Origin of the sequence: Rhizobium atlanticum, assembly GCF_030182485.1 — a bacterium.
Lineage (GTDB): Bacteria > Pseudomonadota > Alphaproteobacteria > Rhizobiales > Rhizobiaceae > Rhizobium.
The window spans coordinates 1-56,311 of the sequence record NZ_JAQJCJ010000007.1; the positions used below are offsets into that span (position 1 = coordinate 1).

A 56,311-nucleotide genomic window follows, 5' to 3' on the forward strand; every position below is an offset into this window, starting at 1 on the left:
TAGAGCCTGCTGCTTTCATACGGAAGCATATCCTGAGTTTGTGAGGTAGTTTGCGCATTCTGCTGGCGAGAAGCAGTCGAGCATTTCACCAGCCTTGCGCCATGTCGCTTCGACTGTGCGAGGCTGTTCTCTCCTAATTAGGTGCTTGAGCTTGGCAAAGACTTGCTCGATGGGATTGAGGTCCGGGCTGTAAGGCGGCAGGAAGAAGAGGTGCGCGCCTGCGGCCCGGATGGCACGACGGACAGCTTGGCCCTTATGGCTGCCGAGATTGTCGAGGATGACGATGTCGCCCTTGGCGAGCGTGGGCACGAGGATCCTCTGGATATAGAGGGTAAAGAGTTCGCCGTTGATCGGCCCATCGATGACCCAAGGGGCGTCGATGCGGTCGCAGCGCAAGGCGGCAATGAATGTCAGGGTTTTCCAGTGCCCATGCGGAACCGCGGCACATAGGCGTTGACCACGCGGTGCCCACCCCCTGAGGGGCGCCATGTTGGTCTTGATCCAGGTCTCATCGAGAAAGACCAGCCGCTGCGCTTTGATCCGCCGTTGATGGGTCTTCCAACGCAACCGTTTCCTGGCGATATCCATCCGCGTCTGCTCGGCCGGCAGAACCGTTTTTTTTGAAACTCAGGCCCTCGGCCCGGACGAACACCCAAACGGCGCGTCGCTCGGTCTTGATGCCGCGTTCGGCCAGTTCCGCCACAAGGCCTCGCGTCGTGAACGGGCCGGATCGACAGCGCTGGCGCAGCCAGTCGGCCCGTTCGCCGGACAAAGTCCGCTGCTTGCGACCGCCGACGCGGCCGGGCGTCAGAGCGCCGGTCTCCGCAAGGCGCTTCTTCCACTTCGAAACACAGGAGGGAGCAATCGCAAGTGCTGCTGCGATCGATCGTATCGTTTCTCCGGTGTTCAGGCGCGCCATCGCCCGTTCGCGAAGATCCTCAGAATATGGGTGCGTCATCCTTGCCGGCCGTCCTTTTCCGGTAGGACAGAGAATCATATTTCAGCTGATTTGCGAATCTGCGATTCTGAAAAATCGAAGCGTGCTCTATAGCCGAGTATCCTTACGTTATCTGCAAGTCCCTCGAATCTGGAGAGACCGACTTGATCGTCTGCGTCAGTTGTCAAAAGTATCCGGCCGTACGCGTGGCCTTGGATCCGGTCCACTATGCTCTGAACGATCTGCACCGATGAGCCGACGACCCTCGCCAACTCCTGAAGCTTGATACCCTCACGCCCATTGCCCCCGTAGGTGAGTTCAATGAGCGCCCGCTGGTAAAAATGCTCGCGCGCAGATGTCAGCCGGTCCGCGATATCGCGCGGAATACCAGGCTCCAGCGGCTTGAGCAGTGCCTTTGTGGCTGCATGGCCGGGCTTGCTGAAAATCTCCCAGGTCTTGCCAGCCTCGGCAACCTGGCCGCCTTCGAGCACAACGACATCATCACAGATCTCACGCACGACGCTCATCTCGTGCGTGATCAGCAGGATTGTGATGCCGAGCGAGCGATTGATGTCTTTGAGCAATTGGAGAATAGAGAGCGTGGTCTCCGGATCAAGCGCGGAGGTCGCCTCGTCGCAAAGGAGAATTTCAGGTCGGTTCACCAGCGCCCTCGCGATCCCTACCCTCTGTTTCTGCCCACCTGACAAACGCGAGGGGTAGGCGTCCTGCTTCCCTTCGAGGCCGACAAGCCGCAAAACATCAGCAACGCGCTCGTCAATTTCGAGCTTGGGCACACCCGCCACTATCAGAGGGAGCGCGACGTTACCCCAGACGGTTTTAGCCGACAGCAAATTGAAGTGTTGAAAGATCATTCCGACCTTGCGTCGGAATGTCACGAGTTCGCCGTCACTTAGCGACCGGACGTCAACCCCATCTACGACGACGCTGCCCTCGGTCGCGGTCTCCAGCCGATTCACAGTGCGGAGCAGGCTCGATTTCCCTGCTCCGCTGCGCCCTATGATGCCGAAGATCGAGCCTCGTGCGACGTCTATCGTAATGCCTTTGAGAGCGTGGACGGAGCCCTTGTGTGTGTCATAGGTCTTTCCCACGCCGTCGAACGAAACGGCGATTGCCCGCGCGGGATTGGCCGATAAGCCTTTCCCGTTTTCCGGCGAAGGTGCCTCGATTGGCTCGACCCGGCTTACGGATAAGGCGGTCAATTCGTTGCCACCCAAGGCAGCGTGTAGAGCTTCGTGTCGGATGCGAACGCCTTGTTGATCGCATCCTTCACGGCCTGCGAATTCTGGTAAAGAGTGACCAGCTCCTTGACGGCCGGATCTTCCACGCGGTCGGACTTTACGGCAAAAATGATGGCGAACTGCTTGTCGTCGACACCGGAGTAGAGGAGGCCCGAACTCGGATCGAACGCCTTGGAGGCGACGATAAAGTGAGGGTACCCCTGAGCCAGATCAACATCGCCAGTGACGCGCGCAAGCTGGGGACCCTCGACTTCGGTGAAACTCAGGTTCTTTGGATTCTCCGTGATGTCGTCAAGCGATCCCTTGAACCCAACGCCGTCCTTGAGCTTGAGCAGGCCGGCGCGCTGGAGGAGTAGGAGTCCGCGGCCCTGGTTAACCGGGTCGTTCGCTATGGCGACCTTGCCGTTTTCGGGGATATCTTCGAACTTCTTGTACTTGAGCGAGTACAGCCCGATGTTAGCAAGCACGCCGATGCCTGCGCTCTTGAAATCATAGCCACGTTCCTTGGTAGCATTGTCGAGGAACGGCTGGTGTTGAAAGTAGTTGACGTCGATGTCGCCGGATTGAAGCGCGATATTCGGAGTCGTCCAGTCGCTGAACTCGACCACTTCGAGATCGAGCCCTTTGGCCTTCGCCTCCGGGATCAAGGCTTCAATCGAGTCCGCGTATACGCCAGGAACAACGCCGACCTTCAACGTGGCCGCCGTTGCAGGCAATGAGAAGGACAGCGCGGCCACAGCCACAAGCAATGTTCTAAGCGTAAGTTTCATTGGTTGACCTCTTGTTTTGGAGGGACCAACGTATTGTCTGTGAAATTGATAGACAAAGATGATTTTTGCGAGATGGCTTTCGCTTCGAGAATATTTTCGCAACCCAAAGTCATCGATTCAATGCGAACGCTTGCGGTGGCGGACGACAACCCTGAAGGGCGGGCGATTACTACCCCGCGGCCCGGAGATGTGCGTTCGGCTACAAAAGATTGGCCTTGATGAGACAATGGCGGCGGTTTTTGAAAACGAACTGAACCGCGCCGGATTGCCGGAGACCGTTGGCTTAAATTGTGCAGTCATCGCCGGTTCGCCCAGCATGGCGTGCTGGGAAATCACTCCGGACTGAAACTGCCCGCGCCGCTTCGCCGATCAAGTTGTTGACCACCGACGCAGCGGCATGGCTTTGCTGAACGATCTGGGGCACCAGATCGATATCGGGAAGGCTGCCCAGCCCCAGTGGCCCCATCGCAAACACCCCATGCGAAGGGTTCGCCCGGGTCCGCCCGCAGTCGTCCACGACGATGCCGATATCGAGTTCGTCCCTCGTTGCCAGACCCGCAACAATAAGCGAACGAACGGGTGGGCTATCGGTCCCGGATGGCCGCAAGCGGCAGTCGATGGTCAGATCCGCGGGAAGGACCTCCGGCCCGGTCAGTGCCGAAAACAGCACGCCGTTGGTGGCGATGCAATTTACCTTTCCCTTCCTCACGGCAATCGCGCCGCTTGCGATTGCGTGATGCAGGCGCTGATAGTGCTCCGGCGGCAAGCGGTTGCGATGACTGTCGTAGACGGCCTTCACGTGACGTTTGAACCGTGCCCGTTCTTCCGGCGTCAGGCCAGTCCAGATGTCTCGCGCGCGGGAACGAAAACCGTTCATGACGCCCTGCCATCCCGAACCTTCCAGGTCGGCACTGCGTGCGGCCTCGCGCAAGAAGCGAAACGCACCGCGCAGCGTCTTCGGCACGGGCTGGTCCGTGACGACGGATCCAACCGCAGCGGGAGCATGCGACTGAGGCAGGAAACCCGATTCCGAGATCAACGTGACACGGGAAATTCTGGAATCAGCCAGCAGCCGGAGCGCCCTGTCGACCGCGTGAATGCCACTGCCGATCACGATAGCGCTTTGCGCAGCATCGGCAAGCGCCGCATCCGAAGTTTCACGCAGGCCGTAACCGGTGGCGAGAAAAACGGCATCGAAACGGGTCGGCTGCTCGGCACCTGCGAAGACCGAATATCCTCCGGCCGGATGCCTGCCGATCGCCGTGATCGCATCCGAACCAAACTGCACGACGACATCGGGCCGATCTGTCAGGGCAGCCTCGGAGAAGCGTTTATAGACATAGCTGCTGAAGATATCTCCGGGAACGAAGGCGTGCTCGAGACCGGCAGGGTCCGAGGTGAGGCGATCGCGCCATGTGTCATCTCTTTCCAGCCAGCGACGGAAATCGTCGGGCAGCGCGGGATCGACGGAAAGGTCGCGAACCCGGCTGGTCAGCACCGTCGATGCAGGCTGGCTGATGCCTTCGCTGATATCGATCTTTGCGCGCGGGTCGAACATCACCAGATGGAAAGGGTGATCGACTCTCTTGAAAAGAGCGATTGCGGTCATGATTCCGGTAAAGCCCCGGCCGACGATCGCAATCCGTGCGAGATGGTCGGCTTTCTGGCCATCCGGCCTCGAAGAACGTGACGAGAGAAGAGTCATTCATCGGCTCCTTCTGCGTGTGAGCGCCCGGAACGAGCGCCGCGCAATTCTCCACTAAAATAATAGAAAATACTGTTCCGAACGCAAGCACTATTCGACGCGCTCGGTTGACAACGTGGCGTCGGCGTGCGGCAGGACCGCTGTTCCCTTGCCGACTGGCTGCTTTGCGCCTTCTGAAGCAATGAAGATTCGGGAGATGCGACGGTTGGAAATTAATTCCCAGCAACGCCGAAAAAAGAGAGAAATTTAGAACAACTGCAACGATCTGCGGAATTCTTGAACCATCAATTCCAGCGAGGATTGGCTTAACGTCTCTCTGCCGGGTCCATGGCATCGGCTGCAAGAGGAAGGTAGCATGGCGGCTCCACTGGTCAGCTTGAGCAATCTGTCGACAGAGCCAGCGGCTTCGCCTCAGGTTGCCGCGATCTGGCAGGCCCTTTGCGCGGAGGCCGTCAATGCTTCGGCCAAGGACCCCGCACTCACGCGCGCCATGAATTCGGCAGTGCTCTATCATGCGAGCTTCGCCCAGGCGCTCGCCCAGCGGGTCGCGATCAAACTGGCCAACCATGATCTCGACCAGGACGAACTGCTGGCGGTAATCGCGCAGGCCTTCATCGCCAATCGCACTATCATTGCGGATGCGGCTGCGGACCTGACGGCGATCAAGGAGCGCGATCCGTCGAATACGGAAATCCTGACGCCATTTCTATATTTCAAAGGCTTTGTCGCATTGCAGGGACAACGCGTCGCCCATTGGCTCTGGCATCATGACCGCCTGCATCTTGCGCGCCACATCCAGAGCCGCATTTCTGAAGTCTTTGGCGTCGACATTCATCCCGCCGCCAAGATGGGCAGGAGCATCATGCTCGATCACGGGAGCGGCTTGGTCATCGGCGAGACAGCCATCGTTGAAGACGACGTATCGATCCTCCAGAACGTCACATTGGGAGGAACGGGCAAGGAGACCGGCGACCGACACCCCAAGGTGCGGCGTGGCGCGCTGATCGGAGCAGGCGCCAAGATCCTCGGCAACATCGAAATCGGCGTCGGCGCCAAGGTTGGCGCAGGAAGCGTTGTCGTAAATGCCGTGGCAGCCTACACATCCGTGGCCGGCGTTCCGGCGAGACAGGTCGGCAAGTGCCATTTCAATCTGCCGGGCATCACGATGGACCAGACCTTATCTGAACCGGAATATACGATATAGAGACGTTCTTGGAGGAGCGAGGCGGTGCCCCAGATTAGACTAGTCCCTCCCTCTTCTGGGGAGGGTTGGGGAGGGGACTTTTTTGACCCTAAATTCCGCCCTGCCAGACCTTGATCGCCTCGACCGGCCAGATCAGCATCAGCACATTGAGTGTCAGGTTGTCGCGGATCATATAGCCCGTGAAAATCTCGAAGAAGATGGCGATCGCCACCGTCAGCGCCACCGGCGCGCGCCAGGCGAAGAAGAAGCCGAGGCACATGAAGACGGTGTCCATTGCCGAATTCAGGATGCTGTCGCCGTAATAATCCAGCGCGATCGTCGCCGTACGGTAGCGATCGATGATGAGAGGCGAATTTTCCAGAAGTTCCCAGCCCGACTCGATGACGAGCGCCAGGAGCAGGCGCGCCATCAGCGGCTTATGGCGCAACAGCAGATAGCTCAGGCCGTAGAACAGGAAGCCATGGATGATGTGCGACGGCGTGTACCAGTCCGACAGATGCTGCGAATTGCCGCTGGTATTGACCCCGCCCTCCCACAGCTTAACATAACCGCAGGCGCAGATCGGCACACGGCCCATCATATATTCTGCGATGATCTGGGCAGCCAGGACTGCGATGCAGGCGACGAACCAAAAGCTCTGATGCCTGACCCGATATTCGGCGTCTGCAGTGGTCACTTCTCGCCATCCGTTTCCAGGTTGATGCTGTGTTTGAGCACCAGCGGCATCTGCGCCAGCGTGAAGATGATGGTGATGGGCATCGTGCCCCAGACCTTGAAGGCGACCCAGGTATCGTCGGAAAAATTGCGCCAGACGACTTCGTTCAGCACGGCGAGAAACAGGAAGAAGACGCCCCAGCGGATGGTAAGTTTGCGCCAACCTTCGGCATCGAGCTGGAAAGCGGCGTTGAAGACATAGCCGAGCAGAGACCGGCCGAAAGCGAGCCCGCCGAGCAGCGCCACCCCGAAGAGCGTGTTGACGATGGTCGGCTTCATCTTGATGAAGGTCTCGTTCTGCAGCCAGATCGACAGCGAGCCGAAGATGACGACCACGATGCCGGAGACGAAGGGCATGATCGGCAGATGGCCGAGCACGATCTTCGAAACCACAAGCGAAATCACCGTCGCTGCCATGAAAAGCCCGGTGGCGACGAATAGCGGCCCGCCCAGTTCGGACAGGGCAGGAATTTTTTCGACCAGCCATTGGCCACGCAGATTGGCGAAGAAGAAGATCAGCAGCGGCCCGAGTTCCAGCGCCAGCTTCAGCATCGGATGATGGCGGTCGGCCGCGGACGGGGTGATATCGCTTTCGGTGGTCATGCGTTCTTCAAACCTGCTATTGCTGAAAACCTGTTTCCCGACCGTCCTTTGCAGGCTTTCGGCGGCATATCTGTGGCATCATTGCCCAAGTCCGGCAATGGCATGGGCGAAGTCCTCCGCCTCGAAGGGCTCCAGATCGTCCACACCCTCGCCTACGCCGATGAAATAGACCGGCAGCTTGTGCTTGGCGGAGATGGCGACAAGAATGCCGCCCCGGGCCGTGCCGTCGAGCTTCGTCATGATCAGCCCGTTGACGCCGGCGACATTGCGGAAGATCTCGACCTGGCTCAGCGCATTCTGCCCCGTCGTGGCATCGAGCGTCTGCAGCACGGTGTGCGGCGCGTCGGGATCAAGCTTGCCGAGCACACGCACGATCTTCTCAAGTTCGGCCATCAGCTCGGCCTTGTTCTGCAGGCGGCCGGCGGTATCGACGATCAGCACGTCGCATTTTTTTGCCTTGGCCTGTTCAAAGGCGTCGTAGGCAAGACCGGCTGCATCGGCGCCAAGCTTGGTGCCGATGAATTCGGAATTGGTCCGCTCGGCCCAGATCTTCAGCTGCTCGACCGCCGCCGCGCGGAAGGTATCGCCGGCGGCGAGCATCACCTTCAGCCCGGCACCAGAGAGCTTCGCCGCGAGCTTGCCGATCGTCGTCGTCTTGCCGGTGCCGTTGACGCCGACGACGAGGATGACATGCGGCTTGTGCGAAAGATCGAGCTGCAGCGGCTTGGCGACCGGCCTCAGAACCTTGGCTATTTCCGACGCCATGATCCGGCTGACATCCTCGCCGGTCACATCTTTGCCGTAGCGCTCGGAAGCGAGCGTATCGGTGACGCGCAGCGCCGTCTCGACGCCGAGATCGGCCTGGATCAGCAGGTCTTGGAGATCCTGCAGGGTCTCGTCGTCGAGCTTGCGCTTGGTGAAGAGCGCGGTGATCTGGCCGGTAAGCTGCGAGGACGTACGCGCAAGCCCGTTGCGCAGGCGCTGGAACCAGCTGAGTTTGGGTTGCGGGGCAACGGGTTCGGGTTCGGCGACCTTCGGGCCGGTAGCGAAGCCTTTGGGAAGGACGGGAGTGCTGGTCGCCGATTCCGCCGTGGGGCTACCCCCCTCTGCCCTGCCGGGCATCTCCCCCACAAGGGGGGAGATTGGTTGAACAGAGGCGTCCAGCACCTCATCGATGTCAGGTAGAATTTCCTCTACAGGCGCTTCTGCGACTTCTTCGGTCCCTTCGATCGAAGCCGGCGCATCAGACTCCAAATGATCTCCCCCCTTGTGGGGGAGATGTCCCGAAGGGACAGAGGGGGGTGCTTCCGCAGCACTCTCGGCACTCACCTCCGCTTCCGCCTCGGCTTCCAGCAGCGACAGCGGCACGACGCCCATATCGCTGAGCTGGTCCGGAGCCGGCAGGATCGCTGGCTCGGCATCGTCACGCTCTTCCTCGGCATCCTGCACGACATCCGCAGCCGGTCCGCCGGCGGTATCCATCTCCTCGGGAAGAACAGGATCATCCGCGATCGGCAGGTCTTCGTCGCGCGAACGCTGCTCGAGCTCCCTTTCCACAGCCTCAGGCACGGGTTCTTCAGCCGGCTTGCCGAAGGTGAAGACCTTTTTGATGAAACTGAGCGCCATGGGGATTCCGTGAAAGTCAGGCCGCTGCGGCCGTCAATTGCATGTCGAGATGCTTGCCATTGTGGCCGGTGATCGTGACCGGCACAAGTTCGCCGGGACGAAGGCCGGCGGCTGTCACCAGCGTGAAGTTTTCCGTATGCGCCAGGCCGTTGTTTTCGACAAGCAGCCACTGCCGGGTTCCTACCATGCCATCGAGGTGGGATTGATGCAGCCTATGTCCCGTGGCGCGCAGCCGTGCGGCGCGCTCCTTGACCAGCGACCGGTCGAGCTGCGGCATGCGGGCGGCCGGCGTGCCGGGACGCGGGCTGTAGGGGAAAACATGCAGTTGCGCGATATCAGCTTCTTCAGCGAGCCGCACCGCATTGGCGAACATCTCTTCCGTTTCCGTTGGGAAACCTGCGATCATATCGGCGCCGAAGCTCATCTCCGGGCGAAGGCGGCGCGCATCCTCGATGAAACGCAGCGCGTCGGCGCGAGAATGCCGCCTCTTCATCCGCTTCAGGATCATGTCGTCGCCATGCTGCAGCGACAGATGCAGATGCGGCATGAAGCGACGCTCGTCGGCGATCAGGTCCATCAGATGGGAATCGGCCTCGATGCTGTCGATCGAGGATAGCCTCAGTCGGCGGATCTCCGGGAGCTGCTTCAAGAGCGTCTTTGCCAGAAGCCCGAGCGTCGGCGCGCCCGGCAGATCGCCGCCATAGCTGGTGGCGTCGACCCCGGTCAGCACGATCTCGCGATACCCGCTGTCGACGAGCTTGCGGGCCTGGTCAACCACGGCGCCCATCGGCACCGAGCGGGAATTGCCGCGGCCATAGGGAATGATGCAGAAGGTGCAGCGATGGTCGCAGCCGTTCTGGACCTGGATGAAGGCACGAACATGACCGTCGATGTGCCTGACCATCTGCGGCGCCGTCGCCTTGACGCTCATGATATCGTTGACGCGGAGCTTCTCCTCGGCCGAAACACCGAAATCCGGCAGGCTGCGATAGGAGGCGCTCGAAAGCTTCTCCTCGTTGCCGAGCACCGCATCGACCTCCGCCATCTCGGCGAAGGTCTGTTTTTCCGTCTGCGCGGCGCAGCCGGTGACGATGATGCGGGCATGTGGATTGTCGCGCCGCGCCCGGCGGATCGCCTGGCGGGCCTGACGCACGGCTTCGCCAGTGACGGCGCAAGTATTGACCAGGATGGCGTTGTTGAGCCCGGCCTTCTCGGCCTGCGCCTTCATCACTTCGGATTCATATGTGTTGAGGCGGCAGCCGAAGGTAATGACCTCGACGCCGCTCACTGCGCCCCTGCCTCTTGGGTACCATCGCGCGACCAGAGACCTGTCGACGGATCGAGTCGGCCCGACCATTCCCATTCGGCCGGACCGGTCATGATGACGTGATCGTCGCGCTCGCGCCATTCGATCGAAAGCACGGCTGGCGGCTTGGCGCTCGCCACATTGATCGTCACCTTGCGGCCGGTGCGGCCGGTACGTGCGGCGCTGACAGCAGCCGAACAGGCGGCCGAGCCGCAGGCGAGCGTCAATCCCGCGCCGCGCTCCCAAGTGCGTGTCGTCACGGATGTCGGCGACGTCACCTGCGCCAGGGTGATATTGGCGCGCTCGGGAAACATCGGATGATTTTCGAGCAGCGGCCCGAAGCGGGCGAGATCATAGGACATTACGTCCTTATCCACCCAGAAGATCGCATGCGGATTTCCCATCGACATGGCGGAAGGCGAATACAGCACCGGATTGTCGATCGGGCCGATCTGCAGCTCGATACGGCTGGTGTCGTGAAATTCTTCCGCCAGCGGGATCCTGTCCCAATCGAAAACCGGCTTTCCCATATCGACGGAGATCGTCCCGTCCTCGTGCTCGACGGCATTGAGGATCCCGGCGACCGTCTGGAAGGTGAAGGCCTTCCGACCGGTCTCTGCGGCAAGCGCCTGCACGACGCAGCGGGTGCCGTTACCGCAGGCCTGCGCCTTCGAGCCATCGGAGTTCAGGATATCGATGAAGGCATCGGTGCCGCCGGCCTTCGGATCATGGATCGCCATGATCTGGTCGAACTCGGTCTCAGGATCGGCATTGAGCGCGACCGCCGCCGAGGGCGTCACCTTATCAGGCCGTCCGCGCATGTCGACGACCAGGATCTTGTTGCCAAGCCCGTTCATCCTCGCGAATTCGACCGTTGCGCTCATAAAATCATTCCGTCCGTCTTTCCGCTGTATATGGCGGAAACGCGAGGGAATTACCAGTGGGTGAGTGCCATGCAGGCCTTGCAGCCGACTGAGCCTCCGGGCGGTCCGTCTTCTACCGCTGCCCGCCGTCGGCTTCGAAGGACGCCGCATGCGCCTCGACGATAGCGGCGGTGATGACCTTCCTCAGCTCGTAGACCAGCGAGCGGGATCGTTTGCGATCCAGATCCTGTGCCGCTTTTGCAAGACTAAGGCCTTCGTTGAGAACAATATGATGGGCCCGTGCCAGCGCCCAACTTTCAATATCAGCATTGATCATTCGATATCTCCGCCGGATCATCCGGCATCAAGGATATTCACGAATCATTTTACAGGACGCACTTAAGTAGAAAGTAGAATCACAAGCGGATTATTTTGCAACTGGCGTAAATAGCGTATTGGCCTGTAAGCGGCATTTAACTACCGGATCCATGTCCCACTGCTTCCGAAAAGCCGGTCGTGCGGCCATCGGCCCGCATTCGCCTTGACTTTCCCGCCGCTTTCCTGTTTATCGCGGCCAATCCGCGACGAGCCACATGACTCCGAGCCGCCGACCGGGACACCGAGATCCCGGAGGTCAACACCCGACAGCGCGATGCGCCCTCGGGTGCTTTTTGGCTTTGCGTCTTGTTTTCGTCAAGGAAAAGCACGACGTTTCCGGGCAGATCAACCCGCCCGAAACGTATCAAGGAAGAGTCGATGTTTGAAAACCTCCAGGACCGTCTTGGATCCATTCTGAATGGACTGACAGGCCGTGGCGCGCTTTCGGAAGCCGATGTTTCTGCAGCGCTGCGCGAGGTTCGCCGCGCGTTGCTGGAGGCCGACGTCGCACTCGACGTCGTGCGCTCCTTCACTGACCGCGTGCGTGAAAAGGCAGTTGGCGCCGAGATCCTGAAGTCGATCAAACCCGGCCAAATGGTCGTCAAGATCGTCCATGACGAGCTGATCGAGATGCTGGGCGGCGAAGGTGTCGGCATCGATCTGCATGCGCCGGCCCCCGTCGTGGTCATGATGGTCGGCCTGCAGGGCTCGGGCAAGACGACGACGACCGCCAAGATCGCCAATCGCCTGTCGACGCGCGATAAGAAGAAGGTGCTGATGGCGTCGCTCGACACGCGCCGTCCGGCCGCTCAGGAACAGCTTCGTCAGCTCGGCGCCCAGACCAATATCGACACGCTGCCGATCATCACGGGTCAGTCGCCGACCGATATCGCCGCCCGCGCCGTGCAGGCGGCCAAGCTCGGCGGCCACGACGTCGTCATCCTCGATACCGCCGGCCGCACCCATATCGACGAGCCCTTGATGGTCGAGATGGCCGACATCAAGAAGCGATCGAATCCGCATGAAATCCTGCTGGTCGCCGACAGCCTCACCGGTCAGGACGCCGTCAACCTCGCCCGCAACTTCGACGAACGCGTCGGCATCACCGGTCTCGTGCTGACCCGGATGGACGGCGACGGGCGCGGCGGTGCTGCCCTTTCGATGCGCGCCGTAACCGGCAAGCCGATCAAGCTGATCGGCGTCGGCGAGAAGATGAGCGAGCTCGAGGAATTCCATCCCCGCCGCATCGCCGACCGTATCCTCGGCATGGGCGACATCGTCTCGCTCGTCGAGCGCGCGGCCGAGAACATCGACGCCGAGAAGGCGGCCGCGATGGCCGCCAAGATGGCCAAGGGTAAGTTCGACCTCGATGACCTCGCCGACCAGCTGCGCCAGATGCAGAAGATGGGCGGCATGGGCGGCATCATGGGTATGATGCCCGGCATGGGCGGCATGAAGGACAAGATGGCCGCCGCCGGTCTGAACGACAAGCTTTTCGGCCGCCAGATCGCCATCATCCAGTCGATGACCAAGGCCGAGCGCGCCAATCCCGACTTGCTCAAGCATTCGCGCAAGAAGCGAATCGCCGCCGGCTCAGGCACCGATGCCGCCGACATCAACAAGCTTCTGAAGATGCACCGCCAGATGGCTGATATGATGAAGATGATGGGCGGCAAGGGCAAAGGCGGCCTGATGAAGCAGATGATGGGCGGCCTTGCCGGCAAGATGGGGCTGGGGGGCCTCGGCGGCATGGGCGGCATGCCCGATCTCTCGAATATCGACCCGAAGCAGCTGGAAGCCCTGCAGAAACAGGCGGAAGCGGCGGGTTTGGGAAAACCGGGTGGGGGTATGCCCGGTCTCGGCGGCTTGCCGGGTGGTTTGCCTGGCCTCGGCGGCGCCAAGCTGCCGGGTCTTGGCGGTGGTTTCCCGGGTTTGCCCGGATTGCCGAAGAAGAAGTGAAAGGATCGCTTGCCCCATGATTGATCCGGACGTCAAAGCCCAGCTCGGGAGCTATCGTCAGTCGATCGACAATATCGATGCCGCTCTCGTGCACATGCTGGCCGAACGCTTCCGCTGCACCAAAGAGGTCGGCGTGCTGAAGGCCAAATACAATCTGCCGCCGGCCGATCCGGCGCGCGAGGAATACCAGATCGAACGCCTTCGCCAGCTGGCGAAAGCCGCCAATCTGGACCCGGATTTCGCCGAGAAGTTCTTGAACTTCGTCATCAAGGAAGTCATCCGGCATCATGAGCAGATCGCTGCGGACCACGCTGAACAGAACGCCGCAGCCCGATAACCATACCGCCTTACGAAGCGGTCTAGAAAAGCCTAAGGAGTAAAGAACATGGCACTGAAAATTCGTCTCGCCCGCGGTGGCTCCAAAAAGCGCCCGTATTACCACGTCGTTCTCGCCGATGCGCGCAGCCCGCGTGACGGCCGCTTCCTCGAAAATCTCGGCTCCTGGAACCCGATGCTCGCCAAGGATGACGAAAAGCGCGTTCAGCTGAACGCCGAGCGCATCAAGCATTGGCTCGACAACGGCGCTCAGCCGACTGACCGCGTCCTGCGCTTCCTCGACGAAGCCGGCGTTGCCAAGCGCGAAGCCAAGAACAACCCGATCAAGGCGAAGCCTGGCAAACGCGCCCAGGAACGCGCCGCCGAAAAGGCCCAGAAGATCGCCGACGCCGCAGCAGCTGCTGCTGACGCCGCGGAATAATCCGGATCCCCTTTTCGAGCGGGCGGCATGGCGACATGCCGCCCGTTTTCGTTTCCAATCGCCCGCACTTCGTTTATGAGAAACCTGTCTTTCGGCTTCACATGAAGGAACCCATGACAAAGCTTGAAAACCCGGTTTTGATGGCTACCATCGGCGGCGCACAGGGCCTCAGGGGCGAGGTGCGCGCCAAGGCCTACACGGCCGATCCGACCGCGCTCGGCGATTATGGCCTTCTGCACAGCATGGACGGGCGCAGCTTCGAAATCCTCGAAATCCGCGAGATGAAGAACGTCGTCGTCGTCCGTTTCCGCGGCATCAACGACCGCAACGCCGCCGAAGCGCTGAACGGACTCGAACTCTATATCGAGCGAGACAACCTGCCGGACGAGGAGCTCGAGGACGACGAATTCTACTATGCAGATCTCGAAGGGCTTGAAGCGCTTGATGACAAGGGCGTCAGCTACGGGACGGTCACCGGCGTCTTCGATTTCGGCGCCGGCGATCTCCTGGAGCTCAAGGGTCCGGGCAAGCGCCCGGTCCTCATTCCCTTCTCGGAAGCCTCGGTGCTGGAAATCGATCTCGAAGCCGGTACGCTGCTGATCGATCCGCTGGCGGCGGGACTGGTCGATGAGCCCGAGCTGTCGCAGTTCACTGCGGGCAAGCCGAAAAAGAAGAAGTAATGGCTTTTCGGGCGCGCATACTGACACTTTATCCGGAAATGTTTCCGGGGCATCTTGGCTTCTCGCTCGCCGGCAAGGCGATGGAGCGTGGGCAATGGTCGCTGGATCTGGTGCAAATACGTGATTTCGCCACTGACAGACACCGCACCGTCGACGACACCCCGGCGGGCGGCGGCGCCGGCATGGTGCTGAAGGCAGACGTTCTTGCTCGCGCGATCGACAGCGGCGGTGAGAATGATCCCCGGCCGCGCCTGCTGATGAGCCCGCGCGGCCGTCCACTGACTCAGCGGCGCGTGCGTGAGCTTGCGGCGGGTGACGGCGTGATCATCGTCTGCGGTCGCTTCGAGGGCGTCGACCAGCGGGTGATCGAGGCGCGCGGACTGGAAGAGGTCTCGATCGGCGATTACGTGCTGTCGGGCGGCGAGCCGGCGGCGCTGATCCTGCTTGATGCGATCATCCGCATCCTGCCCGGCGTTATGGGCAACGATCTTTCCGGCCTTCACGAAAGCTTCGAGGGCGGGTTGCTGGAACATCCCCATTATACCCGGCCGCAAGAGTGGGAAGGCCGGGAAATTCCCTCGGTCTTGACGTCCGGCAACCACGGTGCCATCGAGAAATGGCGCAACCAGGAAGCGGTGCGGCTGACGCGGGAACGGCGGCCGGACCTGCTCGATAGCGCTAAAACCGAGAAAAACGGCTGATTTCGCCGGCGTTTTCACAAAAATGTCGTGCGAGGGATGACAAGCCCCGGCCTTTCGTGTATTGGCGCACGCGGAAATGGGGTTAGCCCCGTCGGCCAGCAAACAAAGAATGGCGAATCCGCTCCCGCTCGCAAGGGCAAAATCCTGAGGTTAACCCAAAGGATCAGTGTTGAGCGCTCTGGCTGTTTCAGAAGAACCAAAGGTTAAGACGATGAACATCATCCAGCAGCTCGAGGCCGAACAGGCCGCCAAGATCGAAGCCAAGCGCACCCTCCCCGAGTTCTCCCCGGGCGACACCGTCCGCGTCAACGTGAAGGTCACGGAAGGCAACCGTACCCGCGTTCAGGCCTATGAAGGCGTCTGCATCGCCCGCTCCGGCGGCGGCCTGCAGGAAAATTTCACGGTTCGTAAGATCTCCTACGGCGAAGGCGTCGAGCGCGTATTCCCGGTCTACTCGCCGCTGATCGAAAGCGTCGACGTCGTTCGTCGCGGTAAGGTCCGTCGCGCCAAGCTCTATTACCTCCGCGACCGTCGCGGCAAGTCCGCTCGTATCGTCGAAGACACCGGCGTTCGCGCCCGCAAGCTCAACGACGCCGAACGCGCTGCTGTCGCCGAGGAGAAGGCCCGTATCGAAGCCGAGAAGGTTGCAGCCGCCCAGGCGCTCGCGGCCGAAAAGGCAGCAGCAGAAGCTGCCGAAGCCAAGGCCGCTGCTGAAGCAGCCGCCGCAGCGGAACCGGCAGCAGAATAAGATCTGCGCAAAATTCTATTCCTGGAAAGGCGGCCTTCGTGTCGCCTTTTCTATTTTTTGCTTCGCCACGCAGCCGGCGGCCTTGCCTCACACCCATCTTCCGTGACAGTTTTTGCCGTTCATTTGAGGGAACCGTTCAATGTTGTTTCGCCGCACCGTTCTTGCTGGCTTTGCCGCCCTTGCTCTTCTGCCGCTTGCCGCATCGGCCGCCGAATTGCCGAATCTTGGCGGCAAGACCGTCGTCGTCGTCACCGAGAATGCCTATCCGCCGCTGCAGTTCGTCGACCCGAAATCCGGCAAGGCGATCGGCTGGGAATATGACGCGATGAACGAGATCGCCAAGCGGCTGAATTTCAAGGTCGAGTACCAGAACACCAGCTGGGACGCGATGATCCAGGCGGTTTCCGACGGCCAGTACAACATCGGCATGACCGGCATCACGATCAAGGACGACCGCAAGCAGAAGGTCGACTTCTCCGATCCCTATATGCGCTCGCAGCAATTCATGCTGGTGCGCGGCGATGAGAAGCGCTTCACCGACGCCAAGTCCTTTAGTGAATTCAAAGACGGCCTGATCGGCGCCCAGCCTGGCACCTCGCCTTTCTACACCGCCGTCTACGAAATCCTCGACGGCAACGAACAGAACCCGCGCATCAAGCTTTTCGAAACATTCGGCGCCACCGTGCAAGCCCTGAAAACAGGCGACGTCGATCTCGTCCTCACCGACAGCGTCGCTGCCAAGGGCTATGTCGATTCTTCCAACGGCGGCCTGAAGGTCGTCGGCGAACCGCTCGGCACCGAGGACTTCGGCTTCATCTTCCCGAAGGGTTCCGATCTCGTCGCTCCCATCAACGCCGCGATCGCAGCGCTGAAGGCTGACGGCACCTTCGACGCACTGAACAAGAAATGGTTCCTCGACTACAAGATGGGCGAATAATCCGCCGAGCGATCGCAGATGGCACTACCACCATCCCGGCGGCAGGAGAAGGACGACCGTCCCTGGCGGCTGGCCGTCCTTGTCTTGATCGGCATCGTTCTCGCCTTCGTCATCATCACCAATGACATTTACACCCAGGTCTTCCGGACCGTGGTGACAGGCGTCGGCGTCACCGTGTTCGTGACGCTCGTCGCCTTTGCGCTGGCAACGGTGCTCGGTCTCGGCATCGCGCTGCTCGGGCTGGCCGACAGCATCGTGCTGCGCCAGATCGCCCGCTTCTACATCGAGATCATCCGCGGCATTCCCATGCTGGTGCTGCTCTTCTACGTCGCCTTCGTCGGTGCGCCCGGTTTCGTCACGGCCTATAACTTCATCATCACACCCCTGGTGAAATCAGGTATCGCCGAGCCGATCCTGGTGCGCGACCTATCGCTGATGTGGCGGGCCATCATCGCGCTGATGATCGGCTATTCATCCTTCATCGCCGAGGTCTTCCGAGCCGGTTTTCAATCGGTCGATATCGGTCAGATCGAGGCGGCAAAGTCGCTCGGCCTGTCGCGCTACCGCCGGTTCCGGCTCGTGGTCTTCCCGCAGGCGATCCGGGTCATCCTCCCGCCGCTCTCCAACGATTTCGTCTCGATGGTGAAGGATTCGTCTCTCGTGTCGGTGCTCGGCGTGGCCGACATCACGCAGATGGGTAAGGTCTATGCCTCCGGCTCCTTCCGCTTCTTCGAGACCTATTCGATCGTCACCTATATCTATCTGATCCTGACGATCGGACTGTCGCTGGCGCTGCGGCGGATCGAGAAGAAGATGAAGCAGATGCCGCGACACTAAACACCTGCGTCCATTCGGATGCAGAAAGGACGCGCCTCACGATTCGAATTGCCGTTTCGATCAAAAATCGCTATATCCAGCGCCATGGAATCCAAGTTCAGTTGCATTGGCGCGCATATATTCGTGCTGCAGGATCATTATCGCCTGCCGGCGCGGTTCTTTGCATGCGTCTCCGGTGCACTCAACAGCCGACTTCGTTGATCGAATGACGGCCGGCGGAGCCTAATCCGCTTTTTCCGATTTTCCAAAGCTTCCAAAAACGGACTTACCGCCATGAGCGCACCGCGTACCCTCTACGACAAGATCTGGGACGACCACCTGGTCGACGAGCAGGCAGACGGCACCTGTCTTCTCTACATCGACCGCCACCTGGTCCATGAAGTCACCTCGCCGCAGGCTTTCGAAGGCCTGCGCATGTCCGGCCGCAAGGTTCGCGCCCCTGAAAAGACGCTTGCTGTCGTCGACCACAACGTTCCGACCTCGGCCGACCGCCATCTCGGCATCAAGAACGAGGAAAGCCGCATCCAGGTCGAGCAGCTCGCCAAGAACGCTGCCGAATTCCACGTCGAATATTATTCCGAGAACGATAAGCGCCAGGGCATCGTCCACATCATCGGGCCGGAACAGGGCTTCACCCTGCCGGGCATGACGATTGTCTGCGGCGACAGCCACACCTCCACCCATGGCGCCTTCGGCTCGCTCGCCCACGGCATCGGCACATCTGAGGTCGAGCACGTTCTCGCCACCCAGACGCTGATCCAGAAGAAGGCCAAGAACATGCTGGTGCAGGTCGACGGCCAGCTGCCGGCAGGCGTCACCGCCAAGGATATCGTTCTTGCCATCATCGGCGAGATCGGCACCGCAGGCGGCACCGGCTACGTCATCGAATATGCCGGCGAAGCGATCCGTGCGCTGTCGATGGAAGGCCGCATGACGATCTGCAACATGTCGATCGAAGGCGGCGCCCGCGCTGGCCTCATCGCCCCTGACGAAACCACCTTCGAATATATCAAGGGCAAGCCGCGCGCGCCGAAGGGCGAAGCGCTGGAACAGGCGATCGCCTACTGGAAGACGCTGAAATCAGACGAAGGCGCTCATTTCGACCGCGTCGTCAAACTGAATGCCGCCGAACTGCCGCCGATCGTCTCCTGGGGCTCCTCGCCTGAGGACGTCGTCTCGGTCCAGGGCATCGTACCCAATCCGGATGAAATCCAGGACGAAACGAAGCGTGCCTCCAAGTGGCGTGCGCTTGACTACATGGGCCTGAAGCCGGGCACGAAGATGACCGACATCGCTGTCGATCGCGTCTTCATCGGCTCGTGCACCAACGGCCGCATCGAAGACCTTCGCGCCGCTGCCAAGGTCGTCGAGGGCAAGACCGTCGCCTCGACCGTCAACGCGATGATCGTCCCCGGCTCCGGCCTCGTCAAGGAACAGGCGGAAGCCGAAGGCCTCGACAAGGTCTTCAAGGCCGCCGGTTTTGACTGGCGCGAGCCGGGTTGCTCCATGTGCCTTGCCATGAACGACGACCGCCTTAAGCCGGGCGAGCGTTGCGCCTCGACCTCGAACCGAAATTTCGAAGGCCGTCAAGGCTTCAAGGGCCGCACGCATCTCGTCTCGCCGGCCATGGCCGCCGCCGCCGCAATTGCCGGGCACTTCGTCGATATCCGCGAGTGGAACTGATCCGTCCGACGGAATGAAAGATAAAGCCGCCCGATGCGTCTCCGCGCATCGGGCGGCTTTTACATTGCGGCGCCGACAGCCGATCGGCGGTGTTCGCGCAACCGGCGATCAGAAAGCCGCCGTCATCGGATCCGGACCCATGCGGGCGCCAGCATTGTCGAGCTTGGAAATCTCCGCCATGTCATCGGCATCGAGCTTGAAGTCGAACACCTGGAAGTTCTCCTCGATGCGCGACGGCGTGACCGACTTCGGGATGACGACGAGGCCGGCATCGATATGCCAGCGGATGATCACCTGGGCCGGTGTCTTCCGATGTTTCCTGGCAATCTCGCCGATGACCTTGTTCGAGATGAATTTGCCCTGACCGAGCGGACTCCACGATTCGGTGGCGATATTCAGTTTCTTGTGAACCTCCTGTGCCGCCTTCTGCTGAAAGTCGGGATGCAGTTCGATCTGGTTGATCACCGGAACGACGCCGGTCTCGCCGATGATGCGCTCGAGATGTTCGGGATAGAAGTTCGACACGCCGATCGAGCGGGCGCGGCCCTCTTCGCGGATGCGCACGAACGCTCTCCAGGTCTCGGTGTAGAGGCCGCGATGCGGCGACGGCCAGTGAATGAGATAGAGGTCGACATAGTCGGAGCCGAGCTTCTTGAGGCTGCCGTCGAAGGCGCGCAACGCATTGTCGTAGCCCTGGTCGGTATTCCTGAGTTTGGTGGTGACGAAGATATCCTTTCGGTCGAGGCCGGACGAGCGGATGCCTTCGCCGACACCCTCTTCATTGTCGTAACCCGAAGCCGTATCGATATGCCGATAGCCGGCGGCAATGGCAGTGCGTACCGTCGGCGCGGCAATCTCCTGCGGCGTCTGCCAGACGCCGAGACCGACCTGGGGAATGGAATGTCCGTCATGGAAAGTGATGATGGGTTGAGCGGTCACAATATATCTCCGGGAGCTTGAAGAATTGGACGAGGCATGGATTGCGCCCGCACCTGCGGACGTCCCGGAACGCATTTCAGCCGGAGCGTCCGGTCACCGGAACCATATAGGTGGCGGCATCCTGAAGACAATCAGAGGACCCGGACAATCGTTCCCTTTCGAAGGTGGGGCAGAAGGCGGCGCATGTCACGCAAGCTTACGGCTACGCAGCCGGCCGTCGGCTCGTAGCCAGGCCTGATGAGATGGAAGAAGATCGCCGAACCGCGGTTGCGCAGCCGCGAGGAAATGTTCCAGTCCATGACAAGGCAGACATCGTAGAGGCCGTCGCTACGCCGCATCTCCTCATGACTTGCGCCGAATGGCGCCCGCACGAGGCGATTGTAGTTGGCGTTGCCGGGCTGGTCGCACCAGAGCATGTCTGCGCGGATGCGGCGAATGGGCAGCGAGGTGATGAGCTGACCGTTCCGTTCACCGCGCCGGAAGCCGGAAATCAGCCGCATTGCCGCGATCGGCGTGGCGCCGTCGCCCTCGCGTTTGAGGATGGTCCGGCCCGAACGGCCGATCGCGGCAGGGATGGTGATTGCGCCGAATCGGACGATGGCGCGGCTCTTCTTCCCTGGCGCGGGGCGCACCATGATCGTCGATGACCGCATGCCCCGGCTCCGCCTTGCTTTTTCCATTTTTCTCGCATGTCTTGCATTGCTTGAGGCCTTGATTGAAATCATATGAAAAGCTGCGCGGCAACAGCACCGCCGGCCGATCCTTGCCAAAGCTGCAATTTGGCGTAGGACTAGGGGACTTAACTTTGAGGACGCAACGGCATGACCGCACGCACCATTCTTCTGGTGGATGACGACGAGGACCTTCGTCAGACCCTGACGGAGCAATTGTCGCTTTATGAGGAATTCACGGTTCTGCAGGAAGCCAACGCCGGCAAAGGTGTTGCGACCGCCCGTTCGACGCCGGTCGACCTCTTGATCATGGATGTCGGCCTGCCCGATATGGACGGCCGCGAAGCGGTGAAGCTCCTGCGCAAGGGCGGCTTCAAGGCGCCGATCATTATGCTCACCGGTCACGATACCGATTCGGACACGATCCTCGGCCTTGAAGCAGGCGCCAACGATTATGTCACCAAGCCCTTCCGCTTCGCTGTGCTGCTGGCGCGCATTCGCGTGCAATTGCGCCAGCACGAGCAGAGCGAAGACGCGACCTTTACCGTCGGTCCTTACCTCTTCAAGCCAAGCCAGAAATTGCTCACCACCGACAACGGCCAGAAGATCCGCCTGACGGAAAAGGAAGCGGCGATAATCCGCTATCTCTACCGCGCCGAACAGAAGGTCGTCACCCGTGACGTGCTTCTTGAAGAGGTCTGGGGCTACAATTCCGGTGTAACCACGCACACGCTGGAAACCCATGTGTACCGGCTGCGCCAGAAGATCGAGCGCGATCCCTCCAACGCCGAAATTCTGGTGACGGAAAACGGCGGCTACAAGATCATACCCTAGAGCATTCCGTTTTCTCCAGAGATGCTCTAACTCTTTGTTTTCACGTAGCTCCCAGCAAAAGCGTTTCACGCTTTTCCTGGCAAAACCGCCAGGCGCTTCTGTTGGAATTGCTCTAAGGCGAAAAGCCGACATGGCGCTGACCGACGACATTCATCTGCTTTCCCAGCTTCCGCTGTTCAAGGACATGAGCGAGGACCAGTTGCGGTTGATCGCCTTCGGCGCCGACCGGCGCATGATCGCCGCCGGCCAGATGCTGTTCCGCCAAGGCTCCCCGGCCGAGAGCGCCTACGTCGTCTTGAGCGGCAGCCTGGAACTCAGCACGACGAGCAGCGACGGCATGCAGCGGGCGGAGGCTGTCGCCGGACCGGGAACACTGATTTCGGAGCTGGCGCTGGTCACCCTGGTGGAGCGCAAGTTCACCGCGATCGCGCGCGAAGACACAAGCATCATCCGCATCACCCGCGCCCTCTTCCATCGGCTACTCGAGGAATATCCCGATGCGGCCCGCCTGATCGAAAACCGCATCCGCGACAATCTCGCCGAACTTGCAGCCAAGGCGGCAAGCCAGTTCCATCGATTCAGCTGAATCTTGCCAGAGCGCCGGGCAATGATGGAGCGCAGCCCAGGAGCGTAAGCTCAGCCGCGGCCGAGGCCGTCGATCGCCGCCGCAAGCTTCACGAGATCTGAAGCGTAGAACCCGGCGGCATTGATGCAGTTCGTTTCGAGCAGCTTCAGTCCCTCTTCGGTACGGCAGACATCGATGACATAGGCCGGCGAGTAGCCGGGGTTGATGTCCACCATGCGCTGCCCGAACTCCAGCACATCGTCATCGATCTCGTAACGGTGGATGACACGTGAACCATCCTTGTAGAGCGAATAGGTGACAATCCGATCATTGACGGCCCAGAGACGCCATTCACGCAGGATGCGCACAGGCTTGGTGAGCATCAGCAGCGTGTCATGGCGAAGCGATCCTGCCGGGATTTCCTCTTCGTCAAGCGCAAGCACCCGCTCCGCCATCCGGACGATCTCGCCCGTCGATTTCACGGTGCCGGGCTCTTCCTTGCTGTCGCCGACGGGGCGCAGGAACCATTCTCTCCCATCATCGGCCAGGCGCCTGGGGATGTCTCGGAGCGTCAGGAACAGCGCGTCGGCTCCATTCAGGAGATAGGGATGCCACGCCTTTTCCTGGACGAACGGACGCAGCTTGAATACACCCGGCCAGTAGCCCTTCGCCTCGGCGTTCTTCCACAGTGAATAGGAGCCGAACATCACCACGGAGCCGGGATCCGGGACGACCGGCTCGGGGATGAGCTCGCCGACGAACGGGACGACTTTGTGCCATGTATACGAGATACCGAGCTGGTCGAGCGCCTCGGCCAGCTTCTGGGTGTCTTCGAACTGCTGAAGAAGCCACTGCATCAGAAGTCGAAATGCGCCGTGACCGGCACATGATCCGACGGCCGGTCCCAGCCGCGCGCTTCCTTCAGAATCTCGATCCGCTGGAGATGCGGCCCGAGATCGGAAGACGACCAGATGTGGTCGAGGCGACGGCCACGATCGGCAGCCTCCCAATCCTTGGCCCGGTAGCTCCACCAGGTATAAAGCTTCTCGCTTGCCGGCACGTGCTGGCGCATGAGATCAAGCCAGCCGCCGCGCTTCATCACCTCGATGAGCCCGTCGGTTTCAACAGGCGTATGGCTGACGATCTTCAGCAGCTGCTTGTGCGACCAGACATCGTGCTCCAGCGGCGCGATATTGAGGTCGCCGACGAGGATGGCGGAGGTATTGGCCTCGCCATTGGCTTTCAACAGCTTCATCTCCTCGATGAAATCGAGCTTGTGGCCGAATTTCGGATTGATGGTGCGATCCGGCTCGTCGCCGCCGGCCGGGACGTAGAAATTGTGCAGCCGGACACGGCGATTGCCGCGTTCGAACACCGCCGATATGTGGCGGGCATCGCCGACGCCGCAATAATCCTGCCGGTGATCCTCCGTCAGCGGAATGCGCGAGGCGATTGCGACCCCGTGATAGCCCTTCTGGCCATGGATGATGATGTGATCGTAGCCCATCGCCCGCAAAGGTGCTGCCGGGAAGAGCTCATTCGGCACCTTGGTCTCCTGCAGGCAGAGAATGTCAGGCCTCTGTTTGAGCACGAGCTGCTCGACGAGCGGCATGCGCAGCCGCACCGAATTGATGTTCCAAGTCGTAATCGAAAAACCCATGCCCAAGCCCTTTCACACTTTCATGGAAGGGCTTTAGAACAACGGCACGCAGGAGGAAACTGGCAGCGTGCAAAGGCTTCAGGCGATCAACCGAAAACCCTCAGTCGCGTGAAGCTGCCGTCCCGGGAATGCTCTCGTAGGGCACCCGGAAGACGCGGTCGTCGAACTGCACGCCCGTCTTCACGTTGAAGATCATCACCGACGTATCCTTGCCCTGGTTGTCGGTGATCGTCCACTGGCGCAGATCATAGGTCTTCGGATCGAACATCATGGTGATGGTCGAGTTTCCGAACACGGTATTGTTGCCGAGCGCGATCGTCGTCAGGTCCGACTCCTCCTTCACGCCCTTCACCATGCCGGCCGAAAGGTCGATATGCTGCGCCAGGAGCAGGCTGAGCGGAGTCTTCGAGAGCGGATAGAGATCCCAGGTCTTGAGCTTCATATTGCCGATGGCGACATTCTTGCCGTCGGCTATCACCCGCATCGGCGACGGGTCGTCGTAGTTGAAACGCAGCTTGCCGGGACGCTGGATGAAGAACTTACCGCCGGTCTGCTCGCCGCGCGGACCGAACTGGACGAATTCGCCCTGCATCGTCGTGACGCCGGAGAAATGATCCGCGATTGCTTGCGCCGTGCCGGAGGCGGGCGCTGCCGCCTGCGCGATGGCGCTGAGAGGAACGGCGCTCGCCATAGCAGCGACGGCGAAAGCGCCGAGAAGATCGCGGCGCGTCATCGCCAGGCCGGAGAGGAAGGAATCGGAGTTACGCATCTAAATCTCCTTAATGCGATCTGCATGCCGCTGAAAGGCGGCGTCTTCAAGGCGTTGCGATCGGCGCGCGAAAAGCAACGGCGTTGATGCCGTTACGTTTCCGCCAAAGCGGCCACATCAGAAATATATGGCGCTTGTCTCAGCGGTCGAGGATGTCGCCCTCGGTCGGAACGAGGATTTCTCGTTTGCCGGCATGGTTGGCCGGCCCGATGATGCCTTCCTTCTCCATGCGCTCGATCAGCGAGGCGGCTCTATTATAGCCGATACCAAGTCGGCGTTGGACGTAAGAGGTCGAAGCCTTGCCGTCGCGCAGCACGATGGCGACGGCCTGATCATAGGGATCTTCCGAATCCGCAAGGTTCGACGTGCCGGCCGGGCCGCCGCCGCCATAGTCGCCGTCCTCGTCGTCATCGGCGGTGATCGCATCGAGATATTGCGGCGAACCCTGCGTCTTCAGGTAGGAGACGATCTCTTCCACCTCGACATCAGAAACGAACGGGCCGTGGACGCGCTGGATGCGCCCGCCGCCCGCCATGTAGAGCATGTCGCCCATGCCGAGCAGCTGTTCGGCGCCCTGTTCGCCGAGAATCGTGCGGCTGTCGATCTTCGAGGTGACCTGGAAGGAGATGCGGGTCGGGAAGTTCGCCTTGATCGTGCCGGTGATGACGTCGACCGAAGGGCGCTGGGTCGCCATGATCACGTGGATGCCGGCCGCACGCGCCATTTGCGCCAGGCGTTGGACCGCGCCTTCGATATCCTTGCCGGCGACCATCATCAGATCGGCCATTTCGTCGATGATGACGACGATATAGGGCATCGGCTTCAGATCGAATTCCTCGGTCTCGTACATGGCTTCGCCGGTATGGCGGTCGAAGCCGGTCTGCACCGTGCGCGAGATCACCTCACCCTTCGACAAGGCCTGTTCGACGCGCGTGTTGAAGCCGTCGATGTTGCGCACGCCGATCTTCGACATCTTCTTGTAGCGCTCTTCCATCTCGCGCACCGTCCATTTCAGCGCGACGACGGCCTTCTTCGGATCGGTGACAACAGGCGAAAGCAGATGCGGAATGCCGTCATAGACGGAGAGTTCGAGCATCTTCGGGTCGATCATGATCAGCCGGCACTGTTCCGGCGTCATGCGGTAGAGCAGCGACAGGATCATCGTGTTGATGGCGACCGATTTGCCCGAACCGGTGGTGCCGGCGACGAGCAGATGCGGCATCTTGGCGAGGTCGGCGATGACGGCTTCGCCGCCGATCGTCTTGCCGAGCGCCATGGCGAGCTTGGCCTTGCTGCCGTCGAAATCCCGCGACGCGATCAGTTCGCGGAGATAGACGGTCTCGCGTGTCTGGTTCGGCAGTTCGATACCGATCGCATTGCGGCCCGGCACGACGGCGACGCGGGCGGCAATGGCGCTCATCGAACGGGCGATATCGTCGGCAAGGCCGATGACGCGCGACGATTTGATGCCGGGCGCCGGCTCCAGTTCGTACAGCGTGACCACGGGGCCGGGACGGACATGAATGATTTCGCCCTTGACGCCGAAATCCTCGAGCACGCCTTCGAGCATGCGGGCATTCTGCTCCAGCGCATCGGCCGACAGTGTCGAATCGCGCACCACGTTCCTGGGCTCGGCGAGCAAATGCATCGAGGGAAGCTGGAATCCCTCGGGACGAATGAACGAGCCCTGCGCTTCCCGCTCGACACGCGCGCCGGGCTTCGGACGCGTGATCGCCGGGACGACGCGAGGCTCCGGCTTGGCGGCGGCTTTTGCCGGCGCACGGATCATCCAGTCGTCATCATCGTCGTCAGGCAGAATGTCGGCCGGACGCGGCGGCATGTCGGTATCGAAGGGCGGATCGTCGTCCTCATCCTCATCGTCGATGGAAAGCGATGGCGGGGCGACGCGGCGGAGCGAAGCCGAGCGCGGCTCCATCGACGGCTCGAGGCGCTCGCCGCGGACGGCCGGCGCTTTGGCGCGGGCCGGTTCGTTCAGCGTGCCGAATTCATCGTCGTTGAAATCATAGGGCGATTCGAAATCACCCTGGCGCCGCTTGCGCGGTCCCATGCCGAACAGCCGGCGCAGCCGGCCCTGGCTCATGAACCAGGCATGCGTCATCGCGCCGCTGAAAGCGACCCAGCGCGATTCGTCCTCTTCCTCATCTTCGTCTCCGACCACCCGCGCCTTGCTTGTTGTCTCGACGTAATCGTCCTCGATTTCGTCATCGGTCTCGCTGCGGCCGACGAGGCCTGATGCAAAGAGCATCATCCAGGCCGTCGGCACGGCAAAAATGCAGCCGACGACCATGGCGAAGGTCCCTGTGGGATAGGCGCCGACGAAGAGTGCGGGAAAACGCAGAATCATATCGCCGATGACGCCGCCGATACCGTTCGGGATCGGCCAGGTGAGCGGCGGCGGAAAACAACCGATGACGGCGGAGGAAAGCACGGAGCCGGCAAGCCAGGCGCCGAGGCGGGCGGGAATGCGGTCGAAGCGACGGCCGGAGATCATCGTCAGCGCCCAGGCCACGATCGGCAGCATCGCCACGACACTGGCAAGCCCCAGAAACTGCATGACGATATCGGCAAAGGCAGCACCGCTGTAGCCGAGAATATTCGTCGGCAGGTTGGCAGTGGCGTAGGAATAGCTCGGATCGGCGACATTCCACGTCGCCAGCGCCGCAACTGAGAACGCCAGCAGCAGAAAGATCGCAAAGCCGATGAGTGCCTGGATCTGCCGCAGCATGAATGCCGAGAAGGAGAACCGATCCGGACGGCCATCCATTGCCGGCGACGTGCTTCTTGCCATGTGTCTAACCCGTCCAATGCCTGAGGGCAGGCGAATCGCCGAAGCCTCGCCATGCCAAATGCGTCCGCTCTACCTAACCAGAGCCGGGTTAAAGCGATGTTAACCATGCATTCCGGCGTGCCCAATGTCGGCGATGAAAATAAAAAGGCCCGAACCGGTGGAAGGTTCGGGCCAAGAGCGGCTCTTGGTGAGAGCCGCGACGGGCTGTGTGGGGCGCCCTCACGCGGGCGCCCAAAGCCGAGATTACGAGTGATAGGCGGCTTCGCCGTGGGTCGCCAGGTCGAGACCTTCGCGCTCGGCCTCGACGGAGACGCGCAGGCCGATGACGACGTCGACGATCTTGTAGAGGATCGCCGAACCGATGCCCGACCACAGGAGGGTGGTGAGCACGCCCTTCGCCTGGTTCAAGACCTGGGTTGCCGTGCCGGCATAGGTGGCGGCAAAATCAGCCGTCGAATAGTCGACAATGCCTGCACCGCCCAGCGCCGGATTGACGAGGATGCCGGTGCCGAGAGCGCCGATGATGCCACCGATGCAGTGGACGCCGAAAACGTCGAGGCTGTCGTCATAGTTGAACTTGTTCTTCACGACGTCGACGAAGAAGTAGCAGATCGGCGAGACGACGAGGCCGAGAACGATCGAGCCCATCGGACCGGCAAAACCTGCCGCCGGCGTGATGGCGACGAGACCGGCGACGGCACCGGAAGCGCCGCCGAGCATCGAGGCCTTGCCGCGGGCGAGGCTTTCGACGATGCACCAGGACACGGCGGCGGCGGCCGTCGCGACGAAGGTGTTGATCATCGCAAGCGATGCATATCCATTGGCTTCGAGGTTGGAGCCAGCATTGAAGCCGAACCAGCCGACCCAGAGCAGCGAGGCACCGACCATGGTCAGCGTCATCGAATGCGGTGCCATGATTTCCTTCTTATAGCCCGTGCGCTTGCCGAGCATGATGGCGCCGACAAGGCCGGCGATACCGGCATTGATGTGAACGACCGTGCCGCCGGCGAAGTCGATTGCGCCGTAAGAGAAGATCAGGCCGGCCGGTGCGCTGTAGGAGCTCGGGCCGCCCCAGAACCAGACCATGTGCGCCATCGGGAAGTAGATGAAGGTGACCCACAGCACGACGAAGAGCATGACGGCCGAGAACTTGACGCGTTCGGCGAAGGCGCCGACGATCAGGCCGGGCGTGATGCAGGCGAAGGTCATCTGGAAGACGATGAAGGTGTATTCCGGAATCGCGACGCCCTTCGAGAAGGTTTCGGCGAGCGACGATGTGTTGACGCCGGCGAGGAAGGCCTTGGAGAAGCCGCCGATGAAGCTGTTCAGCGAGCCGCCGTCGGTAAAGGCGAGCGAATAGCCGTAGGTCACCCAGATCAGCGACACGACCGCCGTGATCATGAAGACCTGCATCAGCACGGAGAGCATGTTTTTGGCGCGCACGAGACCGCCGTAGAAAAGCGCAAGGCCGGGGATGGTCATCAGAAGGACGAGCGCCGAGGAGACGAGCATCCAGGTATTGTCACCCTTGTCCATGGTGAAGGCAGGAGCAGCGGCGGCAGCAGCTGGCGCGGCAGTCTCCTGCGCAAAAGCGACGGCCGGCGCAAGAAGCGCGGCCGATGCAGCGCCGACGCGCGCAAAGGTGGAAGAAAACTTCGAGATTGACATTGGAAAAGGCTCCTTGATCTGCCGTTCTTACAGCGCTTCTGAATCGGTTTCGCCCGTACGGATGCGCACGGCATGGTCGATCGAATAGACGAAAATCTTGCCGTCACCGATCTGGCCGGTCTTGGCCGACGCCGCGATGGCTTCAACCGCCCTGTCGACAAGTTCCGATGCAACCGCGATTTCGATCTTAAGCTTCGGCAGGAAGCTGACCGCATATTCGGTGCCGCGATAGATTTCGGTATGCCCCTTCTGGCGCCCGTAGCCCTTCACTTCGGTTACGGTCAGGCCCTGAATGCCGATCGCCGTAAGGGCTTCGCGGACCTCATCGAGCTTGAACGGCTTGATAATAGCCATCACAATTTTCATCTGGTTTCCCATCCTTCGTTATCCTCGGCGCGGAGCCGACTCTCCTTGCCGCTGACGTTCCTGAACAGCGACCGGCGATATACATTCAAAGGACGTGCCAGATTCGAAGCCGAAGTTAACTTATTGAAAAATAAATGTTATAATTGGGAATGCCAATAAACAGGCAATTGACCGAGCAATAAGCGCACAAATAATGCGCAAATCTGCAAATATGCCTGTTATTTATTCATTTGCCTTTTTCCGAATCAATCCTTCTTGCGCGACCGATGCGATCAGCACACCTGTCCGGGTGAACAGGCTCCCGCGGGTTAATCCCCTGCCGCCCGAAGCCGAGGGGCTGTCCTGCGTATAGAGCAGCCAGTCGTCGAGTTTGCAGGGTCGGTGGAACCACATGGAGTGATCGAGACTTGCCACCTGCAGGCTCTGGTCGAAGATGGACGTTCCGTGGGCATAAAGCGACGTATCGAGCAGCGTCATGTCTGAGAGATAGGCAAGCACTGCCGCCTGATAGAGCCGGTCATCGGGAACCGGACCGGTGGCGCGCACCCAGACGTCCTGCCGGGGATCGAGCTTCCTGTCGGAAAAATAATGGGTCAGCGAGACGGGACGGATCTCGATCGGCCGCTCGCGCTCCCAATATTTCCGGATCGCTTCCGGTGCATGCGCGAGATATTGCTCCTTGATCTGCTGCTCGCCAAGCAGCTCTTCGGGCACCGCCACCTCGGGCATGGCGATCTGGTGGTCGAAGCCCGCTTCCTCGACCTGGAAAGAAGCCGACAGCGCGAAGATTGCCTTGCCGTGCTGGATAGCGACGACGCGCCGGGTGTTGAAGCTCGATCCGTCGCGGATGCGCTCCACCTGGTAGATGATCGGTACCGAGGGATCGCCGGGGCGCATGAAATAAGCGTGCAGCGAATGGACGAGGCGCTCGGCCCCGATGGTGCGCTGTGCCGCCATCAGCGCCTGGCCGATGACTTGGCCGCCGAAGACCCGCTGCCAGCCGGCCTGCGGACTGCGGCCGCGGAAGATATCGACCTCGATCGGCTCCAGATCGAGCGTCGCAAGCAGCCTCTCCATCGCCGAAGGTTCGCTCGTCTCGCGCGTCATTTTGTATGCCTCCCCGCGGTAGGAAGTGAAGTTGCGATGATCTATATAGATCACATCTGAGGCACAAGGTACGGGAGCGGCGCGATGCTGGATATGCTGGTTGTGGGCGGGGGGTATGTCGGCCTTTCTGCGGCGGTCGCGGTCAAGCAGGCAGCGCCACATCTGAACGTCGCGGTCGTGGAGGCCGCCCCCGAGCATGTCTGGAAAAACGATACGCGCGCTTCAGCCATCATCGCGGCGGCCTCAAAGATGCTCGAAGTCTTCGGCATCTGGAACGAGATAGAGCCTGAAGCGCAGCCGATCACCAAGATGATCGTCACCGATTCCCGGACCTCCGATCCGGTCCGTCCTGTATTCCTGACGTTCGACGGCGAAGTGGAGGAAGGCCGGCCCTTCGCACACATGATCCCGAACGTTGCCATGGTGGCAGCACTGCGCGATCTCTGCGAGCGGCTCGGCATCGACATCCGCCACGGGCTTGGGGCGACCGAATTCAAATCCCACGACAGCCATGCCGACGTCACGCTTTCGGACGGCAGCACGCTGGAATCCCGGCTGGTGGTTGCCTGCGACGGCGTGCGCTCAAGGCTGCGCGATCTCGCCGGCATCAGGACCGTCACCTGGGACTACGGGCAGTCCGGCATTGTCGCGACCGTCGAACATGAGCGGCCGCATGACGGCTGTGCCGAAGAGCATTTTCTGCCGGCCGGCCCATTCGCCATCCTGCCGCTCCGGAACAACCGCTCCTCGCTCGTCTGGACGGAACGCACGCATGATGCCGACAGGCTGGTCGCCGCCGACGATCTGATCTTCGAGGAGGAACTGGAACGCCGCTTCGGCCACAAGCTCGGGGCGCTCAAGGTCATCGGCGACAAACGCGCCTTTCCGCTCGGCCTGACGCTTGCCCGCGCCTTCGTCGCTCCACGTCTGGCGCTGGCCGGCGACGCCGCCCACGGCATCCATCCAATCTCGGGACAGGGGCTCAATCTCGGCTTCAAGGACGTGGCGGCGCTCGCCGAAACGATCGTCGAGGCCGACCGCCTCGGTCTCGATATCGGCTCGATCAACATCCTTGAGCGCTACCAGACCTGGCGGCGCTTCGACACCTTCCGTATGGGCGTGACGACCGACGTGCTGAACCGGCTCTTCTCCAACGACGCAATGCCGATCCGCATCGCCCGCGATGTCGGTCTCGGCATCGTCGACCGGCTGCCGCGCCTCAAATCCTTCTTCATCAGCCAGGCGGCCGGAACAGCGGCAAAGGATAATCCGCGGCTGTTAGCCGGCCAGACGATTTAGCCGAATTCGGAGAGGCTATTCGTCGAGGCGGCGGGCCTCGGACACCAGCATGATCGGAATGCCGTCGCGGATCGGATAGGCAAGCTGCGCCTTTTCCGAGACGAGCTCATTGTGATCGCGATCATAGGAAAGCCGGCCCTTGGAGAGCGGACAGACCAGGAGTTCCAGCAGTTTCGGATCGACGCGGCTCAGTTTTTCGTCCATGACCGCAGTTTACTGCAGAACCGTATCGGAGTCACCGAAGACCCGCGCCAGCACGATTTCGGTAATGGCGATCAGCGTCTCGGCCCGCGTCTTCAGGTCCGGCGCCTCCAGGAGCGCCTGTTTTTCAGCCGGCCCGAACGGCGACATCATGGCAAGTGAATTGACGAGCGTCAGGTTGCTGGCCCGCTCGACGCTCTCCCAGTCGGCCTCCAGCTTATTGGCATCGAGATAGGCCTTAAAAGCGGTCAGAAGCGCCGTACGGTCGACCGCCTCCTCCTCGTTCTCGGCCGAGAGATCGGCAATGAAGGGCGCGATGCGGAAGGTGCGGAAGGGATCGCTGGTCACCTTCTCCTCCAGGAGCCGGAAGCGGCAGACGCCGGTCAGCGACACGATATAGCGCCCGTCGCCGGTCTCGGCAAAGGAGGTGATGCGACCGAGGCAGCCGACGGCGGCAAGGTTGTGCTCGCCGCCCTTGTCCTCATGTTCGCCGAGTGCCGGCTGGACCATGCCGATCAGCCGGTTTCCGGCAAGGGCTGCATCCAGCATCGCCAGATAACGCGGCTCGAAGATGTTGAGGGGAAGCTGCCCGGCGGGCAGGAGGAGGGCCCCGGTCAGAGGGAAGACGGCGATCGCATCAGGCAGATCGCCCGGCTTCAGGTATCTGGCATTACCGACTTGCATGAAACCGTCCCGCATTCTGGTGGACGGGCGCGCCCGTCCTGACGAGAATGTGGTGCCCCCGCCCGAAAACGCAAGGGCGGATGTTCATCTTAAGAGAACAGCATTGCCGAAAGCTTGCGCCGCGCGGCAACCGTCGCCGGATCCTTGAAACCCCAGACTTCGAAGAACTGCAGCAGTTGCCGGCGGGCGCCGTCATCGTCGAAGGCGCGATCCTTGCGCATGATGAGAAGCAGATGTTCGGCGGCTTCCTCGCGCCGGCCTTCGACATTGAGGATCTTGGCGAGCTTCAGCCGCGCCTCGTGATTGTCGGGATTCGTCGCCAGTTCCTGCTCGAGCGCGACGGGATCGCCGAGCTTGCGCGCCTCCTCGATCTGGTCGAGCTTCTTCAGCACCGCCTGGATGCCGGCGTCCTTCGCAAGCTCCTCGGGCAGATCAGTCAGCGTTTCGCGGGCCCGCTGATGCTGGTTTGCGGCGATCATGCATTCGGCCATGCCGGCAAGCGCCTTGGCATTCTCCGGATCGGCCTGCATGACCGCGCCGTAAAGCTGCGCCGCCTCGTTGACGTTGCCAACAGCGAGCAGCTCCGCCGCTTCCGTCAGCACGGCTTCGATTTCGGCCGCCTCATCGGCACCGGCAGGCCCGGCAATACGGTCGATGAACTGAGTGATCTGACTTTCCGGCACCGCACCCATGAAGCCGTCAGCCGGACGGCCGTTGACGAAGGCAATGACGGCGGGGATCGACTGGATTCCGAGCTGACCGGCAATCGAGGGATGGTCGTCGATGTTCATCTTGACCAGTCGAACGCGGCCCTTGGCCTCATTGACCACCTTCTCCAGGACCGGCGTCAGCTGCTTGCAGGGACCGCACCACGGCGCCCAGAAATCGACCAGCACCGGCTGTTTGCGCGACGCCTCAATGACGTCCTTGCCGAAATTCGCAGTCGTCGTGTCGCTGATATAGCTGCCGGCCGCAGCCGCCGCTTCCGGCTGAGCGCCGAAGCTTGCCGTCGCCGACATCTGATTTCCGAAGGAACCGTTATAGGGGTTGTTGCTGCCGCTCATAGGTATCTCCCGCCGCGCCGATCCTGCCGGCGTCATTGTAGCGCTAAAATCGTATGTCAGGACGTCACTTTCAAGACAAGCGGCTTATGTCCGGTCGCTTCCATGAAACGGATGAGGTCGCCGCTCGCAATCGATGTTGTCGCATCGTTGGAGAGCGGATGGCAGTTGATGATTTCCTCGGCCATCAGATCGGCATCGAGCACGAAAGTGACGTTTCCGCCGATGTCGTTGATCGCGCCGAAGGCAGTGACCGCTCCCGGAATGACACCGAGATACTCCATCAGCTTCTCCGCTCTGCCGAAGGAGACCCGGCCGGACCCGCCAATAATGGTGTGAACCTGCTTGAGGTCGACCTCGGCATTCTCCTCCACCGTCAGCAGGAAATACCTGTCCTTCTTGTCCTTGATGAAAAGATTCTTCGTGTGGCCGCCGGGGATGGCGTCGCGCAACGCAACTGATTCGGCCACGGTGAAAACAGGCGCATGATCCACTGTCTTATGGGCGATGCCGAGCCCGTCGAGGAAGGCGATCAATTCTTCTCTTGTCTTGGGGGTATTATCGGACATCGGGCAATCCATCGAACGGAGATAAGGAAAAGTCGAGGCGTCCTGATTAAGTCCGTCCACAATATTTGGCAATCTTCGCAACCGACGCTCTGCCCCCAGTTTTGCGGCCTTTACGCTCTGCCTCGCCGGACACCGAAATTTTTCTTCGCTTCTCCGTCATTTCCCTGTTGCATTTGAAAATCCGTTAGGCCATATAGCGCCCGTCGCCACGAGGCGGCGCCCACGGTCCAACGACTACCCCGGACCGATGCGGATTGAGCGGGTGTAGCTCAGGGGTAGAGCACAACCTTGCCAAGGTTGGGGTCGAGGGTTCGAATCCCTTCGCCCGCTCCAGTTTTTCTCTTACACATCCTGAAGACACAGGTACGGAACGGACCCAAGTGGCAGCCTTCCAACGTCCGGTTGGCGATGGTTCGCAAGGGCCAGGTGCTGATGAGGAGACGCCGCCTAGCGGGATTTTCTTACGTCTTCGAATTTCAGATCAAAGCGCGCGAGATATTTGGCAAGCCGATCGGCGTCGTTGCTGCTCTTTTTTTCCAGTCGCGAGTTTGCAAACAGTGCCCGGCCCGCGGCACTGGCGCTGACATGCTCCTGGCAGGTGCCAACAACGGCGGCGAGTTGAACGGCGTCGAAACGATCGAGGCTGTTAACGGCGTCCTCGCCGAGCAGATCGATGAGGATGTCGTCGGATGACCGGCGTCCCGAGGAGCCGCGCCAGGCGGCCTTTAGGCGTCGAATCTCGTCGTCGACTACCTCGACAGTGATTCGGCCTTGAGGCGCGAGTGTTGCCATGCGCGTCACGGAGGCGGACAAGTCGCGGAAGTTCGCGCTCCAGAGAGCATCGGGGCCGGTCGCAAACGTGAGATAGCGGCTTCGAGCCTCCTTGTTGAAGGTCACATTCTGCCCTTCACGATCGAGGAAACGTCGAAGTTCGAAATCGAGATTGGGCTCGATATCCTCCTTGCGCTCGCGCAAAGCCGGCAGCTGGAAAGTCCATAGATTGAGCCGGGCAAAGAGATCTTCGCGGAATTGACCCTGGTGGACGGCTTCACCGAGATCGCGATTGGTACCCGCCAGAAGCTGGAAGTCGGCGGAAACTTCACGGTCCGCGCCGACCGGCAGGAAGCGCTTCTCCTCGATCGCCCGCAGGCACATGGCCTGTTCATCCAGGCCGAGTTCGCCGATCTCATCGAGAAAGAGCACACCCTTGTCCGCCGACTTCAGCAGGCCGGGCCGTTCGCCTGCCGCGCCCGTAAAGGCGCCTTTGACATGGCCGAAAAGCGCCGACATGGCGTGATCGCCGCGGAGCGTTGCGCAGTTGACCTCAACGAACGGACCGCTGACTTTTCGCTCGACCCTCTTGAGTTCGTAGATGCGCTTGGCAAGCTGCGATTTTCCCGCGCCGGTCGGGCCGGTCAGCAAGACGGGTGCGGTAGAACGGATCACAACGCGCTCGATCTCGTCGATCATGCGGTTGAAGGCGGGGTTTCGCGTCGAAATACCGGATTTCAGAAATGAGGCGGCATCGGCCTGTTCGGATGCGAAGCGCTTGGCGATTTCGTCATAGCGCGAGAGATCAAGATCGATGATGCGATGGGTTCCCGCGAAATCCTGTCCCGGCTCGCGCTCGCGCGGCGGAGAGAGCTGCAGCAACCTGCCGGGGATGATGCGCGCTTCGGTCAGGAGGAACCAGCAGATCTGGGCGACATGGGTGCCGGTGGTGATGTTGACGAAATAGTCTTCGGCCTCGGGATCGAAACTGTAGTCCCGGGCAAAATCCCTGAGGCTCGTATAGACTTCGGAAAAGTCCCAGGGGTCCCGCAGATTGATGATGCGCTGGCGAACCTCCGTCGCGGGCGAAATCGTCTCGATATCCCTGATCACAGTCTTGGCCAGCCAGTCGGAATGGCTGTCGTGGATCAATTCCAGCCGATCGATAAAAAGACCGGCCTGTTGGCAAAGGCCGACGTTCGGCCGCCAGCGCGTCCATCGGTCTTCCCGCCGGCCCACGTCGAGAGTCGTTCCAAGAATGCTGATGGCGACTCGGCGCTTCATCATTTATCCAAAATTATAAAATCCCTATATTACCAGATAGACTATTCCGCCTTCTCGAACTTGGCAATTTGCAAGGCAGAAATTCTCTTATAAATTTTTATGTTTGAAATCAATAGTTTATGATCTATTTCGCGGAAACTTGTCGCGGATTTTACAGACTGGCACGCCACTTGAATTGTATTCGGCAGAACCAAATCAAAGAGGTGCTGCCATGGTGAACAAGGCAATCTTCAGATCCTATTTCGGAAAGCTGCTCGCCGGCACGACGACGACCAACCACGAAGGCGCAGCAGCCTATGCTCTCTCGCCGCGTGAAGCCCTGGCGCAATATGCCGTCACCGGAACATTCGGCGACACGTTCTATGCGGATGCCGGGGAACAGCTCGATGCCGTGATGCGCCTTGGCGCGGAGGTCGAGCCGGAATTCCTGGCAAAGCTTGCGGTCTACGCGGCGGAGAAGGGCCATATGAAGGACATGCCGGTCATGCTGCTGGCGATGCTTTCGGGCCTCGAAAGCGATGCCTTTGCGCGGGCGTTTCCGCGTGTCGTGAAGAGCGGCAAGATGTTGCGCGGCTTCGTGCAGGTCATGCGGTCGGGTGTGACTGGCCGGAAATCGCTCGGATCGCGGCCGAAGAAGATGGTGCAGGCCTGGTTCGACCGGGTGACGACGGAACAGTTTCTGCATGCGATGGTCGGCAATGATCCGTCGCTGCCGGATGTGATCCGGATGGTACATCCGAAGCCGCGAGACGCGGAACGTCGTGCGCTCTACGCCTGGGCGATCGGCAAGCCGTATGACGTCGCCGCATTGCCGGCGGAGGTAAAGGCGTTCGAAGCATTCAAGCGCAATAACGGCTTGCCGCTGCCGCCCGTACCGTTCCAGATGCTGACCTCGCTTGGTCTGAGCAGGGAGCAGTGGTCGGAAATCGCCTTGAAGGGCTCGTGGCAGATGGTGCGCCAGAACCTCAACACCTTTGCTCGAAACGGCGTGTTCGAGGTGGATGGCATGGCCGCACGGCTTGCTGCGCGGATCGCCGATCCGGAAGCGGTGCGCAAGGCGCGTGTCTTCCCCTACCAGTTGATGGTGGCGTGGCATATGGCGAACCGGTCGGTTCCGGCTGTCGTTGCGGATGCTCTGCAGGATGCGATGGAGGTGGCAGTCTCCAGCGTGCCGACGATCGGCGGGAATGTCGTGGTCTGCCCGGATGTCTCCGGCTCCATGTCGTCCCCCGTCACCGGCTACCGAAAGGGCGCGACATCAACCGTCCGCTGCATCGATGTCGCAGCACTCGTGGCTGCGTCGTTCCTGCGGCGTAACCGGCAGACGCGTATCATCCCGTTCGAACAGGACGTCGTGAACGTCCAGCTGAACGGGCGTGACAGCGTGATGACCAATGCGGCGAAGCTCGCGGCAGTCGGCGGCGGCGGAACGAACTGCTCCGCGCCGCTGCGGCTGCTGGCAAAGGAGAAGGCGGCGGTCGACCTCGTGCTCTTCGTCTCGGACAACCAGTCCTGGATGGATGCGCGGGGGCACGGCCAAGCGACCGCGATGATGGCTGAATGGGCGCGGATCAAGAGGCTGAACCCGGCGGCGAAGCTGGTCTGCCTCGACATCCAGCCCTACGTCCAGACGCCGGCAGCGGGAGAGGACGTGCTGAATATCGGCGGCTTCTCGGATGCCGTCTACGGAGCCATCACCAGCTTCGCAGCCGGCAAATCCGGCCCGGGCGAATGGGTTCGCAGGATCGAGGCGACCGATCTTTGAAATTGCTTCGCGCCGCCAGTGAACGGCGCGAGGCACCGTGACGAATGCCGGATGGAACTACAGACTGTCACTCTCCAGGTCGCGGGTTCGAATCCCGTCGGGTCCCCCAAAAAACAAGGACCCGTAGCTCAGCGGATAGAGCGGGTGTTCCACCACATCTCGTCGTCACGGACCAATCGAAAGACATGTTAAAGACATGGCGAATGCCGGGAAAACTACATCGGTAATCCCGGGCGCGGGTTCAAGGCCCGCCTTGTCGCCCGAATCCCGAAAGGGAGAAGGATGCGCAAGATGTTTCCTCAGGACTTGTCGCCATGACGAGAATTGCAGCGGCGAATGCCGGACGAAACTACAGCCTCCGTATCGAGGTGGCCTGACAGGTTCGACTCCTGTCCCGGCAGCGCTCTCTGGCACGAGCGGGGCCACTCGGTTTCGTCCACCTTTGTCGCCGCTGCAAAAATGCCTGGCGTCCGGGAAAATCGTTGCCCAGGCGAGCATGAAACGTAACCAAGAAGAAGGACTGCAGACGCAGAAAAGAAGATGACCGAGATAATGAGCGGACAGGATCTGATCGACGCAGGCATGAGCCAGGGCAAGTGGTTTCGTCCGGCTCTCGATGCGGCCAACAGGGTTTTGAGCCAGGGCGGTTCGGCCGCGGAGGCGCTTGAAGCAGCAAGGGCTTTTCAGCCGGGGCCGACGCTCGCCCTGAGATCGGATAACGATATCGAGATCTATTCCAATATCCGCGCCGAGAACGCCTTCGAGCAGGACAATGTCGAAAAGGTCAATGCTACGATGCGGGCGCTGGTGCGCACGCCGGTCGTGCGGGCTGCGGCGATCATGCCGGACGCCTGCCCGGCCGGGCCGGTCGGCACCATTCCGGTTGGCGGTGTCGTGGCATCCGAGGCGATCCATCCGGGGATGCACTCAGCTGACATCTGCTGCTCCATGGCAATCTCGATCTTTCCGGATGTCGATCCGAAATCGCTTCTCGACGCCGTGCATGAGGTAACGCATTTCGGGCCTGGTGGCCGCCCGCGCGGTGCGCAGATCAAGCCTTCCGAAGCGACACTGTCTGCCTTCCAGCAGAACCCGTTCCTGCGGGACGGGGCGCTGAGCGCCGGCATCGAACATTTCGGCACGCAGGGCGACGGCAATCATTTCGCTTTTGTCGGAACGATAAAATCGACCGGCGAGACCGCGCTCGTCACCCATCACGGGTCGCGTGCACCGGGTGCCCGGCTCTACGACAAGGGCATGAAGGCCGCGAACCGCTTTCGCGAGCAGATCTCGCCGGAAACCCTGCGGGACAATGCATGGATTCCCGCCGACACCGAAGAGGGCGACCTCTACTGGTCGGCTCTGCAGGCCATCCGGCAGTGGACGAGGGAAAACCATTATGTCGTGCATGACATGGCGGCAAAGGCACTCTCGGCGAAGGTGGCCGATCGTTTCTGGAACGAGCACAATTTCGTTTTCCGGAAATCGGACGGCCTCTTCTATCACGGCAAGGGAGCGACGCCGGCCTTCGACAAATGGGCTGAGGATGCCACCGATCTGACGATCATTCCGCTGAACATGGCGGAACCGATCCTGATCGTCCGCGGCTCCAACGCCGTCCATGGCCTCGGCTTCTCGCCACACGGCGCCGGCCGTAATTTCTCGCGCAGCGCCCATATCAGGCGCCTGGCGGAAGAATATGGCGCGGATGCCCGCGGCTTGAGCCCGAACAACATGGCGGCGATCATGGAAAAGGAGACGGCGGGTCTGGACGTTCGCTTCTTCTCGGGCTTTGCCGACGTCTCGGAACTGCCGAGCGCCTACAAGTCCGCCGCCAATGTGCGTGCGCAGATTGAGCACTACGGTCTGGCCGAGGTGGTCGACGAGGTCGTTCCGTATGGAAGCATCATGGCCGGCGACTGGCAGAAGGACGCACCCTGGCGTCGCAAACGGGAACGCCGTTGATTGCCTCCAGTGCTCCGGCCTTTGCCGTATTGGCAAGGGCCGCAGCACGATACGTGCGGCAATTCTGCCGCCGGTTCCTATTACTTTATCAGGGCCTAAGTATCCGCATCTCTTCGCATTATCTAAAAACTAACGTTGCCTCGTAACCACTCCTAAAGCCAACTGTGGCACCTTGTCGGCTATCGAAATTTGCTTCCAAATTTTTCGGCTGGGGTTTGTTATGAGTCACAATCGGGACGCCTGGGTCAGCCAGCGCGCTTATTCGCTGTGGGAATCGGAAGGCCGGCCCGAGGGGCGCGGGGAAAGCCACTGGATGCAGGCGCTCAAGGAATTCGAGCAACTGGAATTGACCAAAGCCTCGCCCGACGGAAATGACCTTATCGAGAAACTGAAGGCGGCCGGACGGCTGATGCGGGTCTATGACGGGGCGGTCCCCGCCGTCGAGAACGGCCTTCAGCTGAAAGCGGCGCGTTAAAAGGTTTTCCAGTCGAATTGAAGCACTCATCCCGCCCGGATGCAGCAATGTGTCGTCCTGATACTATTGGCGGGCGGCCCAGCCGAGGCCGCGCCGCAGGATGAGTGGCATAAAGGGATGGTCGAACTCGGCGGCGACATGGCCGAGTGCGGAATAGAAGATGCGGCCGGCGCCGAAATGGCGTTTGAAGACGACGGGCATCACCACATTGCGCGCCGCCGGATCGTAGGCGCCGGTGAAAGTGGTGGTCGCAAGGATTTCGACCGTCGGATCGTAATGCAGATAATATTGCTCCGAACGGTAGTCGAAGTCGGGAATGCCCTCCATGACAGGATCGTCCTGGCGGGTGACGGCGACACGGAAATCGATGATGTTGCCGGGATGGGCGACCCAGGTGACGCCGCAGACGTAGCGGAAAGGTGCGCTTTCCTTGAAGGAGGTGGCGAGCGCGCCGTGATGGCCGGCGAGTCCGAGACCTCCGCGCACGGCTTCGACCAGGGCGCTAGCATGGGGCTTTTCCAGCGTTCCGCCGGTGATGATGGGCACCAGCAAATCCGCCTTGGCCAGGATCGGAGATCCGAATATGCCGAGATCGCTGGTCACCTCCACGGCGAAGTCGTCCTCGCGCAGGAGATCGGCGACGATATGGGCGCATTGTTCCGGCTCATGGCCCTGCCAGCCGCCCCAGACGATCAATGCCTTCCTCATTCCCGTTCTCCTTGCTGTCTGTCGCGGATCGTAGAGCATCGCCCGATGGTACAAGCCGCTTAAATCGGGCGGTCACGCAAATCACGCGAATAAATCATCGACTTCCCCGTTTCGGCCAAATCGCAAAACCGCCGATTTCGGCATTTGACGTATTGTCCGCTCGCGCCGATCGAAGTTCCTTCTTTTTATTGACGTGTATCTCGTCTAGGTTTCTTCCATCTCTCACTGATAATAAGGGTGGTGCATGGCAGGTGAAACGATTCTTGTGGTCGGCGGCGCCGGTTATATCGGCTCGCATACGTGCCTCGACCTGGCGAACAAGGGCTATAGGCCTGTCGTCTTCGATAATTTTTCGAACGGCCATCGCGAGTTCGTCAAATGGGGGCCGACGGAAGAGGGCGACATTCGCGATCGTGCCCGGCTGGACGAGGTGCTGGCCAAGCACAAGCCGGCAGCAATCCTTCACTTCGCGGCGCTGATCGAGGTCGGCGAATCGGTCAAGGATCCGGTTTCATTCTATGAAAATAATGTGATCGGCACCTTGACGCTGCTTTCGGCGGCGCAGGCGGCCGGCGTCAACGCCTTCGTCTTCTCCTCCACCTGCGCCACCTATGGCCTGCCACAGAGCGTACCGCTCGACGAGACGCACCGGCAGGTGCCGATCAACCCGTATGGGCGGACGAAATATATCGTCGAACAGGCGCTTGCCGATTACGACCAGTACAAGGGCCTGCGCTCGGTGGTGCTGCGTTATTTCAATGCGGCCGGTGCTGATTTCGAAGGTCGGATCGGCGAGTGGCACCAGCCGGAAACGCATGCGATTCCCTTGGCGATCGACGCCGCACTCGGCCGCCGCCAGGGCTTCAAGGTGTTCGGTAGCGACTACGAGACGCGCGACGGCACCTGCGTGCGCGACTACATCCATGTGCTCGATCTTGCCGACGCGCATGTGCGCGCCGTCGAATATCTGCTGAAGGGCGGCGATTCCGTCGCGCTCAACCTCGGCACCGGCACGGGTACGACGGTCAGGGAATTGCTGGGCGCGATCGAGGACGTGTCGAACCGACCCTTCCCTGTCGAATATATCGGCCGGCGCGAAGGGGATTCGCATACGCTGGTCGCCAACAACGACAAGGCGCGCGACGTGCTCGGCTGGGTGCCGCAGTATGATCTGTCCGAGATCATAAGGTCCGCCTGGAATTGGCATGCAAAATCCAACCAGCATTGAGCCAAGCAGCATTGAGCCAAAAAGCCTTGAAAAGCTCCGCCGGCCCAATATTCTGCTGATCACCGCCGACCAATGGCGTGGCGACTGCCTGTCGGCGGTCGGTCATACTTGTGTGAAAACACCTCACATCGATGCACTGGCGCGCGAAGGCACGCTCTTCCGGCAGCATTACGCCGGGGCCGCCCCCTGCTCTCCGGCCCGGGCCACGCTTTATACCGGCCTTTATCAGATGAACCACCGCGTCTGCCGCAATGGTTCGCCGCTCGACGCTCGCTTCGACAATCTGGCTCTAGCGGCCCGGCGGGCGGGATACGACGCAACGCTGTTCGGCTATACCGACACGGCCCCCGATCCGCGCGGCATGGATGCGGCTGACCCGCATCTGACCACCTACGAAGGCGTGTTGCCGGGTTTTACCGCTCGCCAACTCCTGCCCGAGCATGAGCGGCAATGGCTCTCATGGCTCAGGTCACGTAGCCATGCAAATGCCGTCAGCCGCGACATCCACATCCCCGTCGGTACGCGAGCCGGCGAAATTTCCGATGCTGCACCAGCCTATTCCAGCGATGAGACCCAGACCGCCTTCCTGGCCGGCGAGTTCATTCGCTGGATGGGCGAACAGGACCGGCCGTGGTTTGCGCATGTCTCCTTCTTACGTCCGCACCCGCCATTCTCAGTGCCGGCGCCGTTCAACCGGATGTACAAGCCGGATGACGGGCCGGCCTTTGCGCGTGCGGAAAACCGCGAAGCGGAACAGGAAGCTCATCCCTATCTCGCCTATGCCATGCCGCTCACCGACAAGGGCAGCTTCATTCACGGGGCGCAAGGGCCGCTCAGCGCCTGGAGCAGCGAGGACTTCGCGGCGATCCGGGCAATTTATTACGGGATGATCTCAGAGGTCGATGCGCAGCTCGGCCGGATCTGGCAGGCGCTTAAGGATGCGGGCGCTTGGGAGAATACGCTCGTCGTCTTCACCTCGGACCACGCCGAGATGGCGGGAGATCACTGGACGCTCGGCAAGGGTGGCTTCTTCGATGGCAGCTACCATATCCCGTTGATCATCCGCGATCCCGCAAACGCTGCGGCCGGCAGGATCGTTGACGATTTCACCAGCGCTGTGGATATTTTTCCCACCTTGTGCGTAAGGCTCGGCATCGAGCCGAAGAACGGCCTCGACGGTCGGTCGCTGATGCCGTTCGTCACGGGCGAGGCCGTCGAAGGCTGGCGCGACGCGATATTCTGGGAATTCGATTTCCGCGACATCGCCAAGGGCGAGGCAGAGCGGCATTTCGGGCTGGGGCCGAACCAATGCAACCTCGCCGTGATCCGCGACGATCGGTTCAAATATGTGCATTTTGCCGCACTGCCGCCGCTGCTCTTCGATCTCTGCAATGATCCGATGGAGCTCGACGATGTCGCGACTGATCCGGCCTATGCGGCGATCCGGCTTGAATATGCCGAGAAGTTGCTCTCGCTGAGAGCACGGCATCTCGACCAGACGCTTGCCTATACCGAGCTGACGGAAAAGGGGCCGGTGACGCACCGACCCCGGTAGAGCGTTTCCGTCTTCTTCGAATGGAGGCAACGCTCGCTTTATTTTTACGTCCAGCAAGACCCGCTGTGCGCTTTGCCAGAATTGCCTTGAATCAGCCCAGATAGTCGCGCTTGCCGATCGGTGCGCCCTGGTTGCGCAGGATGGCGTGGGCGGTGGCGACGTGAAAGTAGAAGTTCGGCAGGGCGAAGGTGGTGACATATTCGTCACCCGGCAGCACGATGCCGCTCTTGCCCGGCAGAGTGATCTGTCGGCTTTCCGCGCCCTCCAGGGCTTGCGCCGAGAAGCCGGCGAGATAGGCTTCTGTCTTTGCCAGGCGCTCGCGCAAATGCTCGATCGTCGTCTCGTTATCCTCGAACTTTGGCGCGTCGGTTGCGGTCAGGCGAGCGAGCGCGAACTTGGCGCTGTCGCTGGCCCGCTGATATTGGCCGGCGAGCGGCAGCATGTCGGGTGCAAGCCGCGCGGAGACGAGTATCACGGGATCGATATTCTTTTCCTTCGCATAGGCTTCAGCCTTATCGAGATAGGTCTTCAGGCTGGCGAGGCCGCGCTCGAACATCGGAACGGTAAGGCGATAGATCGAAATGGACATCAGTCTGTCTCCAGAATTTTCAAAATGGGCGGCCGCGGCGATGTCGAAGGGCCTGCGGCGGGGCCTGTCTTCGACCTTTCCATAGATGGAGGCTGCCCACTTCGTGCGCAATGCCGCCGAACGCGTGTGCCACGCGCAATTCCCATGCATTGCCCCATCAATATCCGAGTGCCGCTAAAGAGAGGCTTGACGTCTTTCCCAGAAAATGGAATGAATATTCCGCAGAACAAATTTTACGGTTTGTTTGTTCCGTTTTCGGAACGCCGCGGGAGAGGCGGCGCAGCAAATTGCGGCTTCAGGGCAGATGCCCGGAGCTCCGGCGTGAGGAGGGTGCAGCCGGGCACCGCTTTGTGGAGGAAGTGAAAATGAAAAAGTTTATCCTGGGCACTGCGATGGCGCTCGTCATGTCGACGGCCGCCCACGCGGAAACGGTTGGCGTCTCTATGGCGAAGTTCGACGACAACTTCCTGACCGTTCTGCGCAACGGCATGACCGATTATGCCAAAACGCTTTCCGGCGTCACGCTGCAGGTCGAAGACGCACAGAACGACGTTTCCAAGCAGCAGAGCCAGATCCAGAATTTCATCGCCTCCAAGGTCGATGCCATCATCGTCAACCCCGTCGATACCGATGCAACCACGGCAATGTCGAAGCTCGCCGCCGATGCCGGCATTCCGCTGGTTTACGTCAACCGCCAGCCGGTCAACGTCGACACGCTTCCGGAAAAGCAGGCCTTCGTCGCTTCCAACGAGCAGGAATCCGGCACGCTGGAAACCAAGGAAATCTGCCGCATTCTCGGTGGCAAGGGCAAGGCCGTCGTCATCATGGGCGAGCTTTCCAACCAGGCTGCCCGCATGCGCACCCAGGACGTCCATGACGTCATCAAGACGGATGAATGCAAGGGCCTTGAGATCGTCGAAGAGCAGACGGCCAACTGGGATCGCACCCAGGGCGCCGACCTGATGACCAACTGGCTCTCCAGCGGCATCGAATTCGACGCTGTGATCTCCAACAACGACGAAATGGCTATCGGCGCCATCCAGGCGCTGAAGGCAGCCGGCAAGGATATGAGCAAGGTTGTTATCGGTGGCGTCGACGCCACCCAGGACGCGCTTGCCGCCATGCAGGCGGGTGACCTCGACGTCACCGTGTTCCAGGACGCTGCCGGCCAGGGCAAGGGCGCACTCGATACGGCGCTCAAGCTTGCCAAGGGCGAAAAGGTCGAAAAAAAGGTCTACATCCCCTTCCAGCTCGTCACCCCAGAAAACGTCAAGGACTTCGTCGCCAAGAACTGAGGCGAGTGCCAAGGAGGATGCGGGCTCTGCCCGCATCCTTTCAGCCTGTCCGTATCCGGAGGAGATGATATGGCCGTCAGTCCGACAACCATGGCAGCCGTGCGTGCGAGCGGCGCCGTTCCGAATGCGGAGTTTCTCTTGAGCGCCGAGGGCGTCCGCAAGGAGTTTCCCGGCGTCGTCGCACTCGATGACGTGCAGTTTCGGCTGAAACGCGCCTCAGTGCATGCGCTGATGGGTGAAAACGGCGCCGGTAAATCGACGTTGATGAAGATCCTCGCCGGAATCTATACGCCCGATAAAGGCGATATTCGCCTCAAAGGGGTCGAGATCCAGCTGAAATCTCCGCTCGATGCGCTGGAGAACGGCATAGCCATGATCCATCAGGAGCTGAACCTGATGCCGTTCATGACGGTTGCCGAAAATATCTGGATCCGCCGCGAACCGAAGAACCGCTTCGGTTTCATAGACCATGGCGTGATGCATAACATGACCGAGGAGCTGTTTGCCCGGCTCAATATTGATATCGATCCCGATATCGAAGTCCGGCACCTCTCGGTCGCCAACCGGCAGATGGTCGAGATCGCCAAGGCGGTTTCCTATAATTCCGATGTCCTCATCATGGACGAACCCACTTCGGCCCTGACGGAGCGCGAGGTCGAGCATCTTTTCCGCATCATCCGCGACCTCAGGTCTGAGGGAATCGGCATCGTCTACATCACCCATAAGATGAACGAGCTGTTCGAGATCGCCGACGAGTTTTCCGTCTTCCGCGATGGCCGATATATCGGCACGCACGCCTCGACCGACGTCACCCGCGACGACATCATCCGCATGATGGTCGGGCGTGAGATCACCCAGATGTTTCCGAAGGAACAGGTGCCGATCGGCGAGGTCGTGCTCTCCGTCAAGGATCTTTGCCTCAACGGTGTCTTCAAGAACGTCTCCTTCGAGGTCAGGGCCGGCGAGATTCTCGGTGTGGCCGGCCTCGTCGGCTCCGGACGGTCGAATGTCGCCGAAACACTGTTCGGCGTGACGCCGGCAAGCTCCGGCAGGATCGAACTGTTCGGCAAGCCGGTGACGATTTCCTCGCCGACCGAGGCGATCCGTCACCAGATGGCATTCCTGACGGAGGATCGCAAAGACACCGGCTGCCTGTTGATCTTGGATATTCTGGAAAACATGCAGATCGCCGTCCTGCAGGACAAATTTGTCAAGGGTGGTTTCGTGCAGCAGGGAGCACTCGAGGCGACCTGCGAAGACATGGCGAAAAGGCTGCGCGTAAAAACCCCCAATCTTTACGAGCGGGTGGAAAACCTTTCGGGCGGCAATCAGCAGAAAGTACTGATCGGGCGCTGGCTGCTCACCCATCCGAAGATCCTGATCCTCGATGAACCGACGCGCGGCATCGATGTCGGCGCCAAGGCGGAAATCCATCGGCTGGTCACGGAAATGGCGCGAAACGGCGTGGCGGTTATCATGATCTCATCCGAAATGCCCGAGGTTCTCGGCATGAGCGACCGCATCATGGTCATGCATGAGGGCCTGGTGACCGGTTTCCTCAATCGCGATGAAGCAACGCAGATCAAGGTGATGGAGCTGGCTGCGCGGTAATGCGCAGCTTGGAATCGCCTAAGGGAGGTTTGATATGAGTACCAAGGCAGCAGAGGGTACGGCCCCGCTCGCAACCCGGCAGAGACGGCGGCGTATGCCGCCGGAACTCAGCATCTTCCTGGTGCTTGTCGGCATCGCGCTCATCTATGAAGCGCTCGGCTGGATTTTCATCGGCCAAAGCTTCCTGATGAATTCGCAGCGCCTGACAATCATGATCCTGCAGGTCTCCGTCATCGGCATTATCGCCGTCGGCGTCACGCAGGTCATCATAACAGGCGGCATCGATCTATCATCGGGCTCCGTCGTCGGCATGACGGCGATGATCGCGACAAGTTTCGCCCAGTCCTCCACCTGGGGGCGGGCCGTTTTCCCCTCGCTGACCGATCTTCCGGCGCTCGTGCCCATTATGATCGGTCTGCTGATCGGAGCGGCGGCGGGTCTGGCGAACGGCGCGCTCATCGCCTATACGAAGATCCCTCCGTTCATTGCAACGCTTGGCATGTTCGTTTCCGCCAGAGGTGTTGCCAAGTGGTATACGAAGGGGCAGCCGGTTTCCGGTATCACCGAGCAGTTTCATTTCATCGGGACGAAGGCGTGGCCGGTTGTCGTCTTCCTCGTCGTAGCACTGATCTTCCACATCGCGCTGCGCTACACCCGCTATGGAAAGTTCACCTACGCCATCGGCGCGAACCCCCAGGCCGCCCGCGTTTCCGGTATCAACATCGAAGCGCACCTCGTCAAAGTCTATGTGATTGCTGGATTGCTTGCTGGTCTCGCCGGCATCGTCACGGCGGCACGCGCGGAAACCGCGCAGGCAAGCATGGGCGTCGGATATGAGTTGGACGCGATCGCCGCGACCGTCATAGGCGGCACCTCGCTCACCGGTGGCGTTGGGCGCATCACCGGCACCGTCATCGGCACCATCATTCTTGGCGTCATGACCTCGGGCTTCACCTTCCTCAGGATCGACGCCTATTATCAGGAGATCGTCAAGGGCTTCATCATCGTCGCGGCCGTCGTCATCGACGTCTACCGGCAAAAGAAGCGCCGCAAGCACTGAGGACGACCATGTGATCCGATGATTTTGCGGGGGCTTCGGCCCCCGTTTCGCTTTTGGTGATGCTCCACAATGCCGATGCCAAAAAAAGAGGTGGCGAATTCCGTCAGCTTTTCTATTCTGCCGCTTATTGGCCCGCTCGGGCAGCGCAGGAAGACAGATGCAATTCGTATTTGACGGCCACAACGACGTTCTCCTCCGGCTCTGGACACATTCAAAAGACGGCAGCGACCCGATCGCGGAATTCGCAGACGGAACGACGACCGGCCATATCGATGCGCGTCGCGCCAGGGAAGGAGGCCTCTCAGGTGGCCTCTGCGCCATCTACATTCCCTCGGGCGATCTTGTCTTCGCCGATCCGGATGCCGATGGCCGCTACATCACGCCGATGGCGGCTCCTCTCGATCCGCTGCCGTCGCTTGCCATCGCCACCGAAATGGCGGCGATCGCTTTGCGGCTCGACCAGGCAGGCGCCTGGCGGCTCTGCCGGACGGTTAAGGACATCCGCGGCGCCATGCAGGAGGGCATCTTTGCCGCCGTCATGCATATGGAAGGCTGTGAGGCTATCGGCCCCGACCTTTCGGCTCTCGAACTATTTTATGCAGCGGGACTGCGATCGCTTGGCCCGGTCTGGAGCCGGCACAACCTCTTCGGACATGGCGTGCCCTTCGCTTTCCCGATGTCGCCGGATACGGCGCCCGGCCTCACCGAGGCCGGTTTCGAGCTGGTGAGGGAGTGCAATCGCCTCGGTATCCTTATCGACCTCGCCCACATTACCGAAAAGGGCTTCTGGGACGTAGCGAAGACGACGAACCAGCCGCTGGTCGCCAGCCATTCCAATGCGCATGCACTGACGCCGGTGGCGCGCAATCTGACGGATAGGCAGCTCGATGCGATCCGCGAAAGCCGCGGGCTCGTCGGCATCAACTATGCCACCGCCATGCTGCGTCCCGACGGTCGCTCGGACAGCGACACACCGCTTGCCGATATGATCCGCCACATCGACTATCTGGTGAACCGCATCGGCATCGATTGCGTCGGCCTCGGATCGGACTTCGACGGCGCAACCATTCCGGAAGAAATCGGCGACGCGGCCGGCAATCAGAAGCTGATTGCCGCTCTCCGGGAGGTTGGATATGGTGAGGCCGACCTCAAGAAACTTGCCCGTGAAAATTGGCTTCGTATTCTGGCGCAAGCTTGGCGGGAGGACCACGCCTAAAGTGCGGCGCGCCTCTCGACGCACTGAAAACGGACAATATTTTAATGGGACATGACCGACAAAACGCTTCGTAATCAATCAAGAACAGGGGAACAGACCATGATGATCGCCAAGCTCAGCCGCAATTTCCGCCTACTTTCCGCAGGGGCCGCCATATCGCTCCTGATGATGACGGCACCCGCCGCCTTTGCCGAGACGCCCAAAGACACGCTGGTCGAAGGGTTTGCCATCGACGACATCATCACCATGGATCCGGGCGAAGCCTTCGAGCTTTCGACCGCGGAGATCACCAGCAACAGCTACAGCCTGCTCGTCCGTCTCGATCTCGCCGACACGTCCAAGGTGAAGGGTGATCTTGCCGAGAGCTGGAGCGTTTCGGATGACGGCCTCACCTATACGTTCAAGCTGAAGCCCGGCCTCAAATTCGCCTCCGGTAATCCGATTACCGCCGAAGACGTTGCATGGTCGTTCGAACGCGCCGTCAAGCTCGACAAAAGCCCGGCCTTCATCCTCACCCAGTTCGGCCTGACGGGCGACAATGTCACTGAAAAAGCCAAGGCGGCCGACGCCAATACCTTCGTCTTCACCGTGGACAAGGCCTATGCGCCGAGCTTCGTACTCAACTGCCTGACGGCGACCGTCGCCTCGGTTGTCGACAAGAAGCTCGTGATGGAACATGTGAAGGCGGTGACGCCGGATGCCGAGCATAAATACGACAATGATTTCGGCAATGAATGGCTGAAGACCGGTTATGCCGGCTCCGGCGCCTTCAAACTGCGCGAATGGCGGGCAAACGAAGTCGTCGTGCTCGAGCGGAACGACAATTATTACGGCGACAAGGCCAAGCTCAACCGCGTCATCTACCGCTATATGAAGGAAAGTTCGGCCCAGCGGCTGGCGCTCGAAGCTGGTGATATCGACATCGCCCGCAATCTGGAGCCTGGCGATATCGACGCCGTTTCCAAGAATGCCGATCTCGCCACGACAAGTGCGCCGAAAGGCACGATCTACTATGTCAGCCTGAACAACAAGAACGAGAACCTGAAGAAGCCCGAAGTCCAGGAGGCTTTCAAGTATCTGGTCGACTACGATGCGATCGGCGCAACCTTGATCAAGGGCATCGGCGAGATTCATCAGACCTTCCTGCCCAAGGGCCAGCTCGGCGCGCTCGATGAAAATCCCTACAAGCTTGATGTCGCCAAGGCCAAGGAACTCCTTGCCAAGGCCGGCCTTCCGGACGGCTTCTCGGTGACGATGGATGTGCGCAACACCCAGCCGGTGACCGGTATTGCCGAATCCATGCAGCAGACGCTGGCGCAGGCCGGCGTCAAGCTGGAAATCATTCCGGGTGACGGCAAGCAGACGCTGACCAAATATCGCGCTCGCACCCACGACATCTATATTGGTAACTGGGGATCGGATTATTTCGATCCGAACTCCAATGCCGATACCTTCACGAGTAATCCTGATAATTCGGATGCGGGCACGGTGAAGACACTCGCCTGGCGCAACACCTGGGAAGCGCCGGAACTCGATAAGCAAACCAAGGCGGCCTTGCTTGAACGCGACAACGCCAAGCGCGCCGCAATGTATGAGGATATCCAGAAGAAGTTCCTTGCCAACAGCCCCTTCGTCATCATCTTCCAGCAGACCGAGGTGGCCGCTTATCGGAAGAATCTGAAGGAGTTCAAACTGGGTCCGAGCTTCGATACCAACTTCGTCGGCCCGATCGCCAAGGAATAATCCGGCAGGATTAGCGGCGTGAGCACCATCGAAACCACACGGGAGGCGCGGCCCCGCAAGGGCCGTGCCGGCGCCTTCGCCAAGGCTTTGGGGCGGTTCCTGTTCGCCGCCCTCACCACCTATCTTGGCCTGCTGGCCGTCACCTTCTTCATCGGCCGAGTCGTACCGATCGATCCCGTGCTCGCCATTCTCGGCGACCGCGCTCCCACCCATGTCGTCGAGCGGGTGCGCCAGGAGATGGGTTTCAACCTGCCGCTCTATCAGCAGTTCTACATCTATATCAAAGGCGTCCTGTCCGGCGATTTCGGCAACTCGGTGCTGACGACCAATCCTGTCATGGTCGACATCCGCCGGGTCATGCCGGCGACTATCGAGCTCGCGACGTTGGGAACGCTGATCGGCGCCTGCGTCGGCGTGCCGCTTGGCGTTCTCGCCGCAGTGCGCCGCGGCAGCATCGCCGACCAGATCGTACGCGTCATTGGTCTCATCGGCTATTCGGTGCCGATCTTCTGGCTGGCGCTGATCTCCCTCGTCATCTTCTATGCGCAGCTGCGCTGGGTGGCTTTTCCCGGCCGAATCGACATCGTCTTCGAATATACCTTCACGCCGATCACCGGCTTCTATCTTCTTGACAGCGCCTGGCTGGGGCAATGGGATGTCTTCTATGACGTCTTCCGCCACATCATCCTGCCCGCGTCGCTGCTCGGCTATTTTTCGCTTGCCTATATCAGCCGCATGACGCGCAGTTTCATGCTGAACGAGCTTTCGCAGGAATATATCGTCGCCGCGCGTGCCAAAGGTCTTTCGGAAACACGGGTGATCTGGGGCCATGCGCTGCGCAATGCCGCCGTGCCGCTCGTCACCGTCATCGCGCTTTCCTATGCCGGGCTGCTCGAAGGATCGGTGCTGACCGAGACCGTCTTTTCCTGGCCGGGCATCGGGCTCTACATCACCAATTCGCTGCAGAACGCCGATATGAACGCCGTGCTCGGCGGCACGATCGTCATCGGGACGATCTTCATCGGCATCAATCTTCTGTCCGATCTTCTCTACCGGACGCTCGATCCGAGGACGCGAAACCGATGACGGCTCCTGCCAGCCCCTCTCCTGCGATGAGCCGCCGCGAATGGCTGCTTTCCGACCGGCCGCAATCGCGCAGGCAAGCCCGTCTCGGCCGCGCTTACGTCACTTGGCGGCAGTTCACGGCCAACAGGCTTGCCGTCGTCGGCCTGCTGATCATCGTCGCCCTGCTCCTCGTCGCCGCGTTCGCCGATCTCCTCGCCACGCACAACCCCGTCGTCGGCGATCTCCGCAATGCCCGCCTGCTGCCGCCGGGAACGAGCGGCTACCTGCTCGGCACGGATGATCAGGGCCGCGACATCTATTCACGGCTGATCTATGGATCGCGATTGACCCTGTTCGTCGTCGTGCTCGTCGCCATTATCTCCGCGCCGATCGGGCTGATCGTCGGCACGGTCTCAGGTTATGCCGGAGGCTGGGTGGATGCGACGCTGATGCGCATCACCGATATCTTTCTTGCCTTTCCGAAGTTGGTTTTGGCGCTCGCCTTCGTCGCCGCGCTCGGCCCCGGCATCCAGAACGCGGTCATCGCCATCGCCATCACCTCCTGGCCCCCCTATGCCCGCATCGCTCGGGCCGAGACGCTGACGGTCCGGCGTTCCGACTACATTGCGGCGGTGAAGCTGATGGGCGCCTCGCCGTTCCGCATCATCGTGCGCCATGTCATGCCGCTCTGCATTTCCTCGCTGATCGTGCGCGTGACGCTCGATATGGCCGGCATCATTCTGACAGCGGCCGGCCTCGGCTTTCTGGGTCTCGGCGCACAGCCGCCGCTGCCGGAATGGGGCGCGATGATCGCGTCGGGCCGGCGCTTCATTCTGGATCAGTGGTGGGTCGCGGCCATGCCCGGCATCGCCATTCTCATCGTCAGTCTCGGTTTTAATCTCTTAGGCGACGGCCTGCGCGATGCGCTCGATCCGAAGGAGAGCGGCCGATGACGACGCTTCTGACGGTCGACAAGCTCAAGGTCAGTTACCCCACCCGCACCGGCCTGATCGAGGCAGTGCGCGGCGTCTCCTTCACGCTCGGCAGAGAAAGGCTCGGCATCGTCGGCGAATCCGGCTCCGGCAAGTCGCAGACCGGCCGGGCGATCATGGGACTGACGCCGAAACACGGGATCGTCACGGCCGACAGACTCGATTTCAGCGGCATCGATCTCCTCAAGGCATCCGCCGGCGAAAGGCGCAGGTTGCGCGGCAAGCGCATCGCCATGATCCTGCAGGATCCGAAATATTCGCTCGACCCCGTCATGACGATCGGACGGCAGATCTGCGAAACGCTGCGCACTCATGAGAAGATCGGCAAAGCGGAAGCGCGCGAACGGGCGCTCGCCATGCTGGAAGCGGTGCAGATCCGCGATCCCAAACGCGTCTTCGACCTGCACCCGCACGAAGTTTCGGGCGGCATGGGACAGCGCGCCATGATCGCCATGATGCTGATTGCCGGGCCTGAACTGCTGATTGCCGACGAACCGACTTCGGCGCTCGACGTGACGGTGCAGCTCGATGTGCTGCGGATCATGGACAGGCTGGTCTCTGAGCGCGGAATGGGGCTGATCTTCGTTTCCCATGATCTGAGGCTGGTCTCTTCCTTCTGCGACCGGGTCATCGTCATGTATGCCGGCAAGATCGTCGAAGAACTGGCGGCTGCCGATCTCAAACATGCGCAGCATCCCTATACCAGGGGACTGCTGAACTGCATGCCGGAAATCGGCGCGAACCGCCATCCGCTGCCGGTGCTCGACCGCAAGCCGGAGTGGGCGGCATGAGCGCAGCCCTCCACGTCGACAATCTCAGTGTCGCCTACGATGATTTTCATGCGCTGAAGGATGTCAGCATCAGCGTCGAGCGCGGTGAATCTTTCGGCCTCGTCGGTGAATCCGGGTCGGGCAAATCGACCTTGCTGCGCGCCGTTGCCGGACTTGCGCCCATCAGCGGCGGCGCGATCCGCATCGACGGCGAAGAGTTGAAGGGTTCGAAGCGCAGCAAGGCCTTCTATCGGCGCGTGCAGATGGTCTTCCAGGATCCCTACGGCTCGCTGCATCCGCGCCAGACGATCGATCGGTTGCTGCTCGAACCGCTTGCGATCCATGCCGTTACCGACAGCGACAAGCGTATTGCCCGCGCGCTCGACGAAGTCGGTCTCGGCAATGGTTTCCGTTTCCGCTATCCGCATCAGCTTTCCGGTGGTCAGCGACAGCGTGTGGCGATCGCCAGGGCGCTGATCGTGCAACCGTCGATCCTGCTGCTCGACGAGCCGACATCGGCGCTCGACGCCTCGGTGCAGGCGGAGGTGCTGAACCTGCTCGAACAGATACGCCGCGACCGCAAGCTCACTTTCGTCATGGTCAGCCATGACCTCGGCGTCATCACCCATATGTGCGAAAGGCTCGCGGTGATGCGCAGCGGCGATGTCGTCGAACGATTGAGCTCGGAAGAGCTGGCGCGGGGCGCGGTCAAGGAGGATTACACGAAAAATTTGATGATCGCGAGCAAGGGTTTCGTCAAAGCCTAAAGGTAATCATTTCAAGCCATTGAAAAGAAAAGGCCGGTGGGGGCGTTAAGGATAATGTTCCCTTAAAAGACGACCATTCGACTAGACTATTGACAGCCGCCGCGCTTCTGTCATGATCCTGTTAACGATTGTTAGCTTTCGTGATCGATGGAGGTCGAGGCATGTTCTTTCTCGGTGGGATGACCATGGGCTATCTCGATCCTCCCGTGAAAGCCGATCGCAAGGAACAGATCACGGTCTCCATACCGGCGGAACAGGACCGGCGCCTGATCGGGACCGAGACCTCCGATCTGCAGCAGAACGAGAACGCCATCGAGCGCTCCCTGATCTGGGCATGGCGCACGCTCTGCTAAAGAGCGGTTGAATTTTCTCTTCCGCCCGCTCTAGAAGGAAATTTATCTCTACCTACCTGATAGGGAATAAGAAATATAACAGCGAGCCGCACAACCGGCCGCACGAGAACAACGGAGGCGACACATGGCAGAGCTGGGTATTTCGCATACTCACGTGAACCACTATGGTTCGGTAGCCACCAAGAAGCCGCACGCGACGCGCCACCGGCTTCAGACGGTGCTCCATGGGA

At 60.8% G+C, this 56,311-nt stretch carries 55 protein-coding genes and 1 tRNA gene (1 of these 56 cut by a window edge); 30 read left to right on the forward strand and 26 right to left on the reverse strand.

Going from position 1 to position 56,311, the window contains the following annotated elements:
• Positions 1-15 precede the first annotated feature (15 nt).
• From PH551_RS11915 to PH551_RS11930, 4 genes are all read right to left on the reverse strand, one after another.
• Positions 16-958 (reverse strand): IS630 family transposase gene (locus tag PH551_RS11915; RefSeq protein ID WP_285193147.1). Its coding sequence is split into 2 segments (ribosomal slippage): positions 16-621 and positions 623-958, totalling 942 coding nucleotides; the frame shifts between segments, so codons are not numbered across the junction.
• Between the two features lie 35 nt (positions 959-993).
• Complete coding sequence (locus tag PH551_RS11920) at positions 994-2,157, reverse strand: methionine ABC transporter ATP-binding protein (protein WP_285193148.1); 1,164 nt, start codon at positions 2,155-2,157, stop codon at positions 994-996.
• Positions 2,154-2,966 carry a MetQ/NlpA family ABC transporter substrate-binding protein gene (locus PH551_RS11925; protein ID WP_085779758.1) on the reverse strand — a complete coding sequence of 271 codons (813 nt, stop codon included), beginning with the start codon at positions 2,964-2,966 and terminating at the stop codon, positions 2,154-2,156. The genes PH551_RS11920 and PH551_RS11925 overlap by 4 nt, the downstream gene beginning before the upstream one ends.
• Positions 2,967-3,249: 283 nt before the next feature.
• On the reverse strand, positions 3,250-4,671 hold the full coding sequence (locus PH551_RS11930; RefSeq protein ID WP_285193149.1) for an FAD/NAD(P)-binding protein: 1,422 nt from the start codon (positions 4,669-4,671) through the stop codon (positions 3,250-3,252).
• 355 nt (positions 4,672-5,026) lie between these two features.
• Here PH551_RS11930 and cysE point away from each other — a divergent pair, with 355 nt between their 5' ends.
• Positions 5,027-5,875 (forward strand): serine O-acetyltransferase, encoded by an 849-nt coding sequence (cysE, locus tag PH551_RS11935; protein WP_085779760.1) that lies wholly within the window; start codon positions 5,027-5,029, stop codon positions 5,873-5,875.
• 88 nt (positions 5,876-5,963) lie between these two features.
• Here cysE and PH551_RS11940 read toward each other — a convergent pair whose 3' ends face one another.
• From PH551_RS11940 to PH551_RS11965, 6 genes are all read right to left on the reverse strand, one after another.
• Entirely contained in the window at positions 5,964-6,551 is a 588-nt protein-coding gene (locus tag PH551_RS11940) for a DUF2585 domain-containing protein (RefSeq protein ID WP_285193150.1), read from the reverse strand.
• Positions 6,548-7,192 carry a septation protein A gene (locus tag PH551_RS11945; RefSeq protein ID WP_285193151.1) on the reverse strand — a complete coding sequence of 215 codons (645 nt, stop codon included), beginning with the start codon at positions 7,190-7,192 and terminating at the stop codon, positions 6,548-6,550. Before PH551_RS11945 ends, PH551_RS11940 begins: the two co-directional genes overlap by 4 nt.
• Before the next feature lie 78 nt (positions 7,193-7,270).
• Positions 7,271-8,818 (reverse strand): signal recognition particle-docking protein FtsY, encoded by a 1,548-nt coding sequence (ftsY, locus tag PH551_RS11950; protein WP_285193153.1) that lies wholly within the window; start codon positions 8,816-8,818, stop codon positions 7,271-7,273.
• Between the two features lie 16 nt (positions 8,819-8,834).
• On the reverse strand, positions 8,835-10,106 hold the full coding sequence (mtaB, locus tag PH551_RS11955; protein WP_285193155.1) for a tRNA (N(6)-L-threonylcarbamoyladenosine(37)-C(2))-methylthiotransferase MtaB: 1,272 nt from the start codon (positions 10,104-10,106) through the stop codon (positions 8,835-8,837).
• Entirely contained in the window at positions 10,103-11,008 is a 906-nt protein-coding gene (dapF, locus tag PH551_RS11960; protein ID WP_285193156.1) for a diaminopimelate epimerase, read from the reverse strand. Before dapF ends, mtaB begins: the two co-directional genes overlap by 4 nt.
• Positions 11,009-11,120: 112 nt before the next feature.
• Positions 11,121-11,345, reverse strand: coding sequence for a hypothetical protein (locus tag PH551_RS11965; protein WP_064805530.1), 225 nt, complete (start codon positions 11,343-11,345; stop codon positions 11,121-11,123).
• A gap of 398 nt (positions 11,346-11,743) precedes the next feature.
• Between PH551_RS11965 and ffh the strand changes: the two genes are divergently transcribed.
• The 9 genes from ffh (at position 11,744) to leuC (ending at position 19,667) form a co-directional block, all read left to right on the forward strand.
• Positions 11,744-13,324: a signal recognition particle protein gene (gene ffh, locus PH551_RS11970; protein WP_085779767.1), complete on the forward strand. Its 1,581-nt coding sequence runs from the start codon at positions 11,744-11,746 to the stop codon at positions 13,322-13,324.
• Positions 13,325-13,340: 16 nt separating this feature from the next.
• Complete coding sequence (locus PH551_RS11975) at positions 13,341-13,661, forward strand: chorismate mutase (RefSeq protein ID WP_085779768.1); 321 nt, start codon at positions 13,341-13,343, stop codon at positions 13,659-13,661.
• A gap of 48 nt (positions 13,662-13,709) precedes the next feature.
• Complete coding sequence (gene rpsP / locus PH551_RS11980) at positions 13,710-14,081, forward strand: 30S ribosomal protein S16 (RefSeq protein ID WP_097598210.1); 372 nt, start codon at positions 13,710-13,712, stop codon at positions 14,079-14,081.
• Positions 14,082-14,194: 113 nt separating this feature from the next.
• A complete protein-coding gene (gene rimM / locus PH551_RS11985) occupies positions 14,195-14,761 on the forward strand; it encodes a ribosome maturation factor RimM (protein ID WP_097598324.1) in 567 nt (188 codons plus the stop codon).
• On the forward strand, positions 14,761-15,462 hold the full coding sequence (gene trmD / locus PH551_RS11990) for a tRNA (guanosine(37)-N1)-methyltransferase TrmD (protein ID WP_285193157.1): 702 nt from the start codon (positions 14,761-14,763) through the stop codon (positions 15,460-15,462). The genes rimM and trmD overlap by 1 nt, the downstream gene beginning before the upstream one ends.
• Positions 15,463-15,673: 211 nt before the next feature.
• Positions 15,674-16,210 carry a 50S ribosomal protein L19 gene (gene rplS / locus PH551_RS11995; protein WP_085779771.1) on the forward strand — a complete coding sequence of 179 codons (537 nt, stop codon included), beginning with the start codon at positions 15,674-15,676 and terminating at the stop codon, positions 16,208-16,210.
• Between the two features lie 139 nt (positions 16,211-16,349).
• Positions 16,350-17,147 carry a basic amino acid ABC transporter substrate-binding protein gene (locus PH551_RS12000; RefSeq protein WP_285193158.1) on the forward strand — a complete coding sequence of 266 codons (798 nt, stop codon included), beginning with the start codon at positions 16,350-16,352 and terminating at the stop codon, positions 17,145-17,147.
• Between the two features lie 18 nt (positions 17,148-17,165).
• Positions 17,166-17,984, forward strand: a complete 819-nt coding sequence (locus tag PH551_RS12005; RefSeq protein WP_285193159.1) for an amino acid ABC transporter permease — start codon at positions 17,166-17,168, stop codon at positions 17,982-17,984.
• A 273-nt stretch (positions 17,985-18,257) separates the two neighbouring features.
• Complete coding sequence (gene leuC, locus PH551_RS12010; protein ID WP_285193160.1) at positions 18,258-19,667, forward strand: 3-isopropylmalate dehydratase large subunit; 1,410 nt, start codon at positions 18,258-18,260, stop codon at positions 19,665-19,667.
• 108 nt (positions 19,668-19,775) lie between these two features.
• On the opposite strand, the gene PH551_RS12015 is transcribed toward leuC, so the two are convergent.
• Entirely contained in the window at positions 19,776-20,606 is an 831-nt protein-coding gene (locus PH551_RS12015; protein WP_285193161.1) for an aldo/keto reductase, read from the reverse strand.
• A gap of 131 nt (positions 20,607-20,737) precedes the next feature.
• The gene (locus tag PH551_RS12020; RefSeq protein WP_285193162.1) at positions 20,738-21,259 is read right to left on the reverse strand and encodes a L,D-transpeptidase family protein; all 522 of its coding nucleotides are present in this window, start codon (positions 21,257-21,259) and stop codon (positions 20,738-20,740) included.
• A gap of 168 nt (positions 21,260-21,427) precedes the next feature.
• Here PH551_RS12020 and PH551_RS12025 point away from each other — a divergent pair, with 168 nt between their 5' ends.
• Positions 21,428-22,111, forward strand: coding sequence for a response regulator transcription factor (locus PH551_RS12025; RefSeq protein ID WP_011427159.1), 684 nt, complete (start codon positions 21,428-21,430; stop codon positions 22,109-22,111).
• A 130-nt stretch (positions 22,112-22,241) separates the two neighbouring features.
• Complete coding sequence (locus PH551_RS12030; protein ID WP_011427160.1) at positions 22,242-22,697, forward strand: cyclic nucleotide-binding domain-containing protein; 456 nt, start codon at positions 22,242-22,244, stop codon at positions 22,695-22,697.
• A 50-nt stretch (positions 22,698-22,747) separates the two neighbouring features.
• Here the strand turns inward: PH551_RS12030 and PH551_RS12035 are convergent, their stop codons facing one another.
• The 7 genes from PH551_RS12035 to tesB all read right to left on the reverse strand — a co-directional run bounded on the left by PH551_RS12035 (position 22,748) and on the right by tesB (position 31,055).
• The gene (locus tag PH551_RS12035; RefSeq protein WP_285193167.1) at positions 22,748-23,533 is read right to left on the reverse strand and encodes an ATP-grasp domain-containing protein; all 786 of its coding nucleotides are present in this window, start codon (positions 23,531-23,533) and stop codon (positions 22,748-22,750) included.
• Positions 23,533-24,336 (reverse strand): exodeoxyribonuclease III, encoded by an 804-nt coding sequence (locus tag PH551_RS12040; protein ID WP_183706499.1) that lies wholly within the window; start codon positions 24,334-24,336, stop codon positions 23,533-23,535. Before PH551_RS12040 ends, PH551_RS12035 begins: the two co-directional genes overlap by 1 nt.
• A 100-nt stretch (positions 24,337-24,436) precedes the next feature.
• Positions 24,437-25,105 carry an outer membrane lipoprotein carrier protein LolA gene (locus PH551_RS12045; protein WP_064805551.1) on the reverse strand — a complete coding sequence of 223 codons (669 nt, stop codon included), beginning with the start codon at positions 25,103-25,105 and terminating at the stop codon, positions 24,437-24,439.
• A gap of 139 nt (positions 25,106-25,244) precedes the next feature.
• Positions 25,245-27,914, reverse strand: coding sequence for an FtsK/SpoIIIE family DNA translocase (locus PH551_RS12050; protein ID WP_285193168.1), 2,670 nt, complete (start codon positions 27,912-27,914; stop codon positions 25,245-25,247).
• Positions 27,915-28,157: 243 nt separating this feature from the next.
• Entirely contained in the window at positions 28,158-29,582 is a 1,425-nt protein-coding gene (locus PH551_RS12055) for an ammonium transporter (protein WP_085779780.1), read from the reverse strand.
• A 27-nt stretch (positions 29,583-29,609) separates the two neighbouring features.
• Complete coding sequence (locus tag PH551_RS12060; RefSeq protein WP_003543684.1) at positions 29,610-29,960, reverse strand: P-II family nitrogen regulator; 351 nt, start codon at positions 29,958-29,960, stop codon at positions 29,610-29,612.
• Between the two features lie 210 nt (positions 29,961-30,170).
• A complete protein-coding gene (gene tesB / locus PH551_RS12065) occupies positions 30,171-31,055 on the reverse strand; it encodes an acyl-CoA thioesterase II (RefSeq protein ID WP_285193170.1) in 885 nt (294 codons plus the stop codon).
• Between the two features lie 84 nt (positions 31,056-31,139).
• Here tesB and PH551_RS12070 point away from each other — a divergent pair, with 84 nt between their 5' ends.
• Positions 31,140-32,354, forward strand: coding sequence for a ubiquinone biosynthesis hydroxylase (locus PH551_RS12070; protein WP_285193171.1), 1,215 nt, complete (start codon positions 31,140-31,142; stop codon positions 32,352-32,354).
• A gap of 15 nt (positions 32,355-32,369) precedes the next feature.
• Here PH551_RS12070 and PH551_RS12075 read toward each other — a convergent pair whose 3' ends face one another.
• The 4 genes from PH551_RS12075 to PH551_RS12090 form a co-directional block, all read right to left on the reverse strand.
• Positions 32,370-32,558, reverse strand: a complete 189-nt coding sequence (locus tag PH551_RS12075) for a Trm112 family protein (RefSeq protein WP_285193172.1) — start codon at positions 32,556-32,558, stop codon at positions 32,370-32,372.
• 9 nt (positions 32,559-32,567) lie between these two features.
• On the reverse strand, positions 32,568-33,254 hold the full coding sequence (locus PH551_RS12080) for an LON peptidase substrate-binding domain-containing protein (protein WP_176536246.1): 687 nt from the start codon (positions 33,252-33,254) through the stop codon (positions 32,568-32,570).
• A gap of 74 nt (positions 33,255-33,328) precedes the next feature.
• A complete protein-coding gene (trxA, locus tag PH551_RS12085; protein ID WP_285193173.1) occupies positions 33,329-34,303 on the reverse strand; it encodes a thioredoxin in 975 nt (324 codons plus the stop codon).
• Between the two features lie 56 nt (positions 34,304-34,359).
• Complete coding sequence (locus tag PH551_RS12090; RefSeq protein WP_285193174.1) at positions 34,360-34,869, reverse strand: prolyl-tRNA synthetase associated domain-containing protein; 510 nt, start codon at positions 34,867-34,869, stop codon at positions 34,360-34,362.
• Positions 34,870-35,127: 258 nt separating this feature from the next.
• Between PH551_RS12090 and PH551_RS12095 the strand changes: the two genes are divergently transcribed.
• A tRNA-Gly gene (locus PH551_RS12095) sits at positions 35,128-35,202 on the forward strand.
• A 114-nt stretch (positions 35,203-35,316) separates the two neighbouring features.
• Here PH551_RS12095 and rtcR read toward each other — a convergent pair.
• The gene (gene rtcR, locus PH551_RS12100) at positions 35,317-36,924 is read right to left on the reverse strand and encodes an RNA repair transcriptional activator RtcR (RefSeq protein ID WP_285193175.1); all 1,608 of its coding nucleotides are present in this window, start codon (positions 36,922-36,924) and stop codon (positions 35,317-35,319) included.
• Positions 36,925-37,135: 211 nt separating this feature from the next.
• On the opposite strand from rtcR, the gene PH551_RS12105 reads away from it, so the two are divergent.
• The 3 genes from PH551_RS12105 (at position 37,136) to PH551_RS12115 (ending at position 41,129) form a co-directional block, all read left to right on the forward strand.
• Complete coding sequence (locus PH551_RS12105) at positions 37,136-38,689, forward strand: RNA-binding protein (protein WP_285193176.1); 1,554 nt, start codon at positions 37,136-37,138, stop codon at positions 38,687-38,689.
• Between the two features lie 552 nt (positions 38,690-39,241).
• Entirely contained in the window at positions 39,242-40,654 is a 1,413-nt protein-coding gene (locus tag PH551_RS12110) for an RtcB family protein (protein WP_285193325.1), read from the forward strand.
• Positions 40,655-40,874: 220 nt separating this feature from the next.
• Positions 40,875-41,129, forward strand: a complete 255-nt coding sequence (locus PH551_RS12115) for a DUF2934 domain-containing protein (RefSeq protein ID WP_097598228.1) — start codon at positions 40,875-40,877, stop codon at positions 41,127-41,129.
• A 63-nt stretch (positions 41,130-41,192) separates the two neighbouring features.
• Here the strand turns inward: PH551_RS12115 and PH551_RS12120 are convergent, their stop codons facing one another.
• Positions 41,193-41,837 carry a ThuA domain-containing protein gene (locus PH551_RS12120; RefSeq protein WP_085779785.1) on the reverse strand — a complete coding sequence of 215 codons (645 nt, stop codon included), beginning with the start codon at positions 41,835-41,837 and terminating at the stop codon, positions 41,193-41,195.
• 244 nt (positions 41,838-42,081) lie between these two features.
• On the opposite strand from PH551_RS12120, the gene galE reads away from it, so the two are divergent.
• Both galE and PH551_RS12130 read left to right on the forward strand, forming a co-directional pair.
• Positions 42,082-43,065, forward strand: a complete 984-nt coding sequence (gene galE / locus PH551_RS12125) for a UDP-glucose 4-epimerase GalE (RefSeq protein WP_285193177.1) — start codon at positions 42,082-42,084, stop codon at positions 43,063-43,065.
• Positions 43,043-44,620: an alkaline phosphatase family protein gene (locus tag PH551_RS12130; RefSeq protein WP_285193178.1), complete on the forward strand. Its 1,578-nt coding sequence runs from the start codon at positions 43,043-43,045 to the stop codon at positions 44,618-44,620. The genes galE and PH551_RS12130 overlap by 23 nt, the downstream gene beginning before the upstream one ends.
• A gap of 91 nt (positions 44,621-44,711) precedes the next feature.
• Here PH551_RS12130 and PH551_RS12135 read toward each other — a convergent pair whose 3' ends face one another.
• Positions 44,712-45,209, reverse strand: a complete 498-nt coding sequence (locus tag PH551_RS12135; RefSeq protein WP_285193179.1) for a DUF1993 domain-containing protein — start codon at positions 45,207-45,209, stop codon at positions 44,712-44,714.
• A gap of 365 nt (positions 45,210-45,574) precedes the next feature.
• Between PH551_RS12135 and PH551_RS12140 the strand changes: the two genes are divergently transcribed.
• From PH551_RS12140 to PH551_RS12190, 11 genes are all read left to right on the forward strand, one after another.
• Complete coding sequence (locus PH551_RS12140; protein WP_085779789.1) at positions 45,575-46,504, forward strand: sugar ABC transporter substrate-binding protein; 930 nt, start codon at positions 45,575-45,577, stop codon at positions 46,502-46,504.
• A 69-nt stretch (positions 46,505-46,573) separates the two neighbouring features.
• On the forward strand, positions 46,574-48,115 hold the full coding sequence (locus tag PH551_RS12145; protein ID WP_085779790.1) for a sugar ABC transporter ATP-binding protein: 1,542 nt from the start codon (positions 46,574-46,576) through the stop codon (positions 48,113-48,115).
• Between the two features lie 34 nt (positions 48,116-48,149).
• Positions 48,150-49,175, forward strand: coding sequence for an ABC transporter permease (locus PH551_RS12150; RefSeq protein WP_085779791.1), 1,026 nt, complete (start codon positions 48,150-48,152; stop codon positions 49,173-49,175).
• Positions 49,176-49,332: 157 nt separating this feature from the next.
• Complete coding sequence (locus PH551_RS12155) at positions 49,333-50,391, forward strand: dipeptidase (protein ID WP_285193180.1); 1,059 nt, start codon at positions 49,333-49,335, stop codon at positions 50,389-50,391.
• Positions 50,392-50,490: 99 nt separating this feature from the next.
• Positions 50,491-52,134 (forward strand): ABC transporter substrate-binding protein, encoded by a 1,644-nt coding sequence (locus PH551_RS12160; RefSeq protein ID WP_285193181.1) that lies wholly within the window; start codon positions 50,491-50,493, stop codon positions 52,132-52,134.
• 18 nt (positions 52,135-52,152) lie between these two features.
• On the forward strand, positions 52,153-53,220 hold the full coding sequence (locus PH551_RS12165) for an ABC transporter permease (RefSeq protein WP_285193182.1): 1,068 nt from the start codon (positions 52,153-52,155) through the stop codon (positions 53,218-53,220).
• Complete coding sequence (locus PH551_RS12170) at positions 53,217-54,152, forward strand: ABC transporter permease (protein WP_097598239.1); 936 nt, start codon at positions 53,217-53,219, stop codon at positions 54,150-54,152. Before PH551_RS12165 ends, PH551_RS12170 begins: the two co-directional genes overlap by 4 nt.
• Positions 54,149-54,982: an ABC transporter ATP-binding protein gene (locus PH551_RS12175; RefSeq protein ID WP_085779796.1), complete on the forward strand. Its 834-nt coding sequence runs from the start codon at positions 54,149-54,151 to the stop codon at positions 54,980-54,982. The genes PH551_RS12170 and PH551_RS12175 overlap by 4 nt, the downstream gene beginning before the upstream one ends.
• The gene (locus PH551_RS12180) at positions 54,979-55,728 is read left to right on the forward strand and encodes an ABC transporter ATP-binding protein (protein ID WP_285193183.1); all 750 of its coding nucleotides are present in this window, start codon (positions 54,979-54,981) and stop codon (positions 55,726-55,728) included. Before PH551_RS12175 ends, PH551_RS12180 begins: the two co-directional genes overlap by 4 nt.
• A 161-nt stretch (positions 55,729-55,889) precedes the next feature.
• Positions 55,890-56,081: a hypothetical protein gene (locus PH551_RS12185; RefSeq protein WP_183706398.1), complete on the forward strand. Its 192-nt coding sequence runs from the start codon at positions 55,890-55,892 to the stop codon at positions 56,079-56,081.
• Between the two features lie 124 nt (positions 56,082-56,205).
• Positions 56,206-56,311, forward strand: partial view of a hypothetical protein gene (locus tag PH551_RS12190; RefSeq protein WP_020922541.1) — the 5' portion only. The gene runs 59 nt beyond the window's last position; only the first 106 of its 165 coding nucleotides appear in the window; it begins with the start codon at positions 56,206-56,208; its stop codon lies off the right edge, out of view.

What these genes read in the sequence shown, in the direction of transcription:
- PH551_RS12160 (WP_285193181.1), top strand. Translation starts at nt 50,491, where the DNA reads ATGATGATCGCCAAGCTCAGCCGCAATTTCCGCCTACTTTCCGCAGGG.
- PH551_RS12005 (WP_285193159.1), top strand. Translation starts at nt 17,166, where the DNA reads ATGGCACTACCACCATCCCGGCGGCAGGAGAAGGACGACCGTCCCTGG.
- rpsP (WP_097598210.1), top strand. Translation starts at nt 13,710, where the DNA reads ATGGCACTGAAAATTCGTCTCGCCCGCGGTGGCTCCAAAAAGCGCCCG.
- PH551_RS11965 (WP_064805530.1), bottom strand. Translation starts at nt 11,345, where the DNA reads ATGATCCGGCGGAGATATCGAATGATCAATGCTGATATTGAAAGTTGG.
- PH551_RS11925 (WP_085779758.1), bottom strand. Translation starts at nt 2,966, where the DNA reads ATGAAACTTACGCTTAGAACATTGCTTGTGGCTGTGGCCGCGCTGTCC.
- PH551_RS12135 (WP_285193179.1), bottom strand. Translation starts at nt 45,209, where the DNA reads ATGTCCATTTCGATCTATCGCCTTACCGTTCCGATGTTCGAGCGCGGC.
- dapF (WP_285193156.1), bottom strand. Translation starts at nt 11,008, where the DNA reads ATGAGCGCAACGGTCGAATTCGCGAGGATGAACGGGCTTGGCAACAAG.
- PH551_RS12185 (WP_183706398.1), top strand. Translation starts at nt 55,890, where the DNA reads ATGTTCTTTCTCGGTGGGATGACCATGGGCTATCTCGATCCTCCCGTG.
- PH551_RS12145 (WP_085779790.1), top strand. Translation starts at nt 46,574, where the DNA reads ATGGCCGTCAGTCCGACAACCATGGCAGCCGTGCGTGCGAGCGGCGCC.
- PH551_RS12155 (WP_285193180.1), top strand. Translation starts at nt 49,333, where the DNA reads ATGCAATTCGTATTTGACGGCCACAACGACGTTCTCCTCCGGCTCTGG.
- PH551_RS12035 (WP_285193167.1), bottom strand. Translation starts at nt 23,533, where the DNA reads ATGCAGTGGCTTCTTCAGCAGTTCGAAGACACCCAGAAGCTGGCCGAG.
- ffh (WP_085779767.1), top strand. Translation starts at nt 11,744, where the DNA reads ATGTTTGAAAACCTCCAGGACCGTCTTGGATCCATTCTGAATGGACTG.
- ftsY (WP_285193153.1), bottom strand. Translation starts at nt 8,818, where the DNA reads ATGGCGCTCAGTTTCATCAAAAAGGTCTTCACCTTCGGCAAGCCGGCT.
- PH551_RS12150 (WP_085779791.1), top strand. Translation starts at nt 48,150, where the DNA reads ATGAGTACCAAGGCAGCAGAGGGTACGGCCCCGCTCGCAACCCGGCAG.
- PH551_RS12180 (WP_285193183.1), top strand. Translation starts at nt 54,979, where the DNA reads ATGAGCGCAGCCCTCCACGTCGACAATCTCAGTGTCGCCTACGATGAT.
- PH551_RS12090 (WP_285193174.1), bottom strand. Translation starts at nt 34,869, where the DNA reads ATGTCCGATAATACCCCCAAGACAAGAGAAGAATTGATCGCCTTCCTC.
- PH551_RS12175 (WP_085779796.1), top strand. Translation starts at nt 54,149, where the DNA reads ATGACGACGCTTCTGACGGTCGACAAGCTCAAGGTCAGTTACCCCACC.
- PH551_RS12120 (WP_085779785.1), bottom strand. Translation starts at nt 41,837, where the DNA reads ATGAGGAAGGCATTGATCGTCTGGGGCGGCTGGCAGGGCCATGAGCCG.
- PH551_RS12050 (WP_285193168.1), bottom strand. Translation starts at nt 27,914, where the DNA reads ATGGCAAGAAGCACGTCGCCGGCAATGGATGGCCGTCCGGATCGGTTC.
- cysE (WP_085779760.1), top strand. Translation starts at nt 5,027, where the DNA reads ATGGCGGCTCCACTGGTCAGCTTGAGCAATCTGTCGACAGAGCCAGCG.
- rtcR (WP_285193175.1), bottom strand. Translation starts at nt 36,924, where the DNA reads ATGAAGCGCCGAGTCGCCATCAGCATTCTTGGAACGACTCTCGACGTG.
- PH551_RS12030 (WP_011427160.1), top strand. Translation starts at nt 22,242, where the DNA reads ATGGCGCTGACCGACGACATTCATCTGCTTTCCCAGCTTCCGCTGTTC.
- PH551_RS11930 (WP_285193149.1), bottom strand. Translation starts at nt 4,671, where the DNA reads ATGACTCTTCTCTCGTCACGTTCTTCGAGGCCGGATGGCCAGAAAGCC.
- rplS (WP_085779771.1), top strand. Translation starts at nt 15,674, where the DNA reads ATGAACATCATCCAGCAGCTCGAGGCCGAACAGGCCGCCAAGATCGAA.
- rimM (WP_097598324.1), top strand. Translation starts at nt 14,195, where the DNA reads ATGACAAAGCTTGAAAACCCGGTTTTGATGGCTACCATCGGCGGCGCA.
- PH551_RS12170 (WP_097598239.1), top strand. Translation starts at nt 53,217, where the DNA reads ATGACGGCTCCTGCCAGCCCCTCTCCTGCGATGAGCCGCCGCGAATGG.
- PH551_RS12070 (WP_285193171.1), top strand. Translation starts at nt 31,140, where the DNA reads ATGCTGGATATGCTGGTTGTGGGCGGGGGGTATGTCGGCCTTTCTGCG.
- PH551_RS12025 (WP_011427159.1), top strand. Translation starts at nt 21,428, where the DNA reads ATGACCGCACGCACCATTCTTCTGGTGGATGACGACGAGGACCTTCGT.
- PH551_RS12140 (WP_085779789.1), top strand. Translation starts at nt 45,575, where the DNA reads ATGAAAAAGTTTATCCTGGGCACTGCGATGGCGCTCGTCATGTCGACG.
- PH551_RS12055 (WP_085779780.1), bottom strand. Translation starts at nt 29,582, where the DNA reads ATGTCAATCTCGAAGTTTTCTTCCACCTTTGCGCGCGTCGGCGCTGCA.
- PH551_RS12105 (WP_285193176.1), top strand. Translation starts at nt 37,136, where the DNA reads ATGGTGAACAAGGCAATCTTCAGATCCTATTTCGGAAAGCTGCTCGCC.
- trmD (WP_285193157.1), top strand. Translation starts at nt 14,761, where the DNA reads ATGGCTTTTCGGGCGCGCATACTGACACTTTATCCGGAAATGTTTCCG.
- PH551_RS12000 (WP_285193158.1), top strand. Translation starts at nt 16,350, where the DNA reads ATGTTGTTTCGCCGCACCGTTCTTGCTGGCTTTGCCGCCCTTGCTCTT.
- trxA (WP_285193173.1), bottom strand. Translation starts at nt 34,303, where the DNA reads ATGAGCGGCAGCAACAACCCCTATAACGGTTCCTTCGGAAATCAGATG.
- PH551_RS12115 (WP_097598228.1), top strand. Translation starts at nt 40,875, where the DNA reads ATGAGTCACAATCGGGACGCCTGGGTCAGCCAGCGCGCTTATTCGCTG.
- tesB (WP_285193170.1), bottom strand. Translation starts at nt 31,055, where the DNA reads ATGACGCGCGAGACGAGCGAACCTTCGGCGATGGAGAGGCTGCTTGCG.
- PH551_RS12130 (WP_285193178.1), top strand. Translation starts at nt 43,043, where the DNA reads ATGCAAAATCCAACCAGCATTGAGCCAAGCAGCATTGAGCCAAAAAGC.
- galE (WP_285193177.1), top strand. Translation starts at nt 42,082, where the DNA reads ATGGCAGGTGAAACGATTCTTGTGGTCGGCGGCGCCGGTTATATCGGC.
- PH551_RS12110 (WP_285193325.1), top strand. Translation starts at nt 39,242, where the DNA reads ATGAGCGGACAGGATCTGATCGACGCAGGCATGAGCCAGGGCAAGTGG.
- PH551_RS11945 (WP_285193151.1), bottom strand. Translation starts at nt 7,192, where the DNA reads ATGACCACCGAAAGCGATATCACCCCGTCCGCGGCCGACCGCCATCAT.
- PH551_RS12075 (WP_285193172.1), bottom strand. Translation starts at nt 32,558, where the DNA reads ATGGACGAAAAACTGAGCCGCGTCGATCCGAAACTGCTGGAACTCCTG.
- leuC (WP_285193160.1), top strand. Translation starts at nt 18,258, where the DNA reads ATGAGCGCACCGCGTACCCTCTACGACAAGATCTGGGACGACCACCTG.
- PH551_RS11975 (WP_085779768.1), top strand. Translation starts at nt 13,341, where the DNA reads ATGATTGATCCGGACGTCAAAGCCCAGCTCGGGAGCTATCGTCAGTCG.
- PH551_RS12020 (WP_285193162.1), bottom strand. Translation starts at nt 21,259, where the DNA reads ATGCGGTCATCGACGATCATGGTGCGCCCCGCGCCAGGGAAGAAGAGC.
- PH551_RS12080 (WP_176536246.1), bottom strand. Translation starts at nt 33,254, where the DNA reads ATGCGGGACGGTTTCATGCAAGTCGGTAATGCCAGATACCTGAAGCCG.
- PH551_RS12045 (WP_064805551.1), bottom strand. Translation starts at nt 25,105, where the DNA reads ATGCGTAACTCCGATTCCTTCCTCTCCGGCCTGGCGATGACGCGCCGC.
- PH551_RS12060 (WP_003543684.1), bottom strand. Translation starts at nt 29,960, where the DNA reads ATGGGAAACCAGATGAAAATTGTGATGGCTATTATCAAGCCGTTCAAG.
- PH551_RS12040 (WP_183706499.1), bottom strand. Translation starts at nt 24,336, where the DNA reads ATGGGTTTTTCGATTACGACTTGGAACATCAATTCGGTGCGGCTGCGC.